We start from the raw sequence: 57,671 nt of genomic DNA, 5'->3' as shown, positions 1-57,671 counted from the left end.
ATAAATCAATCTCAATGACTCTAACTTAAGCCATTGAGATTGTTTTTGTAGTAACTAGTTGTTTTGTTCCTGTGCAGTTTTGCAACGTGTTCGTAAACTGACTTTGGCACGGACAGGTCTTCTTTCCCATTGTTTTCTTACTTTCTGAATATCATCACTCAAACCATGACTAAGTATGAGATTTAGTACAAGGTATCCCAACAAACAATAAAGCATTGATTCTTTGATTTCATTCAGTCCAGCGATGGCTTCCACGAACTCGCTATAGATGACCAACATAACACCAGTCCAGAAAATTGCTACCAGTACTGTGCTAATTGCATTATTAACAAACGTCAGTGCTGCTGATGTACTAATTTCTAGTTCTAGTGCAGTTGCGAACCTGTCTTCCCGTTTATTTTGATATTTTGCACAGTATGAAGAGCTTGTATTCACAACCAAACCGACAATAAAAACACCGAGCAAGAAACTCAATTTACTTAAATTCATGAAACCTATGAGTAGATTAGCTGCGTGTCGATACATCGGTGACAAGTCACTGTGGTAGTCCCAACCCATTATGTTTGTCGCAACTAGAAAGCTCCCAATACCAACCGTCAGGATTACCCCCCCTAGAACAAAAAAACCAACAAGGTGTTGCTTCCAACCCTTTTTGAGAAACATGTAAACCAAAGTATTGAAGAACATCCCCCTAAAAAAAAGCAGCAAGATCATGCCTAAGCTTTTCTTATCGTTATTTTCAGTCATTAACTTACCTCTTAGATTTGTTTTGTCTTATTTGTTGCATCGAACGTGCTACTGACAATCATTGAAAATTTGTATCAATATTAATTTTTTAGCTAGTCATCATCAATCCCACAATCCCCCCTAAATACTCAAATTTATCAGACAGTTAAAAAAGGGCTCACCGCAGTGAACCCTTATGTCGTAGTTAGATCAGCATTTATTTGTTGTGCATCGATGATAACTGTGGGATTGAGAACATAAACTTGGCTGTCCCTTTCTCGCCCTTGGCCGGATAGACATCAATATTTAACGCACCACCAGTAGTGCCAAGGTCAATAGAAACCACTTTGGTCTCTCCAGGATTAATTGTAACTACACCATCCGTAGTGAGAAAGTTTAACGCGCCACCAGCGTTCGGATCGACAGTAATTTCCGCCAATTGTACTCCAGTCGCCATCTGAGCACCCTCTAAGACTAGAGAGCTTTCAGTGTAAATCCTCGCAATGGGTTCATCATCAGCGTCCAATAAGTTCTGCGCGACGGGTAAGTATGATTGAACATCTAACTGCACTAAGTTTTCTGGAATAAACACAACGTCAATAGTTGACATTGTCGTGTTACCGTACTCATCCGATGCTGTTAAAGAGATTTTATAGTGCTCATTTGCTTCCATTGTTGGGAATAACTTTGGAAGTTCAAGTGAATAGACATCGACTCCATTAACCACTCCCGCCGTTTCTGTCGAGCTTAGTTTTGAGTAACCTAGAAGATAATTAACATCGAACGTTGAACCTGTAATACGAAGTTCATCTACCTTCTTGACACTAAGGTCTGAGATAGCAAATTTCAGATCACGCAAGTCGTTAATAGTACCTGGCACTGTGTAACTATCTTTGTAACCCCATTTAATAATTGGGGCGGTCCTGTCACTAACATAGGTTAGAGTTTCGGTTCCTGTAGTTGTCAAACCATGACGCTCTTGGGCTTTTACAACATATGAGTATGAACCTTCATTCAAGCCACTTAAATCAAAGGTACAGGAATACTCAGTTGTCTGTCTGGTACACTTATCGCCATAAGTGGTTAGCAATGTTCCTTTGGATGAATCTTCAAGCCATACATTTCCAAGCCTTAAATGGTCAAACCACGAACCAGCCGATGGCTGAGTAATCGACGCGGTAAGGATTTTCGTTTCTGAATTATATGAAGTTGAATTTATAACAGGAGCATGAGCAGCATTGTAGGTGACATTAGCCCACATTGGTGAACCATATAGAGCCCCATCTGCACTTGTAATCGAACTACCTTCGTGGAAGTAATAATGACCTCCATCTACAAGATTCCACTTACTAGTATCAGGAAATGCTATTTCACAGACCGTAGCTCCAGCAGGAATCGTACAGCTATAACCTGAATGTGAGAAAACTTGTGGATAGGTTCTCGGACTTACAAACTGTCGGACGCCTTTAATTCGAACTGGCAGTTCACTGATATTCATATCCCAACGGTTAGCTGAAGACCACCCTTTATCAGAGTAGTTGTACTCAAACATACCGTTCCGTGAAGGAGCTTTAGGTGCTGAATCAGACAAAATCAAATTATACGATATACCACCAGCGGACCACGTAGCACGCTGGTTGAAACGTACATAGTTACCATTGGTGTATCCGTACGGCCTTTTGTACACTGCGTAAGTGTAACCATCGTTTGCCGTTGTAATCACTTTATCGGCACCGACAAATCCAATGCCACCCAAAACATTTGATATGTAATTATTGTTACTAACTCTGTACATGAATTGGATAGGGTTAGTTTTGACAGTCATACCCGAGTTGTAAGGTACGAAACCCCTTTGACCCGCGATCGTTGACGAACTTTGAGGGTCATATATACCCACCAGCTTCAAATCGCCAGTTTTATAGGTATCGTAAATCACTTTCTGCACATCTGTAAGTGCTTGGTTTCCGGCTTTATCAGTAACACGAAATGCTACACCTCGAATGGTTTCACCATTGTCATTTGCTGGTAAGAAACCATAGTCCTCACTGAAAGTAAATCGTGCTGACTGGGTGCTTTCGGAATAGCCCAAAACTCTTGATTTGTAAATTGTCTTTGGTGACATGGTATATGTCAGCATCTCTACCTTATCAATACCACTTGAATCCGAGATTCCATTAGCTTGAATAAAATTCGAAAAATAGTTAGTAAAGAACCAGGTACCTGAAGGTTGGAAGGTGTGGCCTGTATAACCTCCGTAACCTGATGCGCTCAATGTTCCAGCATTAGGTAAGGTAGTATCACGTGTATAGAACAAGCTTTCTGAGGTTACCACTTCACCTGATAGGTTTAACGTTTCAATGAGTAGCGTGTAGTTACCATCTCCAGAGACTGGCGAATTCAACATCACACCATAAAATGAATTTCCTTTGTATTCGATCTTATCCTGAATGTTGATAATGTCAGTTGTTTCAGTTTTTAGGGCTGTACCATTTACAGATGTGGTCAAACGTATACGGCGGTCTAAACCTGCACTGATATAAAGGGTCAGATCACCCTGATTGTTTAGAAAGTTACTATCATTGACTGCCAGCTCTGCATCATGCGGAATACCTAAAGGGTCAATATAATTGACACCTTCTACAGCGGCAAAAAGGCTGCATGAGTACAAGGAAGCCAGTGCCAACGCAACAATACTCTTTGTATTACGCATGGTTGGGCCTTTGGAAAAGTCATTTGGGTATAGGGAGGTTCCTCGTGATCATAAATAAAACATTAAGTACGGGCAAGCATTGACGTCAATTATTTATTTGGGCGACCTCGATTGTTCAGTAACCATAGAGGCTGAAAGCCTCTATGATAAGTTAACTGCTTCTACGCATTGGTAAATTTATTAAAGGCTGTCGAAATCATTGAATTGCTCTGGCGCATCTATCGTCACCTCGTTATGGAAAGGGAATGTTCCGCAAAGCAAATGTAACTTTCCATTTTCCTTTTTGAGTGGTGCTAGGTATCCATCCTGCTTTACGTCATGCCGGCAGCAGAACACTTCTGATTCGCCACTGTCATTATCCTGAAGACTCATGGTCGTAAACCCATCGGTAACCGGTGTTACAGCTTTACAGCTATATGAACCATCTTCTTCTAAAGTGGCTCTTAGCAGCACAGCAGGCGAACCTGCACTACCTAAACTCATTTTAGGAAAAGCAAATATTGCATCGAGCCTTGCCACACGTTCAGGCCCATAGAATTTTCGCTGATCGTATGTATTTCCAATCCCCATAATCAGAACTGCAGCCATAAAAAAAGTAATCGTTACTGAGAACGCAACGCGCCATCGTTTTACAAAACAAAGGCGAAGTAACATCATCACAGCAAGAAATGACCAACCATCTAAAATTCCCAAATATCAACCCTCCAAAATTTCTTTATATTCCATATGTCTCATGACTTGCACTGTACCAAGAGTAAACAATCCAAGATCATAAACTAAGGTGAAATGGATACTTTCAAGTTTTCAAGATTGAAGTCGCTAAGTTCTAACTTTTCCAAAATATCTACTATGGAGATATCATCACCTGCATCGTACCAACGCTTATAGTCAAGATAAAAAATTTCCTTGGGTGGACACTTTGCTAAAAGACGTCTTGACTCGCTGGGGCTCAAACTTTTTGATGCGGAATATGCATCCACAGCCTCCATGTATGCTTTCATAAAGCAGCGCTCAGGGGTTATTCGAATGAATTGACCACGACGCGACCCAGGAGCTCCCGTCACGAAAAAACCAGGGGTGTAGTTGTAATATTTTTCACCTGTTAATCTTGTACGAGGTTCTTTTCTAATCGAAGCCGTTAAGCCTTCTGCAACTTTCTTAGAACGAAATTTAGGTCGCGGGCTTTCTTTCCCATACCCCATTTCCTTTGAAGTAAACTTGTGTTGATAGTCGGGTATCCAGATAGGTGAAAGCTCTTCTTGTTCGGTAAAATATTCAGGGACATTTAAACCAAACACTTGATGCGCTGCGTTTCTCCACAACTCTTTATCGAAGTTCGTATCAATATGGGGAATTTCTTCTTTAGCTTCTTGCTCTATCCAAACTAAGAATTTTTCTTCGCGCCAAGCATTGTATATCGAAACAATTGCGTTGTAAGACACCATCCACCGCCTTGCGAAATCTGCAGCTAGGTCATGATCATTGAAGCCTTTTGGTTTGTACTCTGACGTTTCTAATACTCGCGAGTGTACCTGCCAACGAAGAGTAGTGTTTCCTGACTTTTCGACGCGTTTTGATGGAGTAAGACAATCAAGTGTAAAAAACTTTTTGTACAAATGATTTGGTCGATAGTTTTCCGATATATAGTACTTATTTCTAAACGATATTGCATCGGAAATAGAGGGCGCGTATGGCTGGTACTCTGCGCCCTTTAGCTTGAACTTTAACTGATAGCCAGAATCCTTTGTCATCTTCACTATGTTTTTGAAAACAGAACGTTCTTGCATTTCATTAACCTTCCACTAAGTCGCGCATTCACTCACAACTTCCTACGAATTATTTATTTGCCGCACAATATGCCATGAATGATAACGCAATAGGCTTCACCAAGTGAAAATCTTATATTGAGATCAAGAAAAAGGTACCTTAACGGTACCTATATGTTCAAGGATCATGCAAATTGCTAATGAATCATCTCTTTATAAGTCAGTTCGTTAGTTCTCAGTCATTTCAAGTTGATTAGAATTGAAATGATGGTCATACTCTGCCTTTTGGGTTACATAATCGGTTCCATCTGGATTAAATCTCACACCGCAGCAGTCAAAAATCGGCGCGAGTCTAATCGCGATATCGCCCAAAGGGTTCTTACCAAAGTATTGTTCTACGTTGATCCTCTTAAACGTGTCTCTAATCTCTTCAAGTACTTCTTTATCCCACGTTGTGTCAGGTTGAAGAGATATTACTTTGTGTTCTGCGAGCAAAGAACCATGAGGATAATCATCTCTGATCATCGTATTTAGCGCCATGCTATAAACACTTACGTTAGTGACAGTTTTAGGGCGGAATTCATCTAATAATGCGAAGATCTTATCTTGGTTATTCACCTCCCCAAATATCGTCATATCGCCGCTGCGAAGTAACACGAAGTAACTTCGACCACATTGAATTACATCTTCTGGAGTGTAGCCTTCAATGTGGAGCTTGATCAGAACCTCTTTTGAATAAAGAAGGTTGGAACCAACTGATTGAGAAAGCTTTTCGTAAAAGCTCATTAGGTTACCCGGGTAACCTTCCAATTCTTTTACTTCGCTAATACGGTTCAATTGGGAACCACGATGATTTCCTAATTGAGAAGAAGGTCTCTCGACGCAAAGTAAAGGTGCAAGCTCAGCCGTAAGTGCAATTCTAGACTTCACCTGATCACGCTCTGAGGGGCCTGATAAAGCTAAGGCATCAAATAGATGAGATTGCAGAGGCTCACGATGAGAACCAAGGTGGAATTGTCCAGGAACAGATTTGGTGTTGGAGTTATAACCAAAGGCATCGACTGCTCCATAAATCTCTTCTAGTTTATTCTTTCTCGCGTCACTTCTGACTGCTAGTACTTCTATTGCTACGGGATTATCGAAGATAGTGGATGCATTGATCATGTCTTCTGAAACTTTGGAGCTCAATCGTTCTGCGCGAACATTCATTCTCTTTGACAAGACATAGATTGCATTGAGGTCGTGCATAGCTAAGGTATTAAGTTGTTCGTCAGGTATTTTTTCCAGTGCCTCTTTAAAAAGAAACTCGAATTCTGTTGGCTCTGACTCTAATCTAGTTAACTCAATAAACCGTGAACTTTCGTTCAGAATTAAAGCATAGTGACCTTGCTTCATAATACTTGCAAGTGTGTCCAGGTATATATCGAATTGTTCAGGAGTTGCTTTATGAACGTTGGTCGCACATCGGGTCAGGATAATTGCTGCGATCAATTCACTTTTCAAAAGGGCTGTGGCGTCACTATTGCACTGGCTAACTGTAGCCAAGCAATGAAGATCGTTTATCAGTGATTCGTAATGACAAGCCTTGTTCAGACAAAAAAATATCGCGAATAATCGTTCGATAGTAAAATCACTACGGCCAAGAGTGTTTAGCAAATAAGTCGCCAAAACAGGTGCTGCAATCACTGAAGTTGAAGTCAAAATGGACTCAAGGTCAGCAAATGATTCGGGCTTATCATTTAAATTAGGTAAGCAGCAGTGTTTATCGAAGAAATGAAGTACTTCCTGGTCCTCCTCTGGCAAACCGTTATCCTTAAAAAGCCAAAGCAACGCATCAATTTGTGTGATTTGCTGCCCCTGAGGTCCAAATAGCCCCTTTTGCCAGGATGAGCTTGATAGCATCTGCAACTCGAGTTCTACGTTCACCTTAGGCTTATCATCGTATAACGCCTTTAGTTCTCCGATCGTAACTAAAGACCTCTGCACTGCAGTTCCTGTAAGTCGTCGGATAGCCTCTTTATTTGCATGTGCAAAGTTACCCCAATGAGGGGGTTCACCGCGGTCGGAAAGTAGTGTATTTACTTCTTTCCAAAGTCCTGTAAGTTTGTCTTCAGGAAACTCTTTTCGTTCTATGCTCAGTATTTGAAATACAGCTAGTCTGGTCTTTAAGCTGGCTCTATCCCACAAGTGAGCAACAATAAACTGAGCATCCTTCAGCCTTAAATTAAATTTCAATGCAGGCTCATGAGCCGTAAACAAATCGATTAAGACATCAAATGCCTCCGCACTTGAAATTTCATTGTCTTGAGCAGTGTATCTTTTTACGACATCAGCACTTAGGTTGCCTAGCTTTACATGAAGCGAAAGTACTTTCTCTACATCCTGCCTTTCACTTAAGAAAATTTCGATGATATGAGGTGTAGTGTGACGTTTTATATCAGCACCGTACGCTGCAACATGCTCTGCAATTCTGACTGGTTCGTTAGATTCTATAAGTACTTTGAAATCTCTCCACGTATCAAAACCATAAAGGCCAGCGAAACGCTGTTTTGTCAATTTTAATGGTTTCTTCCCGTTTGGATTAGGCACAGTTTCGCCAAATGAGTCCAGATAGTCTGAATACAGTTTATCTGCAATTTTTATACTGTTTTTCATTGATTTACCCAGTGCGGTTACGTCATCAACTCGGCACGTCATTCTGATGCGAGAGGAAATACTGTTCGAGGTATTAGGATGTAATTGATCATTTTCTGGTTTAGAAACCATTCAATTTTTTCATCCCAACTCATGCTAGTTTATGTCTTCTGCGTAAGAGATTTGTGGAGATGAAAGAAACTGAAGTTATTTGCTATTCAGAATGATTTTCAATCTGATCTTGAATGGTTTTGAAGAAAGGATAAAAGCTATCGTACTTCTCATTATAAGCATCGAGCTCTGCTTGAGAGCATTCGTCCATTAATCTTTTATATAAGGGTAACCCACGATTGAATAAGGTCACGAATGCTTCTTCATCGAATTCTTCCGGGTTTTTCTTTCCTTGATTTGCAAAGTACTCATTAACATCACTCATGAGCACTTCCAGTTCTGCCTCAATGTTTCGCTGATTAACTAATAACGTCATTCTCTGCTCCATGTAGTTTATCGGCTTCTTCAGAGTCATTAACGATTTTCATCGTTGATATGAACCGTACTTTGCTTTGGTCAAGTACGATGATTTCATGTTCATTTCTACGTAAAAAGAGAGCAAGCACATCTTGTTTACTAACCTCATAACAATGAACCTCACTCACGCCTCGTTTGACTGCCCAAGTCGATGCAATTTCTAGGTCTAGAGTGTAAGCGATACAATCTAACTCACCTTCACGCTTTGCTCTGTACACACTAAATGAGTCTGGAAGTTGATCAAACTTTCTGACCTCTGAGGGCTTCATAATAGATAGCTTCCTGCTCGGGCGATTAGAATTGAACAATCGTTTCCAAAGCCTTAAATCAGACCATCCAGTATAAGAGACCCAGAGTGTGCTTAGGACGAACCAATAACCATAATCAGAGAGCTTGCTTTTGTACTTATCAAACTCAACAATCGCCCTCCCAGTTTTCTCGTACCGCATAATCTTTTTTACGATCTTAGAGTCAGTAAAGTTGGGTTTACTTAATGGCGATATATCGAGGTCAGCTAGTGGTGTCAGACCATGTTGTTTCATGCTAGATGTCCTTAGCCTTTCTTTTGAAATAACGCTTGGGCCACAAATAAAGCTGATGGATGTATTCAATTCCAGCTTGTGGGTTTCTTTCCCTAAAGTCAAGAACATGCCAAGAACCGGCACATAGCCAAGTAGAGAAACCAAGTGACAGAGCATCGATAATTGTAAGTCGTTCGCAACTCCAATCTGCCACACCCACCGCGATAATTACGAAAGCAGTGATAAGGCATATATTCTTCTCAAATACAAACTTCATGACTCATTCCAGTACTTATCATCAGTCAATAACATCTTAATGTTTTGGCAATCTACTTTCGTTAAACCGATTCTGTTATCAACATGGTATAGGTTCTGTCCAGGCAAAAAGAGCTTTTCATTGTCATCATCGATAATAACGTATCTGCCTGAATACCCAGTTTTATTTAACCAAAAGTCAATTTCGTGTCCTCTCTTCTGGTACTGAACTTCATCTAATATCGGAGTGAAACCAATTACTGTTCCTCTTGGGAGCGGATGACCAGCCAACCGAAACAAAGTTTCGAAATAGGCGGGTTGAACTCCCTCTCTATATGTGGAACTTATTACAATTCTACTTCCCGTCACTTCAATTAAATCACGAAGAAGAGCGACCTTCGTATAGTCCAGTAAAACAAGCCCAAGAGCAATTCGGGTGTCTGAATGAGTAGCAAATATTTGCCTGCGTTTTTCTTTACCTGCACATGAACGTCGGTATTCTTGATGTTGCTTTGAGTTAAGAACACCATCAATATCGAGAAAAATCAGGGGGAATGAGCTAGTTACCATTATTTTCTGTCTGATCCAACATGGATAACAATTCATTGAGTACAAGCTTTGCAAACTCTACTGCTTTACCTTTAGCCGCCTCCATGCCTATGAAGCCACCCGTTTGGTAACCAATGTAATGAAGTTCAAAGAGATGTGGTTCTTCATCCGATTTAGCTATCACCATCATGTCATGACCTGCAAATTGACTGATTTGCATCGTATCATCTCCCGTCCAGACTTGTTGGGGGATCGAGTAACGCATTTTCCCAACAGAGTTTAACTCGTAATTCATAGCTTTAAACCTACTTATTTGGACCTGACACATGATTTCCCAACCGCGGCTATACCCTTTGTCATGGCTTCTTCTGTGCTCATTATAGTGATCACCCCTTCGCTTGTTGATCGGGAAAGCTGCATTGGATTTACCGGTGCCAACTTACTTGAGTCAGTTTCATCAATGAATCGTTTCGTTAACTTTTCAGCCGCTTCTACGGTGCTGACTTGACATCCATTTTCAGTATCACGACAACCCTCTTCATAAGCTAACGAAATAGCTTTTTTTAGCATTTCGATCAAAGATGCATTTTCCATCTCTTACTCCTATTCGTTTTGAACCCAAAATCGGATTTTAGCCTATATCATTATAAGGCAACACAACATAGGAATAGATCAGCGTTATTGATAGTAAATGCGGTCAAACATTGTTTACCAGTAACTTATTTGAAAATGGGGGTTGTTAAAAGCTATAGCACTCAGCCTCGCTAGTCGAATTGACCAGGTGATGGAAACTGCACAACTTGAGATTTTATCGGAGTTATACTCTCACATCTCACCCATTCTATTTGCCATGCATCTGCATCTGAAAAGGAGTCGTCAGGCATCTCAGGAAGCAAACCAAAAAGGCGCTCTATGTTATTCTGAGAGATCACGAACTTCTTCTCACCTTCATGCATTACGTATCTGATGCTTCCCATCGGTGCGCTGTCAAACTCAACAATATTCATAATTTGCATCCCATTATCAACGAAGTGAAAGGTACCCTCTTATCATTTACTTGCGCAGATTTTTGCGTAGCAAGGATTTGCAATCCATAACTCTCCCTCAAGAACGATATCATGCGAGATGATTTTGCTTAGGCACAACTATCGTAAAGTTGCCTTGAAAACCTATAACTACCAACTTGTTTAGTGATATAGTAAAACTCACTTATGCGCCTGTTGGTTAAACTGTGTGAATTGGTTCTATCTGCACATTTCACAGCATTATCGCCACCAGTACGTCTTTATTAATAGATTTATAACTATAAATACATTTCATCTTTAAACTGGGCATAGTTTGTCTTTCACTAACTGACTGCCCTGCATTTGAGTGTAACTATGTTGAAGTTAAAAAAACGGCTAATTATAGCTTTAGCCTACCTTTTGGGTCTTGGCTTGCTTGCTATCTATGCTCATTTTACTCTTGAGCGAATGGCTGATGAGGCAGCTCGGATTTCAACCTTGAAAATTGATGAATCCATTGATGGAATTCAAAGATATTATGAGCAAGATATGAAACCCGTTTTAGAACTAAGTAACTGCGATGTGAATCAGAAAGATTGTGAACAGTTTCTTAACTCGGTTAGCAGTTTCCTATTCGTAGACCCTGCAATCAGGAGTGTCAGTATATCTGATAAAAAAGACATTTATTGCAGCTCCATTAGTAGATTTAAAAGAACTCCGATTCCTTACTCTCCTGAGGAGTTCCTTTTTAAACCAAACGAGAGTGAAATCCGGCTATTCTACTTGAAGCAAAATGGGCTTTTCCGTGAATTGAAAGACTACAAAAGCAAAGGAACTTTACAGCTTCGATTTTACCCTCATGATGATCGAATTGTTCACATTGCTCTTCATCCTAACAGTTTTTTCGCCCTACTACCTTATAGCCCTTACTATAAGTTGAAGTTGGATTTTGTGAATGCATCATTCTACTCAGATGGTAGCATCATTGAAACACCAACCGCCCTCACTTCTGGAAAGAGCTATGAGGTTTCGCATGAAGTAAATCCTGATTGCCTTTATAGCTACATCCTAAGCCACTATAGCTTTATAATCGTATTTTGGACGTTAATTGTTGTATCATCTTCTAACGTAATGTATAGCAAGCTTAGCGGGCTTAACCTTGATTACTGGCGCATTAAACGCGGCTTAAGCAAACATCAGTTCGAACCTTTCCTTCAACCGATCTTTAATGCTGATGGCACGCTTAGAGGTGCTGAGATCCTTGCGCGTTGGGTTCATCCAAAAAAAGGATTAATTCCACCATATAAGTTTATCGGACAAGCTGAAAGCAATGGTCAAATTAAAGAGATAACAACTCAACTAATGGATAAGTGTATAGTTGGTCTAAAACACGCCGATTTCAATGTTAATTCGCGCTTCCACTTAGCACTAAACGTCTGCCCCATTCAGTTCGAAGACCGGCAGTTATTTCGAGATTTGGATAAGTTCAAACTTGCTTTTCATAGTAAGCCTATTGAACTCATTGTTGAACTTACTGAACGTCAAGAGTTTGCTAACAATGAGTTGTATGTATCTTCAATCAACAATTTAAAAAGTCGCAATACTCCTATCGCTCTTGATGACTTTGGTACCGGGTTCTGCTCGATGAAGTATTTACTTGAGACTGAGGTTAACATTATCAAGATAGATCGTTCATATGTGTCAACGATCGATAGTGGACCGAACACAAGCATACTTGATAGCATCATTTCTCTAGCACGAAGTATCAATGTGCCTCTGCTTGCTGAAGGCGTTGAAACAGAAGAACAGTTTACCTATCTTAAAGGGAAAGATATTGAAGAGTTTCAAGGTTATCTTTTCGGAAGGCCGATACCCTTAATCGAGTTCGTTGATAAATATTTAAGCAATAAAGAATAACTTGCAAAAGGCTTCCTCGGGAAGCCTTTTCTGAATCCGGGGGGCAGACTTAGTTAGCTTCTGTTACGTCGATCTTATTAAATCGACGATGACCCAAGTCAATATCTAGCGCTTGTGCAACATCCATTATTGCTGCTTGAGCGTGGTCATAGTTATCCATTCCCATAACTTCATAAGCAGTAAGCGGTTTGCCACCCGCCTCACGAATAGCCTTAATCGCATATCTTAAAGATTCCGCAGTTGCTTCGATCGTTGATTTCTCAATCACAAACTTTTTTGTTGGCTGATGGTATTGCATCGCATTTCCCTTACTGAGTGTTGTAGTTACCGTGTGACGCAATCGCGTCATATATGCTTTAGGATAAGAGTCTAAGCCGTTCTATCAAGTCTCCGCACCATGACCTAAATTGTGACTAGTTGCTTCGCTGTCGGCAAAGACTTCCATTCACCATTGCTCCTACACTTTTTGGTGACTTGCCCTCGATGACTTAAAGCGTATTGATGTTTACCATGATTTCAAATGCACCGTACTTTTCGAAAAGCGTGGAATCAGATTCGTTGTGGTAACTTGATCCTTCCGTTGAAAACGGATAACCCTAATCTCTTGGTCTATTCTTCTTCGAAATAAGGGTATATATCATGAAAACTGACTTTTAAATGCTCTGCAGCAACTTCACATGCAGTTTTCTCCGCGATGTTCAAATCATCATAAAATTTTGGTTCTATAAAATCTTTTGATAATGGCTGAAATACTCGCTCATCCAGAAGGTCACCTATTGAATCTTCAATGAACCACTTCCCATTTTCGCACTCCACCAGCAGCACGTCGATCATGTTGCCGCCCACACCACTGACAGTTAAGTGAAGATGGTGAGTTGTTCGATAGAACGAATGAGTATCCCATCGCTCTCTCTTGCGTTCAGGCTTATTTATTTCCATAGTTAAATCCATTGATTGTTAGTTAAAACCACTTTGCTGCGAATCTTCAGGATCTCTTCTTTACTCAAATCATCGACCATTTTTAATTCCTTCGCCATTTCAAGCAGCAAGTCGAAGTTCGCTTCAAAAAAAATGTGTAGTGCTCTATCAATCTCTCGAGCGAGTTCATTCAAAGTTTTGCTATTAACCAAAGCCTCACTTTCAGATTGTGGGAAAGAAAAATAGGGTACTTCTTGATGAAGGCAGTAATTCCGAGCCAAGAGCTCCCATTGATGGTAATCATTACCACTCATCATATACTCCTTGCCGATCAGCATCTTTTCAGCGACATTTCCCGCACGAAAACAAACCAAGAGCCATCTTCTGAACTCCACGTCTCCAGGCTCTTCTCCTGATTTATATTCGTAATGCAAACGACCTCGTGAGCCCGATCTACGTTCTGTAACCTTATGCACCCTCACATCCAAAACGTCTGGTATTAATTGTTCTGGCAGAATAGCCAAAGTCAATGCGTGGCCTGATTCATGAACAGCCCCTTGCCAAATCGCCTCTTCTGTTCGCGGCTTGAGATTAGGTTTTGCTGTAGCCACCATCGAATTTTCCGTGGTGAAAGTGTCGGATTTATTTTGATGAAAGAACCTGTAGTAAAACGATACCAACAGATACCAAACAAATGCGCAACTTGCACCGTTGATGATGTTTTCTGAGGTAAATAGGTCCGCTAACGTGCACGAAAGCAGTGATCTACTATCTAAACGCATGGATGAAGAAATTATGATTGCGCCAAGAAATACAAGTAGTAACTCTGGAGTTGAGTTAGTTAAGTGAACCCCTCTGTAATGATTTGACTTACTCATTGTTTGTGCAGCGCTTTTTACCATCCATAGTGGCCTCACTTGGCTCATAAAGCATTGTTTGAGTATAAACTCGATCGATTAGATTTGATTCTGTGCCCTGCTCTCCATATAACTTCCAGCCTCGTTGCAGCATGGTAGATATACTGTTTTGCAAAGTTTCTTTGGAGCGATAACTTAAAAGTATTGTTCTCTTCCCAAGTGGTTTTCCAAGCAATTCGACACATTCAGCTTTACTGAGTTCGCTAAACCCTCCGCGATTGTAAACGAATTGGGTTAGTGCGATCCGTAGGAACTTATGCTCAGGGCATTTAATTAATACAAGCTGGTTTGACTCAATAAGGGATTCGATTCGACTATGAATATCATCTGGCAGGCCTTTTACGTATAAACTCATCTTAGGGCCACCTAAGTCGAAGTTGAGTTTCTGATATCCGCCGTGTCGCTTTATCAACATCAAATGAACTAATCCAATACAAATTGTAGCGGTAGCATAGATCAACATGTACGGGCCTACATAGTAGAACGCAGCGACTGACATCAACGTAGCAATAGCTATTGTGTCGGCCGGTAACCCCATGATGGTTAGTACGACTTTAGTATTATCTTTCATAGGTCATAATCCATAAACTTGTTATCAATATTAGTTCACGTACCTCTTCAAATAGATACGCAGTTTAGTTAATTCACCGCTTTGTCATACAAGGTTCAATATCACTGAGCTGGCCGGTCGTCATGACTGTAATTGATCAGTGAACCGCGTGATGTTTGCCTACGGAAGTATTTATACGTACCAGTCCACCTGTCCATAAAGACCAAATAAATTGCAACATCATATTTTTTTACGATTTATTCTATATGCTCGGTTGGTTTCGAACGGCTTTCAATTTCGCGCATGAAACTCTCAACTCTGTCCCCATCGTCTTGTTCATCTTGACTTGCCAACTTATTAAGGATGTTACCTTCATCTGTTAGAAATGATTTTCCTGTTCCGGACGGGCAAGCAATCAAAACCATGTCATGGCAAGTTACGATTTTGTTTTTGCCTGCTCTTGAGCTTTTTTGGGGTTCTAATTTTAGTGTATTGAAGGGTGACCACTCACTGCAGTTAATTACAGTTCTGACCCTGCGGATTAGTCGCGTCCCGAACTTCTTTGCGTTAATTTTTCTTCGATGGGCTAGTTTTAGAGACATATTTCTTTCTCTTCGTTCGAAATCGTTCTTCTGTGAATTCTATCTAATTTCATTGAGTTTCGGCCTGACCAAGTATTATGATCAGGCTCTAATTCGAATCTACATAATTATCCCAACACTCTCAAAAGCGTTTGAAGCCCACAACTCTCGCTCTTCCTCTATTAGAACACTATCTTTTTTAATGTCGATGAGCTGTATTCCTGCCTGCACACGGTCAAGCTGGCAAATCTCTTCATTTGTCATATGCTCTCCGTGAGTTAGACAGTACATGGCGTTGAAGCTGTATTCATCGTACCCCATAGGAACAAACTTGGACTGACGATGCTTTTGAGCTTCATTTCCATAAAGCCAATCTAGCGGGTATTCCGGATTGATATAACAGGTATAAGTCATTTTATGGGTTACTGGCTTAAACGCTCCAGATTTACTCTTCCACTTGTAAGTGATCTCAAAACTCTCAACACCTTCAGGAATTTTTACGTACCAGCCTCGATGCTTCGGTGTCTTTTTCAAACATACAGCGACATAGCATTTGTTCGGCCAATACCGTTTTGCTTTGAAGTCGCCATCAGGAATAGCCCAATCTGGTCCCTCAACAGTAAATTCAATATCGGACACCTTCAACCTAGTCAGATCAGGAGTTAGATATATGCGTGGTGTAAATTGCATGTACCTTTCCATCGGATAAAGCTCGAGATTCACTCCTAGTTGATTATATATTGCTGACTGAATTTCGTTTTGTGCTTCCGTGTAACAACTTGACCAATTGAAACGTTCTGCGGCTTGCTTAGGCGTGTATTCCTCAGAATACATTTTGATGTAGCTAGTCCAATCTTGTCGAATGTAACGGTATGGAATCATGGCTAAGTGCTCTTGGAATTCCTCCCACCACTTTTGCCAATCTTCATCGTATTCACCAGTCATCATTCCATTGATGTAATTTGTGCCTCGAAGGGTTAATTTAATAGTTTGGTCATTATCTGCATATTCGCAGTAGCCTCCCTCCACCAACTGACTGATGATTGTGTCGATCTGCATTCCAGTTTTAGGGTAAATGTCCAATGACTTTTCTTTTATCTCAGCCTTAGTCAAGCCTTTACGCTTGTTTTTTACGTACCGATAGTATGTTTCATGTAGGCTATCGATACCGAAGCTACCATAAGGCCACAACCACTCTAGTAGTTTAGTAGCATAATAGGTTTCTGGACCGAGTTCTAAAATGAACGAGGTAGGTGCTCCTGGCAAATCGGGAAGATCTGAGATTTCTTCTCCCGCCGCCTCTAATTCTGCCTGTGACATAGAATGGAAAAGAATCGCCACTAAATTAGCATAATCTAGGTCGGCCTTACCTAAAGCCGCTTTGATAGCTGTCGCAATTGGTAAGAATGTCGTATCACAAAGAACTATATTGTTTTGTGAGCTTTTGTAATTTTTGGCGACGGTCTTAAGATGCCCCCAGTCTCTGTAGTTTAGTGACCTTGCAAAAATAGTAAGCCAAGCAGCTTTACCCACCTCTTTTTCATAGATGATCTGCGACGCAATCAATTTATCTCTGATCGAGTAAGCTTGTTTCTGAAGGTCTGGCAGGTGTGACTCTGCGAACACAATTGGTTTGATCATTTCGATTCCTTATACGCGTAGCTACTTTGAGCGCCGGTATGCTTTGCTGCTTAACACGTAGGCAGAGCTACGGTTCGGGATTGAAACAATAAAAATTCTAGTTATGGTTTGTAGTTTAAATTGTCTTTGGCTTGGGTATTGCAGCACCACTAGACGACGACGATCGCCTCATAGATGTATGATTCACATCTATAATAACGCATAAAGTAGCTACATTGTACCAGTAATCTTATGAAAGACCTTTAGCGATATGGTCAACCTGTTGCTACTTTTCTAGTGAATTAGCGGAATGCCATTTAGGTTCATGAACGGACATCAATAAGGCTTTTAGCGCTACCTTCTGACTTTTGTAGCATCAGTAATCTTCAATTGTTTTCAGATCTTGAAATATAAATCTCCAGCCCTTGTGCAGATACACTTGCGGACTCGCAGAAGGCTGCGAGTCTGTTCTATTGAATTCTCATTAGTATTACTCGACTGTTAGTTTCTTTAGTCCTGTTATGGTACGATCATTAATCACTTATCGGTTTCATAATCCATCAACTCGACTTGGTTCTGAACATGAAGCGTATGCTTAGAAATATTATCGCACCTCTACTGTGCCTGATATCAATGCACAGCAATGCCGTGCACCTCAATGATTTTAAAGATGACTATGGAGTCTTTTTCTTTGAGCAATCAACCTGTAATTACTGCATCAAAATGATCCCTAAACTGAACAATATTGATGCGGCGTATGATATCGATATTCTGCCAGTATCTCTGGATGGAATCCCAGTACCAAACTCTGGCAAGTGGGCTTCAAAAACCATACCTGACAAGGGGCGACTAACCGCGGTAATGCCAGTAGATGTCACTCCCACCTTCTATGTCATTAACAAGAAGACTCGACAAGCGGCAAAAATGGGGTACGGTGACATATCTGAAGCCCAGTTCATGGAAAACCTTGTCTTGGCCCTCCGTGCTATCCAGGTAGTTCCACAAAATGAACCACTTTCATTAGAGCCTATGCGTGGAAAAACTATTACAGACAGTCTTAGTTCTGACCAATCTAGTGTACCAAATTTCAGCCCAGCTCCGGCTCAATCATCGGCCACATCTCAATCAATGGCTGATGAGTTCCGTGCTTCGCTTAAGAAAAAGTATCTGTCTGGTCAATAAGGATGTGTCATGCAGTACGCTGTAGATTGTTCTGTAACAGAATAGTTCGTGCTTTTAGAATAATTGAAACGCCATTATCAGAAGTATCAAGGATGTCCTATGAGTTTTGAACGAATCGCAATCACTAAGCTCAATCAGTTGTTAGATCATGCTAACTTCTCTAAGGTCACTTCAGTTGCAGAGGATAAAATTGTATTACTGTTTAACGCAAACCGCATTTGCGAGATTGATAAGTGGGGCCGAGTAACCTGGCTCCAGTCAGATGATTTTGATACCCCCCCACCCAGCGAAATCTAATCCTGACATTGACTAACCAGTGATGAACGAAGGTATCTCTCTTGAGGTGAAATCACTCGAATTTACTTGTTCATAATATTCGAAATAGAACCCCAAATGACCTACTTTAAAGCCGTTCACTCCGTAGCGTTTACGAACTTCAGCAATGTACGCTTTAAAATATTGTGCTTTATCTTGAGGCATTTCAGCCACTATGTGATTGAGTGTTACATTATCAAATTTCTGGTATTGATTTTTAATAGCCGGCTTGACTTCATTTTGTTTGTTGGAGTCTAGCTTCTTGATGATAAAAACACCAAAGAACAAAAGCATTACTAAACTCATAATTAGTCCAGCTTGGTTACTGATAGATTCGAAAAGAGTGCTCAAGACTTACTCCTTAGTTATTTCGTAGATGCATAGAAATTGTTTTAATCAAGTTTAGCTTGTCTGTTTTTGCGGTTAAACATTGTTTAGAGTAGGTTTGCACAACTCAGAAGCAATGTAATTGGGTAGTTCCGTGCATTTCACGGAACTATAACCTTATATACTAAGCTACCACTGGACATCATAAAGCACTGTAACAGGCGATCTGATCAGAACCTCTTTAGGTGAGCAATGTGATGTACCTTGCTTATCTTAATACCAGTTTGGCTTTGCAGCTTTAATTGGTTCATTTTTTCCCATAGCTATCGACCGCAGGCAATCATTTGTTTTCTGGTTAATCTAGCACCGGTATATCATTTTTTTTCATGAAGTCTTCAATTTCATTGAAAATATCAACGGATTCAGCTGATTGTTGTGCGGCGGTTCGAATCTTGTTGGCAACTCGAATGCACTGAAGGTGGTCATCGACCGTTTTGGAAGCTAAGGTCGTAACTCTATCAGCGAATCCGCCACAACTTGAGTCAAGCGCTCCTTGTATGAACCCGCTCATCATTGACTTCAAAACCTGTATCTGAATTTCAGTTTGTGCACCTTTTAGTATTGGTTCTTCGTAGCCTGAATCTCCAGTATTAACGGAAAGTGGTTTATGTTGATTTAGCATCTTGTAGTCTGCGCTGAAGGTTACTGGTTCAGTCATGTGAACAAATAATTCGTCTTCGGATTGACAAACCTTTTGGCTCAGCATTACCTCTTCTTTCCAAAGATCCACTTCACCTATATATTGGCACTTCGTACTTAGATCTTTGAAGATAACCATCTGGATAAAATCTTTGCCAGATTCAGGCTTTTTAATGGTGTTCATCAAGGCAAGGCCACTCGCTTGTGCAGTTCCAGTAATCAGGAGCAGCGATAAAATCCACTTCTTCATTTATTTTTCCTCTTCAATGTGTTTAGTCCCCCGCCCTTACTGGCGAAAGATAGTCTTAAATTAAGCTTGAACCTTAACATCAATCTATGATGGTAAATCGACCACGCTCATTAATACACTTAGCGAAATCGTCAAGGCAATAGCAATCATCGGGTTCAAACTGACTTACTATTGCTTTGTGTCGTCTTGTATTATCCCTTATCGCATCTCAGGCTTTCTGAGAACTCAAAGTTGTTTCTGGCGAATTCCAGAATCTCACCCTCTGTTGGAGGTAATAAGAGTTCTTTTGGATAGAATAAAATCAGTTCATCCATACTACGGTTTGATTTATTGAAGTAAGCTTTGTAGATCTCCACCCCTTCTTGCCATCCGTATGCCACGAATACCGCATATCCAAAATAGGCTAGCATCCTAAGAGTTGACCTTTGGTGCTCCTTCACCGCCCTACGAGCTTCTGATGATGACTTAAAGTACTCTATCGGTTTTTTGAACTCAATATACAAGCCACTATAACCATTCGATGGTATAGAGCATTGTGTATCAGGCCATCCTGGACGCTGTCCCTCAGCCAAAAGCCTCCATCGGACGCCCTTATCCCTAAGTCCACCATTTGGCGTAGCACAGGTCATTAGGTATTCCATCGGAAACAACTCGAAAATGACCGAGAAGAATATCGTCTGATCGTAGTGTTCGCGGTCTTTGTCAATCAGTTCAGGCTTAGCCTCTAGCCTCTCAATTTCCTGCTTATGAGGATTCTCGCTTATTTTACTTTGAGGATCACCAACCATCTGATTTAAACGCTTGGTATCAATGCGGCCATCGGCAGTTTTGATATTATCTACTTGGACGCTAGATAATGAGCGAAACCCGGTTTTGCGTCGTTTCTCGTGACCCGAGTATTTTTCTGCACTTGACGTTTGTTGTGCTGACGTGGATTTAACTCGACTTCGACCATAGCTCGATTGTGCAAGCAATGCCAAACGGTCTTCTTTAGGGAGTACTGCCATAAAACTCATTTGTATTAAGAAAATGTCAAATGCATTGTAATATCTACCTGAAGACCTCTTGTGTTCAATGTGATTAGATCAGCGTTATCATGGTGGTTGAAGAGCAGTGCTTTCAATGGTTCGATTGTTATAGGTAATGAAGGAAATAGATAATTGATCAAACTAACTAAGAAATTTGATTTGGATGGTCTCTAACTTTGGTAATAGTCGCGTTAAATAGCGAAAAGCGCTTTAAAGCGCTTTTTTGAAATAAATCTCTTGAAAAATATTTTGCTTATAACTCATCATACTCACTCAAAAGCGATTCATTTAAAGCTTTTTCAGCCGCATCGAGTGAATCAAATCGATGATCTCTTAAAAATTCTTCTGTTCTATTCGATGAAGACGGTTCGAAAGACCATTCCCCATTCACAGATAGACAGTTCCCGTGCAGCCTTACAGCGTATAAACAGTCTGGTCCAGCGTTTTTAACCAGTTCAATTCTGGCATCAGATTCAGAATGTTTCCATGCAATCGCTTTAAGTGCCAATTTTCTCTATCTCCGTTGATTTGTTTTCTTCAAGTTGATTTTCACATTTCCCCATTGGTAAAGAACATTCATTTGAGGAAGGTCGGATCTTTCCGCAGATAGCGGAAATACGCCGTCCTTTGTAAATTGCATTATCAACTAGACCATTTACTTTACATTTGACGGTGTGAGAATTTTCACTCATCTGTTGTTTTCCTTTGGCTTTGAGCATCAGTATCTGTTTTTATGGTCAGTACGTACTTTTCCTGTTTTATCAAAGGCATTATCGAACAAGCCTCGATTAAAATCATGGTTTAATTGACCTGCATTCTTAAAATCATACTGACTGTAGTTAGCAAGCATTTTAACTGGTGTTACGCTTAGACTCTCGCAGCACTCTTCACTGAAACCATCGTAATTTCCATTTGGAAAAATGAGGCTTACACCGTGATGTTGTCCACCTAGGAGGTAATTTTCGTATACTAACGCAAATGAGTTCGCCTCATTCCCAACACATGGGCGCTCAACTACACAGAGCATTCCTACAGGGTACGTTTCATGCATCGATTTTGGTGAATTTTTCATAAATAACTCCAGGATAATTACCTAGTATTTCTACGCTCAATAACCCATCGTAGTTCCTTAACCATCCCGGGACCGTCATCTACATCAATATCGTGCCAGTTAACTGAACCAAACAAATCTAAAAAATCCTCATCAGATTCAATGCCGTCTTCTAAACACATTTTAGTCAATTCAGTCAGTAGATTGGGAACTGTTTTACCTGCGGTCAAAAGAGCATTCTGTACTTCCAATTGGCTCTCTAACTGTTCTACTTTGCTGTCAAGATCTTCAATTAAATCTGCCGCTTCCACGTATCTCTCGTGCCTTTGCATTTGATCAACAGGCCCATTGTCCCAGCAGTCGATTGGTAGTCTCAATACCCCGAGTAACATTGTTCGTGACATTACTTGATACCTTCTCTAATTTGCTCGAAAGGGTAAGGTGTCCTTCTGTCTTTTAGTTCCATATCAGCCCCGCACTGCTTGCAGATCTTATTGTCTTTGGCACATTCCTTACAAATGACATCAGTTGCTGTAGAACCGAATCGCATAATGTCTTCACAAATTCCACAAGGGCGTTCAGTCATAGATGCACCGCCAATACGTATATTGCTCAGGTAGTGGCATGATTTGCAAACGCACTCTTTTTCTCGGAGTTCTTTGTCGGGATCATCTGTAAGTCGTTGAGCTCGATTCAGGGTTTCATTGATACGATCTCTAGAACGTTGGTTTTTATGAAGAATCGTTGATTTATTGATACTTTCCTTTCTTTGTTTCATTGCTCTCTCCGTATCCTGTTGGTACTTTTTCAATGTACCACCAGCTTTAAACAAACTATTGTTTAAAGTCGTTAGATCAAATGTCTAGGGTTTGACGACAATCTCGATAAGATGCCAGCATTTGCCATCAAAATGCTCTACGACGGTTTGTGCTGTCGCTCCCGTTTTTTTCATACTTAGAATTTCAATATTCAGTAGAAATAATCTATTGTGGCAAAAGCTTAGGGTGTTGATTTATCGATTAGCTAGTTCCTTGTATAAATCAATTTTGATTTGCTCAGCTGTTCGAGGCTTATAGCTATCTGGTAATTTGGCTGGGTTGCCCAACATTTTTCGAGTTTCTTCAACAAACAGTTCGAACGCCACTTTTTCTTCGCCATTCAGTACCAAAGTCTTGATATCTTCTTTAAGGCAAGCAAGGCTGTCGTATAAGTTTCTTTGTTCTGTCATAACTCTTCCATATTTGTTAATTCAATTAGGTATTCTAAACGAATAGCGGAGCAAACTTCTTGAGGTTGTTGATGTACTGACCCAAGAAACTAAACAAGTTGAACCATGCCTTAGGTGATATCCCGTTCCCCAACATGCGGTGAACAACTGATCCGTTCCCACGTTTGCTTACTAAGGGGTGCTCACCTTTAGTAACCGAAGATAACACTTTTGCTAGTTTGCCAGGAATTTGCCTAATTCGAGCGTGCTCGACTGTAGTGAACAGGCGTTGCTTACCGTTACCTGCATTCTCAATCATAGGAGAACCTATACGTGGTGAAGCGTAACCAGCTGTGATCGCTGCTACTTTCGTTTCTGTTCCGTAGTACACATTGTGTTTGAAGTTTAAGCGTTCATCTTCAACCTTTTTCTTAACATGAAACATGTCTTTCCATGCCTTCGAATCTTCAGGTACATCTTCCATGATAGATGAGATTGGGCTGCGCTGTACAACGTCAGGAGCTTGGAATTCACTTAAACAGAGGTCGGGAAGGCCTTCAGAAATTGCAATGATACAAGCTCGTTTACGCTCTTCGAAGTCACCATGGTCATAACCTACAAGTTCAGTTTCTTCAAATTTGTAGCCCTTCAGCTCACGCTTCATTAGATCAAGCGTTTCACTCTTAAGGAATGGCACGCTATTCTCAAAAATAACAATAGCTGGATTAATAGTCTTGATGGCGTTAACTAACGGTATGAATAAGGTGCCGACATCTGGGTGTTTTAGGTCTCTACGATCTTTCGGGCAGAGTGTGGATTGACCCACGCACGGATACCCAACTTCTAGGATATGCGTCCAACGCAAATCTTCTGGTTCTAAGTTCCTTATATCTTCGGCCACTGCCAACGCATCAATTGCTGGCTTTTCCCAGATTGGATTACCCTCCAATTGCAAAGACAAGGCGAGATTGTTTATGTCGTTTGAAAAGGCTATCTCGCTATCAATTCCTTGCTGACTTAAACCTTCTTTTAATTGATATGCCAACATCCCCAACCCAGAGCAAATGCTACCCGTGCGGAATGGAGTGCCATTTGAAGCTGCTTTTAAAAAGCTTTGTTCACGCTCCAGTCGCTTTAATTCACCAGTTAGAATGGAGATTACGATTCGTCCTTGTTCAAACGTTACACGGACAGTGGAGAGCCCTTTTAGAGATTTTGACAGAGCCTTGTTCTTCAACTCTACAAGTTCACCTCTATCTGTGGACATTACTCCGTTATCCCCCAGATTTGCCAGCTTGAGGGTGACGCGGTAACGGGAGTAGTCTGTAGAGTATCTAGCGCCGGCACCAAAACCTATCCGGCGAAGTTGTGACGCATTATTGATGTAGATCCTTGCCGCGCCACTTAATAGTTTTTTAACCGAGTACGTACCGATAACTTTAACCATAATCTGAGTTCATTCTTTTGTTGATGATGGCTCAAGGTACCCCTAACCAAAGAATTTACTGTTCAAATTGTAAGGTGATCACGTAAGGTAAATTCATAATTTCTATCGATTCACCTTTGGTTAGGTTTATCCTACATTTTCAGACAATTATACCGTTCTTGTTCAGGTGCACTTTGAGTAAGCGGCTTTCTGCTCGCTAGTCAATTCAGATTCATGTAAATAGCTACCCTGAATAGGAGGAGGGGTAACTAGCTTTGGTGTTTCTCCAGGTTTGTTCGGTAAGCCACTAGGGTGGATGAGGCCAAACACATCACCATCCTCACATAGTGCCCACACAGCCACTCGGTACACGGTATATTTCTGTGGTTCATCATTTTGATTTTCATGAACGAAATACCAGCCTTCAGCGGGTAAGATTTGTTTATAATTCATAACGGCTCCTACTTTGGATTTTCTCGTACTTTAACCGATTTCTAGTTACTTGCAGACCACTAACACTTACCGTCGAAGTCGCTTCCTTTGCCTGCTAATATATTACTTTATCCTATCAATGAATCGTTTGAGGCTTTAAAAGCGACTTAACCAATTTATCTATTTTGCGTTTTTGAGTATACGGCAGTCGATTGTATGGGGCTAAATCAAAGAGATCGCTTAGATCACCACCAGCATCACCCACTTTAGTTGGGTTTACTGGCCTCTTTGAGCCATCATCTGATTTTTCAACCATCCACAGGGTCACATCTATCGAGTTATTAGTGTTTACGCTGAACATTACTCCTTCTTGGCTACAAAGCTGCTCTGTTGGTTTGATTCCGTTTGCAGCACCCATTTGGACGGTTGCTATGAATGTGTAGTTGACAGCCTCAAGTTTTTGAATCAGCTTTCTAAGGGCAATGATACAATTACGCTTTTCTGCTTCGTTCGAAAATGGGACCGCAAATGCCCTTACTTCACCACCTTTAGCTGTTATTACGCAGGTTGGCATTATATCTGCTCCCTGACGGAACCGAAATTCGATATATTCTTTCTGATGTTCTTGATTACTAAAGTCCATGAATCTTTCTCTTGATAATTGTTTCTGTCAAAGTCTCTTCTAGATGAAATCCACTAACCATCGAGTTTGTCATGTAGCGCCCTCCTCCTGCGACACCAAGAGCGAGTGCGCCATTCATTTCAATTGGCTGATTTGTTAATTCACTTTCAAAAAGCCCTTGTGATCAGTTTCCAAAATACGTGTTTTGCTTGGCAAGGCTGTAACAATCGACTGCGTTACTTTTCTGTACATGACTATAACTGACTTATTGTTTACAGTTACCTTATGTACGGATTTATGTGCATTAACTTTGTACAACCATGTATGTGTGTCGCTGTTATTGATTTGAGAAAGCATTTCGAAGTACATTGGTAAGTCCAATTCTAATCTGTACCTCTCCTTTAACCGAACTTTAACATGATTGTAATGCATATGCCTGGCGGTCTGCTCCAATGCAGGATAGCAATCAGAGCAATACAATTTCTGAGTCAAAAAATCATAACCATCAGCTATATTTGAGCATTGCCAACATTTACCACTTTGAAGATTTTGGACTTTAAATATATTGCTCATTTATTTTACCAAGCGCGGTTGCGGTAACTATCTTCTTCTTTAGTTCTTAAATGAAGCTCATGCGCTTCTACAAAGAACTCCGCCCACAGTAAGTTCATACTGATGTTTCGGGCATAACCTTTTCCAGCTCTATCTTTAACAACATCTTTTGGTAAAACTCGAGTCAGAACGTTGTACTCGACGTTATCTTTTAGATAGTCGCGTACCGCATAAACATAGCTACCGAGCTCCCTACGTCTGAAGTGAGCATGTAAATTCCACATGTACTGCTGTGGAAGAGAAAAGCTGTATATGTTTTGGCGTTGCCAGTTAATTACCGCTTGATGTAATTCAGCTTCATGATCACAAACCATGGTAACAGGAGTGTCGCATCCATTCGGGCATTCGATAACGCACTTCCAATTATCACCTGTTCTCGTGATCATCCTATTTGGCACTGATTCGCAGTGCTCGCACTTAGCTAAAAAGACGTCACCGGGTCTTGGCGTTTTGATTTCATTTCTTTCAACCATCGGATAGTGTTGTCTATGTTCCCGGTACAGCTGCGCCTGTAGTTGCTTGAACCTTTCAATTTGCTTCGGATCAACGTTACTGTACTTTTGTTGGAGAGCTTCTGTGCTTCTCTGTCCTTTATTCGCCCTTTGCAGTGTTCGATTGATATAACCTTCTTCAAGTGCTGATTCGACTTTTGAAGCCATAATTGCGAGGCACAAGTGCACTAAATTCTTATCTTCATTAGTTGGGACGACAAAGTTCCAATTGCCCATCTGAACCGCATAGTAGTCAGGTAAGATAATAAAACGACATACCTTTTGCTTTCGCCATTCAATTAGGCGTTCAATACATTTAGCAGGCGAGTTGAAACTCTTTCGCCCTAGTTGGAGCAAAATTGTATCCAAAAGCGTGTTTATGCTCGCGAATTCAAAGTTTTTTGAATCCTCCGGCATTTTCCAATCGAACTGAACGTCGTTATTTCTTTGTACGATTTTCTGTTTTTGTAAGTACCCTCGGTAAATGTAATTCGCAGTCGCTAGATAGGTAATTGCATGTCTCAGTTCATCGTAGTTAGCAAGGTTAAATGAGATATTCATTGGATTGAGGGGGAGACCATTAATGTCGCTCGGAATGCTTAACTGAAGATAGCTAGATTTCTTTTCAGTTTCGACGATGAAAGGTGCAAAAACCTTACCTCGGGTATTCTTATTTGCTCTAGGGAACCCTTTAAGACTTTCGACCATGTTATCTTCGCTTAAGATAACTTTTGGTTTACGAGACAGAGTCTTAGGTTGAAGTAAACTAACAATTTCATTGCAGATTTCAATAGCACCTTTTTCGGCATCAGTACCTTTAGGTTCTAGTTTAGTTGCAGGTTGAAACGATCCGTACTCGAAAGTAAATAGATGGCTTAAATCAACAATATTTTCCCCTTGCGTCTCCATGAGGAATTCTTTTTTAGGAAGGATTGCTTGACTGGCTTGGTTAGCCTCAATAGTTGTGATTACAGGCCTAACGTTGTCGATCTCATCAACGCACTTATCCCACAGGTCTATATTCAGTTTAATTTTATCAGCAAGCACTGGCGTAAGGCTCGATAGTTCTTTTTGAGCAAGCGCTAGAAAGTCTTGGGTTTGTTTCTTGTTATACAAGCTGGCAATCCTGTTATGGTCTAATCGCCACTTTTCATATCTCTTTCTTAGATCACTTAGCCGTTCTTCTCTAGATGTGTATTGGCTGTGATAGGCAGTAATTTGACGAACTTTTCTTCCCTTTCGGCTTCTGATAGAACATCGACTGTGTTCGGTCTTTTTTTGCTCAGAGACGGAAAAGTTGTCTTTTGTAAATTCCTTTACGACAAGTCCATTAGGTAATACGCCTTTGGTATAACGTTCATTTCGCCATGCTAGAGCGGCGGAAAGTACGCAATCGTACTTAGATGCTGCAAAAGATTGGGTTACTTTACCTATGCGAACTTGGAGTCCAGTAGGGATTTCGAATATATTTAAAAACTTTTGTGTCATAACGCCTTACTAATCCTGTTCTTGAAAACGTAAATGTAAACGTCAAATCTTGTTACCAACGATTTCCAGGTTAAAAATCTACAGTTTGTATTCCATTAAATGAATAGCATAATATACGAAGACAATTGCTATGTCTGCCTTTCCGGAAGTGCCATAGTGCTTTCAGAAAGCAGCCTATTAAGCTCATTTACCATTTCATCTGGTAACTGAACATGGCACGTTTTCTTTTTGAAGAAACGTAGATGTATCCCATGAAGGTAAATATCTTCAATCAATGAAAGATCATCACCGGCTTCTTTGAACGCCTCTTCAAGCTCTTTCCAGAGAAAACTACTATGTACCCCTAAATCAGAACCGGTTACTTTTGTTTTGAATATTATACGGGCCAAATAATCTAGGATAAGCTTTAATGGACCATCATCAGGCTTTAGCTTGTCACCATACCAGATATAAGAATTTTCAATAACAGTCCGTTTTTGGAACTTAAACTTATCGTTGCTGCGGTAGCTGATGGAAAGATCAAGAACTGTGTCGGCAAGAGCATTTACACCGATGGCAGATGAATTATTCAATAAAGTCACTAGTGTTGCTTCCGCGTTGGAACAATTGAATTTTAGCGGATTAGTAGCGGCATCATTACGGAATTCTTTACGTTGCCGTTTTGACATCAACCCGTAAACTCCAGTTCGGTTCATCAAAACATCCCATAATTCACTATCGACAGTCTGAATGACCAATTTCTTCAAGTCAGATTCAGACTTCTTCGCGAGGGTGCACGCCGAAGGCAAAGCTCGACTTTTTGTGTTTTCACCAATCTTGTCAGCTAGGGCAATAAACACCCGATCAAAAGAATCAATGAAACTTCGGTTGTAGGTGGGAATCAGACTTTCAATCTTATTGGCCGCTTCCATAGCAACGCGGACTTGGCGAATTGATTCCAAATAGCTCGAGATCAATACCTCTCTTTCTTGCACTAACTCTTCAATTAACTTGCTTTGGACGGGTAACATAGCAGCAACCTATTACTAAAGACCATAAGATTTCCTACGGGCAATCTTATGGTCTTCTGTTGTAATTGTTTGTTAGCTAGTAATTTGATCAAGGTGGAAGTGATATCAATATCTTAGCCGAAAGATTTGACTACGTTGCATCCTGATTTTTTTGCAAAATACAAAGCTTTGTCGGCATCAAGCATCAACTCTTTAAATGTTGACTGATGCTTCAGTGTAGCAACACCTACGCTTACCGTAAGGTCAATCATTTGTCCATTTATGACAAGGGGCGACCCATTCAATGAAGCCCTAATCCGCTCAGCAAGTTCCTCGCCCTTTACAGGCCCCGCGCCAGGAAGAATGAGAGCAAATTCTTCACCTCCAAGACGTCCAAATAAATCTGTGCCTCGGACAGCGTTCTGACATATACGTGTAAAGTGCTTCAAAGCTTCATCACCAGCTGAGTGCCCATAGTCATCATTTACGGCTTTGAAATGATCCAGGTCGAAGATTAACACAGACAAATGATTCTGCTGCTGCGATTGTAATAGAAACTCTTTTTCGCCAGTTTCCATAAAAAAACTTCGGTTCGCGGCACGAGTAAGTGGGTCTGTCATTGCTGCTTTTAGAAGCTTTTCTTGGTATTTAGTTGTATCTCTGTAGTTCTTATTTAAGATCAAACGCGCCAGAGAAACTATAACAATTAACAGTGATGCAAGTATCACCACTAAATAGGGGGTAACGGTATTCGTTACACGAGGTGGTTCCCAATAGACAAAACCCACCCCCCCTACAGTCCCATAACCATCGAGGCTCAGCGAATCGTGTTCTATTTTATCGGTTGAATATCGCAACTCGGGCAGTTGGTATTTTTTACTAATTTCGTTGAGATATTTTTGCGTTAAAGCTTTACCCAGAACTAAGTGTGAACCATCAATCGTATTTTCTGATTTTTCATCACGAAATGGTTCCGCAGAAACCAAATAGACTCTATCATCTTGTTTTGTAAAGAAGGGTATTTTCTGTAATGTACGCGAGCCTCGATGGGTCGCCATAAGCCTTTCAAGTAAAGACGAGTCAAGAATGCTTCTCTCAGCACTTGGACCATGTAGTTTGCTGCCTGCCAGCATATGCACTGTCAGATCTTTTTCTATTGCTGCCACGTAACTCAGGTTATAAGCGGGCAGAAGGTAGTTTTTGTATGTTTTATCAATCCATTTTTGGTCCCTGTTGACGACCGTTGATTGATACGACTCATCCCAAAACGAATACTCAACATTTAATGTAAGCAAACTTTCCTTTTCAACATTGAAAGCAACTTCAACACGCTTGTGAACGTCCTCAGCGGCATTCTCATCTAGCACAGAAATAAAATGAACTATCAGGCTTGCAATCAGGATTATCGTAGTGATGATTAACCAGGTTAGTGAGGATATAAGAGCACTGGCGGAAAAATTATTTTGTTCACGCATGATATTTACCGTTCCCTCCTTGCTGAAAATATCAGCAAAATCAATACTCAATCAACGCTCTAGAGCCTAACACAAAACAAAAGTTGAGTGAGCTCGTTATGGTAATGTTAGGCATCAGACCATCAGAAATGTGACATTCGCGTTCAAGTATGCATTAGCTACTTAATTTGAAATCAATCATTGTCTGTGGGTTTGAAAGTCAGTTGTAATGCCTTTCCGAACACCTAAACTGATAAGATTGTGAGCCCTTATTATCTGTCATTTCTTATCATGAACTGAGCCACAGCTTGGCGACAACGTCTAACCTCCATATTGCTGCTCATAACATCTTGCTGCTTCAATCCATTCGCTGTCCCATGTTTAATTACAGCCTTGCCATTTTCTATTGATAGGTTTGGAAGTGAAAAGTCTGACTTTAACTGTTCTACTATTTCAGGGGTAAGGCCTTCAACCGTCACATCTAAGGTTGATTCTTGATAGGTACCTTTATTTATAACCCTACCGCATACCTGATCAGCGGTTTCGTTGACACGATTCAATAACTGGCTATTGAACGCATAAACTGATTGCGTCGTAATTAGGGTCCCAACTAAGATTAGTAAACTTTTTTTAAGTATGGTCATTTGCCTGCCTTTGTAGTTAAGTCGGATGCAAAGCATCCGCACATTTTAACTCAATCAACTAGCTAGTTTGCATTAACTCAGTTGAGTTGATCGGTGAGATAGTACCGACAACTACCCCTCCCAATAAGCTTTTAAAATTTGGTTTGGAAGGTATTTCTGTATGCTTGCTTTTGAAACTAAACGTGTCACCGCTACTTTCTACAATGGTGGCTCTGCCTTTTTTAAGGAAAACAGGGGCATTTATAAAAACTATCGTTCCTTCGGCTCCCACACCTTCGACACGCTTGGTTAGTCTTATTGCGTAGTGTGGCGGTTCGCTGAACAAGCGAATATCAACCTTGATTTCCATTTCAGCTTGAAAACTGTTCTCAACTAAAAAAACTGGCACTTTATAAACACTCTTAGGTACCATATTTCTGGACTTGGTCTTCCTTCCATTGCCTTTATGGACAGTAAGGTAGTTAGTGCACTCCAATGCATCGATGTCACGCCATAGGAGCTCTACACTACTAAGGTTTAATTTTTCACAAATCTCGCTGCGTGTGGGGCTAAGTTGATTTTCCTTGTGCAAAGTTCTAATTGTATTCAGTAAAGTCAGTCTGCGCTCTGAAGCCTTTAGGAAATAATGTAACTTTATTCGTTCTCTAAACTCACACACATTCATAAGGCAATAATTTAACGAATCAGTTAGTGTTGCTGCAGTTGTCATTCAAACCTCTTCAAAGTTAGAGTTTCTATTTAAAGGGATGCAATTATAGTTTTTCGCGTTCTTTCACCATTTGGAGTGTATTTAGATCATCAAAACTCAAGCAGACCGCTGTGACGCCCTAACCTTTCCCATTTGTAGTTGAAGTCATTGCGGAACGATTGCCTAATCACTAGATGTTTTTTTGAACATAGCGAGCTGCTAATCCGATATTGCCATTGTAGGAACACCAGATTCATCTGTTCCTTCACTCAAAAGGACAAAAGTACTTAGGCATTAGATCCTTTGCAGTGAGTTTTTGCTTGCTCTCCGACTTTAGAACCATCAATTAGAATAAATAAAGTGATCCACCAGCAAAGAATCCGGAAACAGTGCTTTCAGCAGGTACATTTAGATCACCGAAGTTTTCAAAATCAATTTCTAACGAACGATATCCTGCCTGGAGCTCTAACCCCAAAGGACCCAATTTAAAGGGATATTTCCACCCGATCTTATAATCCAGCTGACCTGACCCAAAAAAACCTTGACCAAACAGACGACCAAATGTTGCTTTCGAACCAATTTCGAATGCACCATAGAAATGACCAACCATGTCGTCTAAATTTTTATGTTCACCAGCCCACTTGGACGTTCCCTGCACTTGCGAAACCCCGCCACCAACACTCAATTGTCCGTAGCGCGTTCTGAGCGGATTGTAGTAAAGGCTGAAGTCATTCTTTGAGTACTCTAAAGCATTACCATTTACTTCTGTGGTCGCAGCACGCATATTTGGAAGAATTCGTGTTCGTGGTGAAATTGAAATGCTACCTACGTAGCCAGAGGAGTCTTTCCCATCACTTACTCCGTTAACTTCATAATCTTGATTCCAGAAGCTGTACTCAAACCCACCACGAATGTTCAACAAAGATGCACCGACGCCGACTGACCCAGCTGCCAAACTTGTAGACGAAGCGAATAATGATGCGCCCACTGCGCACACGGTTAACAAAGTCTTTTTCATAAAGATCACTTTAAGGTTGTTAAGCCTGCAATGGACGTAGCAGTCCAAACCCAATAATGCATAGGCTAAACGTATTTAAAAAGGGTCAGCCAATTGGTGGCTGGGAGAGTTCGTATTGTAAACTAAAGACTTGTGATAGTTTAATTTTTTGTAATTGGATCAGTGATTAGATATTTGGGGGGTATGAAAAAGCTCCCATCCTCGGGAGCTTCAGTTGTACGTTCTGTACCTTGATCATTAATCATGTTTTGTTATTAGTAGAACCATCACCTGGAGCAATCGTCAGCTTGACGTACCTAATAACTTCATTGTAGTCATCTGCCTTCAGTAAACCGACTTTGTGAGCCAAGAACACTGGAATCAAACCAAAGCAAACCGTAGCAGGCAGCATGGCAAAGATAGCCAGTAAACTGATTAGGAAATGTTGAGGTAACATTTCAAGCAAATGCGCATAACTAATTAACCCAGCAATCGCACTCACACCACACACGCTCGCCAGCGCAAGGTGTATCCGCTCTGTCTTTGTCATTTTGGTAAATACTAAACCTACCCCAAGTCCACTGGTAATGATAAAGCAGGTAAAAGACACATCTTCGACATAATCAAGGTAAATTGCCTCCACTCTCCATTGGAGTATTTCCTTGGGGATGAGCACATCAACAACTAGTATTTTGAAGAAATAGAACGGGTTTGAAATCATCCCCGTAGTTAAGCTGGCGACATCATTTTCTACTGTAGGTTTAATTGATGTTAGAAACCAAGCAAATCCTGCTATAACCCAAAATGCCAATAGGCATTTTTCGAATAAGGTAATCTCTGGTACGTCATTATTGTTCATGCATTCCCCCACAAGATAAGTCACCCACGAAACACATTGGCTACAAACGTCCCAATATCAGATTGATTCAAATTGTACCTTTCTAGAACATTAGCTGCTGCATTCTGATTTACTGTATTACAGCAACTTGAAGGTGCATGAAAACGAATACCTTCTGGCCTGCCCATTAACATTACTCGAACTAGGTTATCCTTCCAGTTACAACGACCTAATCTAGCAGTAACAGCCTCTCGACCATCGATAACCATCCCAAGAGATTCTAGTTCTGACAAGCAATTCTGTACATCACTAGCCATCTTCTCTTTACCACCATTGATATAGTAATCTTCGATCGCTTGTGCCAATCGCGGCTTAACTAATTGATTCCAGCGATCAACATTTCGTTGGTGCCAATAAAGGTCTATGCTTTCATCCCGGGCAAATTCAGGAATGAATACCGCCAAGTATTTACCAAGACGTGCCGGGTCGTTTGGTAGGTCACTTTCACCCGCTAGGTGGATAAGCTCACCAACTGCAGAACGCAACTCAGTTTCATCATACCCATCTCCGGGAAAAAGAATGTCACCTAAGGTCGAAGTATAGGTTTTGTATGTCTTGGCACTACCTTCACCTGGTTTATTACTCATAGCCCTTACCTTCTTATATCGAATATTGATTTTGGCTTAATACCATATCACGTTAGTTATCCAAGCAACCTGCAACCGTTCTTGGATCAGTGGTATGATTAATCGACAGTAAACTTAAACCCAACACCGTACTCTGACTTAATACAGTTTAAATTACCATCTATTGCCTTGATCCTCTTCCGCAGGTTTTTTACGTGGGAGTCTATCGTTTTGTCGGAAACTATTCTATTTGGAGGGTATACGTTTGTTTTCAACTCATCGCGACTTAATGCAACTCCTCTCTTTGAGTAAAAAAACTTCAGTAACCGAAACTCTAAGGATGATAATTTAATTGTTTGACCATTTAGAGTTGCTAGTTCTGTTTCTTCATCTATGACAAAACCACGTTTTATTGGCGACTCTCGGCTCTCTATTTTATAAATTCGATTAAGTGTATTCGTTACTCTAAGTGTTAGTTCTTTATTGTAATATGGCTTACATATGTAGTCTTCAGGACCTAAGCTCCAACCTTTCAAGCGGTCGTCTTGATGAGTTCTTGCAGTAGAGATAATTATAGGAACCTGGCTAAACTCCCGTATTTCCTTGAAGATATCCAAGCCATCTTTTCCAGGGAGATTCAAGTCCAGCAAAATCAGGTGTACATTATTCTCTCTTAGCCAAGAAACCACCTCCTCACCATCACTGATGATATGAGTTTCGATCCCTTCATGGCTCAGGTATTTTTTGACTATTTCTGCGTGAGTAGCTTCATCTTCAACCAGCAGAATTTTGTAATTATTATATGTCATGCGTTTGTTTCCATTTGCTTATCTAAAGGTATAGTGATTGTTAGATTCAACCCGCCCAAGGAAGAATGGCAAGAAGTCATTGTTCCATTATGGAATGCGATTATATTTTTGCAAATTGGCAACCCTAACCCTGCACCACCATTAGCGCGACTTCTTGATTGCTCAACTCGATACAGACGATCGAATATTTTGTTAAGACTTTCGTCAGGCACTCCGGGAGAGCTATCGTCGAACTTTATTACTGCATTTGATTCAGTGCAATCTAATGTCACTCTAAAGTCTCCGCCTTTGTCGGTATAACGGATTGTATTTTCCATAATATTTGAGAAAACTCTCATGAGAGACTTGGGGTCTGCCTTTACCATGCACGGGTAGTTGTTCTTATAAACTCTTACAACATTAATATTCTTCTGAGAGAACTGCTGGTACTTAGTTGTTATAGTGGAAGTTATTAGGTCAGTTAAGTCTACGCTTACGTCGCAAACAATGTTGGCTTTTTCGTCAGTCAAAGAAAGTGTGTACAGATCTTCAACTAGACCTCTCAGCACTTCAATTTGAACAGCCAATGATGACATATTTTGATCATCTGGTTCGCAAATTCCATCCTGGATAGCTTCTACTTGACTAGACAGAACTTGAATAGGGGTTCTTAATTCGTGGGCTATATCGGTAATCCACTGGTCACGCTTGGCCTTCTCTTGCTTTAGAAATAGTGTTAATGCGTTATAGGTATCCGAAAGGTTTCCAATCTCATCTTTGGAATTAATCCGTATTTCGTAATCAAAGTTCCCCTTCATAAGTTCTTTGCCAGCAGCCTCAACCTGCTTTAAAGGAAGAAGATAGACTTTTAGAAGGTAGGCACAGCATAGGAAGTTAACAAAGAACATTAAAGTTACAACAAAGTACATTTTTGATCTTTGCAGATTGAAAAACTCTTCAGCTAGGGGCGCGGTGATAAGATCACTTTGGGCTGCAGTAACGTAACCAACAATATTACCGTTATACAGAATGTCTATCTTTGACAGTTTGATATTTCTGTTTAAATTGGCAATTTTAATGTTTTCTGGCCTACCCTTAATGATCTGCCCTTCAAGGTCAAGAACGTTAAGGCGCATTCCAAGTGGAATAAACGCGGTTGTTATGAGGTTTTCGTGTTCTATGTCAGGAAGTTGGTCTTGTTCTGGTTCTAGCCCATTTAGAGCCTCGACAGGTGGGGTTGTATGTTCGCCAATTTTTTCTAACAGTTGAAACCACGTATTGCGGTCCTTTCTCAAGATATCCCATCCGATTTCTTCTGAGTAAACAGAGCTCAACTTCTCTGCAAGTATACGTACCTCTTTTAGCTCACTCTCATTGAAGTAGTTCTGCAGGCCTATCCTAAACGTATTATTTAAGGAAATTGCTAGCAAGAAATAGATGGTCAAACTCACTACTAACGTTGAAATGAATAGCTTTGTTATCAGGGATAGTGACGAGAACTTTAAGAGCACACATATTACCTACACGTAAAAAACGGGCGCATTATACATAAATTAGAATGACGAAAAAACACCCAACGTCTCACAGTCGTTAGGTGCTTTGAATTCAAAGGATTTATCGGTTGTTCAATAGTTCTATGTGTAAATCTTTAACACTTAAACTTGTGCTCCTGCTTCAATATCAACGCTAGATTCTGTACTTTCTTGTATAAATCATTCATTAACGCGCAGTCGTAAGACTTGCCTGAAGCATTTTTGATTTTGGTTCCAAACGTACCAAAGGTAAGGGAACAAGCATCATAAAGCGTAATAAGCCGAGCTTTTTGCAGCCATTTAACTTCCTGTTCCGAAAATAGTTCTGTTTTGGTTGTAAGAACTTCCTTTTTAGCTGCATTAATCAACCTGATGTGACGAGGATGGGTTTCCTTCAGTTTTTCCATTAGGAACTTATGAAGGTAATCGTTCAACGCGACCGGGTAAAGTTTATCGATCTCAGCGCAATACGGCATTAATGGGGTAAAGAAATCAGAGACACCCATGTGCAGACAAATACCGTTTCCAGCTTCGACTTTGATGTGCCAGTCGAGATCATCAACTGTTCCAAGAGATGGATCGAACTCGAGTCTTAACTCATTGCTACCTTGGTACTCTCGCACATGGAACCGAGTCTTTTTATCAGTCCCCATAATCGATTGATGTTGCTTCTGACCAGCTATGGCTACTAACTTATTATTTAATGCGGACACTTCATGCTGGAGGTCTAAAATTTGAGTATTTAGTTTACTCTTCGTAGCATTGTGATTTGTTTTTTCTTTGGTGAATTTGTTAGTGGCCTGATCGCGTTCCACTTTCAATTGGTGAGGGTTAAGTGCTTTTAAATCAGACAACTCTTTCTCAATATTGGATAGTTTGTTGATCTGCCCTTGTAACTGTGCCGCTTTGCCCTGCTCTCGGTTTCGTTCTAGAGTTACCTCCGCAAGATCTTGCTTCACTTCCGAAAGTTCATCTGTAAGTAGCGTGCGACTCTTGTTAGCTAAAGATAGTTGTTCTTTTAGTTCAGTAACCTCTGCTTCAAGTTGATTGTTTCGCTTCTCTAATTTTCGAAAGTCCACACTTAAAGTTTCGATTTTACTCTCAGCATCCAACGCACGTTGCTGAGACTCAGCTACTGTAATCAGTAGTTCTTCTATAAAGGCCCATGCTTTTTCAACCTTGGTCTTCGCAAGGTCAACATACACAAAAGATGTTGTTTGTTCTGATTCTTTGAGTTGATTCAGCGCTACATCGATTTGAGCGTTTGTGCCGAGTTTCAACTCGGAAAAGGCAGTTTCAAGATTAGTCATTTCTTTTTTACTCTGATTGAAGCACCATGTCATCGAAGATGAACGGGACCTCTAGTTACTCACATTACACGGTCGCCTTTGGCAATCCATGCTCGTTGTTCTTGTATATGATAATAACAGCAAAGCTGGTATCCAAATATGCTGTTGAGAATGGTTGAGCTCATAATTGTCTTTCAAAATCAGTAGATTTAGCTTATGTAGTTGCACCTGACTGATTTTGAGCTAGGAATTTCGTTGATATGTTTCTGTACGGTCCTGTCATCTTTACCAATTAACTGGTACCTGAGTTTTAGACTCGACATCCATTACATCATGTAAATTGGTCATTCGACTTAGCTACCTGGTAATGTTGAGAGGTATCCAAAGCCTCTCCGCAGGACGTACAGTATTCACAAAATTGGAATTGTAGTGGCGGCTCTACGACGTATCTCGTTGTCAGATTATTAAATCGTTCTACTTCTTTCGACCATGCAGCGTACTTTTGTGGCAATTCTGGTAAGTGAATAGATTCATTACCAAGGACTGCCACAACATGCTCACACGTCAATGTCATCACTCCTACCTCCATTACAGCTCTCTATTGATGAATGTTCGCCGCAAAGGATAGCATCATCAGATGCAATAACATTTTTTTCTGATATATGATCATAAGGCTGATTGCGCAGAGGAGTATGAGCGTTACTATTTCAGCTAATACCCGTGTCATGATCAGAACCAGTGCCGGTTTCTGAAGTTAGTGGGTCTCTTCTTGCAAGGCCTTGAGGTTGAGATTTATCTTTGCCACTTACGTTCGAGCTTTCAAGTGCTACTCTGATCGCATCGCTGTCTTCAACTGGTATTCCCTTAGACTTCTTTCCTTTGTTCACCCAATAAAAACCGGCAACAAGCGCCACTCCAATTCCCGTCACTAGTAAATTCATTATTTTTGCCCTTTATCATTGCTTTTACTAAATTTGCTTTTTTTTCTTACCCAAATACGCATTTCAGGAGCAAGCTGAATTCCGACAAAAAAAATGTACGGAAGAGTTACAGCCATCCGAACCCATTCGGGCAAGCCAATATCAACCAAGCCCAAAGCTTGAATGAAGATAAATAGAGCGGCAAGTATGAGATATGCACGCCTAGTACCCTTTGAAAACTCGTAGCCAGTAATGGTTGACGAGTCTTCGGTATCGATGTTCATTCTATCAAAGTAGGGTTGCACTTTGGAGATGAGAGCTAAACCAATGCTTTCCAGTTCAACTACTGGCAAATTATCTCCAAGAACATATGCTGGTTTAATAATGGTCAATGGCACAGCACCTTCAACTTCACTCTTAACATAAAGTACGGTCTCCCCAACATTGTAAGAACAATTGAAGCCATCCACATCTTGTAGCGCTTGCTTCCTAGTAAGTTGATTCATCATTGTAAACCGTGAAAGTAAAGTTTATTAGACACACTACCAGAACTTACGATCATTGAGTTTGACTCAACCCCTTCGAATTTCACTCTAATTGTTGAATTACCTTCTATAAGCGCTTGAATTTTTTGTGCTGCATGGCTTGTATCTTTATAAACAGAAAGGCATGAAATTGCAGCCATGCGGCATCGCCTTAAGAACATCTCGGTCAATTGCGTTGAGCCATTACCTTCTGCTACCGGCAAACAGACGTAACGATGTGTTAATCGAGCAGTTTCTGCTTTTTTGCTAAACGTGCAAATAGAAGAGTTCATAAGAAGGCTGAATATTCTTACGTAACTCTGAATATGAGAATCTTCATCGCCGCCTTGTAACAATCTGCTACTATCAACAAAAAAGTTCATTTTACTCGGTGTTAATTCTTGCGGTTTGCATGTATCCAATAAGCGACTTATCGGTAATAAAGCGACCTCAATTTCTTTAGCGAACTCATTTAACTCTGGAACGGTACTCAAACGGCACAACGATATCAGCTTTTTGGTGGTAACCAATACCTCACTAGACATAGCGTCTACAAAAAGTGAATTCAAATGATACGCGGCAATTCGAGAAGTTTTGAAGGTTAGTTTTTCTTCAACCAACTCGAGGAGGTATCCTATAACCAATTCCAGAAAACATTCTTCTATGTAGTTATCTTTTGAGCGATCAAAATTACCTATAAAACTTGATACCAGTTCAATAATATCGAAGTTATGTGATACTGAATTAGTGACCTCTATTAACTGTGCGTTATTTAAACCAATTACTAGTGGATAGTTTTGCGGATGACCGTAGATGGTATAGGCATAGTCACATTCAGTACAGGATGAAGAATACTTTGAGACCATGGCATCGACGAATCGAAAAGACTCAAGCTCGCTACCCACAAAGCAAACATTCGAGTTACCTTGAGTACCGAATGGATCGAAGGTTACTTTTTCGTTGAATTCATCCTTTAGATAAAATCCTACACTATCTCCCATTCTACCCGAGTGTTCATTTCTTCCATTCGCGACTAGGTAGGGAACACTCTGTTTCACGATTTCAAGAAAATTCATGTCGTCATGAATTGTGAAATTGTTCTGATTGGCTCGGCCGAGCAACCTACCTAGTAAGTTGGGTCTATCAGAGTTTGTTAATTCTACACCTGCTCCCTTAGCTCGTACTGTTAATGCTTTGGCTTCTGGAGATAAAAGTTCTGAGTTTGGATCTGTGACTTGTACTTCAACCTGTAACTTAAAATCGCTACCACAGGAATACTTAATAAAGCCGTTTTCATCTGATAACGTTGATTTTGAATGATGTCTTTTTCTATCAGTCGGTGTAATAACCAACGTATATGACTGTAGTTGGCAACGACAGTCTTTAAGGAGGTCAAAGCATATCGAGTTAAATGAACCTGGACTTATTGATTTAACAGAGGCTGTATAGAATTTGCTGTTTTCAGCTTCAAGGCAGGGTTCTCCGCATTCTTTCGCTGAAAATTGACCTTGTAATACTGGATGTACCTTTCCGTAATAGTAATACTTGCTATCAAACAATCCATTTTGGTTACGTTCACGTATCATCTTAAACTTGATAGGTCTTTTAGATAGAGCAAGAGACGCTTCAGCAATTATATCGCTTAGTGACTGTTCGTAAATCTGCTCCAAAGCTCTTGCAGGAATGGAAAACCACTTACAGTTAGAAGTCATGATTCACAGAATCCTTTTTAATTGAATTTTTAATTTACTACCAGAAGCGTTCAATAGAAGCCAAGTACCCGTCATCAATTAGATCACGATTGTTACTATAGAATTCAGTGTATTTCTTACTATGTTTTTTGCAGAACTCTTCTAATCGCTTAGCTGATAGTCGAGGCGAAAAGATTCTTGGATCTCCTTTAGGGAAAGCTGTAATCATTAATGTACCATCACCAAAGTCCACGATGCCACTGCCGCAACATTTCATTGCTTGTTTTGTCGCCTCTTGCTCAGTCTCAAAGCAGTATTTCGCAATAGAACTGTAATCTTTCGCAGGTACTCGGAGTTCCCCATTACGCAAAATGGGATTGGCTGTAACAATCCTGGCTCCATGGGCATGTAGGAATATGTCATTTGGCTTAAGGCTTCTGACTTCAATAGATTCCCAACGATCTCCATGTAGTCTTTTTACTAGATGTGAACGATCCATAATAATTTGGACCCCCGCTTTAGATATCACTCATGGCGCGCATAAGCGCATCTTCATGAGCTTTTTTGAGTTCTGCGCTACTCATTTGCGTTCTTTTGATTGATATTTCGTTTAACTTCGCGTCTACTTCGCTTGGTGTCAAGCGAACATCTTGGTGTTCAGCTTTCCAGTTAGCATACTCAATAGAAATCTCTATTATCTGCTGTTGATATCGAACAACATCTTTGAATGCTTCCGTCCGCATCATTTGATCTGCTGTGAAGGTTGCCATTCCACTGTCAGAAGACGTATTTTTCTCTGCAGTTTGTGCTTCCTTTTCTTGTGTACTGCTACACCCTGCCAATACAAACATGAACAGACCTGCGATTAACAATTTCTTCATAATTTTACTCCGGAATTTCAAAAGCTATCACCCAGAAGGTGCACTTCCGTCAGGTTGATAAACGCAATACTCTGACAGACTTACGAACATTTAATGGTAGGAATAATTACACGTACAACCTATCACCAATGGGAGGGGTGAATAGAGCCTAAAGAATTACAATTAGATCAAGTGATCTTTGATAGTATTGGTTATTATACCTACAGACAAATAAAGCTCCACAGTAATTTTCGTTTCGTAAACAAACGAGTTAAACGAATTAGGATACTGTTCTTCAATTTCAGGAATGATTAATGACTATTCAAGTAAGTTCTGATGCACCTCACTGCATTACCATGATCGGATTCATTTGCTCTGGAAAAACAGAGGTTTGCATCAAGCACCCTGTCCTATCGAAAATTGAGCGTGCTGATGTTGATACGTTCATTTTTGATGCAGTTAAGGAGCAGGAGTTTCCCTCTTACAAACTTGCAACTCTACACCAACAGGATAACGTATCTTTTAAAAGGGCGTTCTGGGACCTATTAGGCTACGTAAAAGATGATAATGATAGCGTTATAATTGATCGGCTTAACATTCATAGAAATTCACGAAAAAAACTTCTATCTTTCTTCCCTGACCACAATCACATCGCTATTAATATCCACGCACAATTAAGCGTCTGTAAGCAGCGATACTTTAGTCTCGAGCGTGAGCTCGAAGCTAATGGCGAACATCATCTACGACGAGACCTTTCAAGCAAGGCATTCAATCAAATTGGCAAGTCATTGCATAAAGTTTCTTTAGCTGAAGGGTTCACTTCTATCATCCATTTAAACCAATTCGGAAAGCTAATGTTTGTCGAAGGTGAACAGTCGGATTTTGTTCGCTCTATTGTTAAAGGTCTAAATTAATATGACCCACTCTGAATTAAATTCTGTGACGCGGAATACGCATAGTTTTACAAAACAATTCACTTTAAAGAGCCTATTAACTTTGGATGCTGAGCCCTTTAACGTTGATTGTCAGTGTAAGCACACTATTTACCAATCAGGTCTTCATGAGGCCTTTATCTGCAAGGTGAAAGTTTGCTACCACGGCGTACCGTTCATGTCCTCAAGAAACCTTATCTCAAACCAGGCAATTGAGCTCAGGTTTGATATCGGTGGAAGAGAAGAGTTTTACATCAATGATTTCATTCTTCCTGAAGATTTACGGAATATTGGAGTCGGTTCTTTTATCTTGAAAACAGCATATGATTTAACTCCCGAACCAATCAAATCTGGACGTCTAGTTATCGCAGGAAATCTCCCTGATGGAAAAGACAATACTCCAGCCAGAAACAAGCTTTGGGAGAGAGCTGTAGGTTTCGATAACGTCCATTTTGACACCAACAATTCCGGAAGTTTTAAAGGACGTTTTCTAGATCCGGGTGACAACTGGAAAAATAAGCTTATAGTTACAGAATGTAAAACCAATAACATCTTAGATTAGGACTTTAATGGGTAACGTTTTTTCTCTAGTTAAGAGCACTGAATCATGCGACATTTGCGGTACAAGAAAGGTCAAATCACTGATCCAGAATCACACTATTGTGGCCGACCTTGGCAACGACCTATCAGTGCCTTGCAACATTTATTGTTGTACCGACAATAAGTCATGCCTTCAGAGAGCTCAAGAAGCTCCTTTAGAAGTTCTTAAAGCAAAGTCGCAAAGAGGCTGACCATCCATCATTTAGTTGTTATACTATAGGTCTACATTTTCAAGTTAATACAGCAAGACTAAGTATTACATTGATATTATGAATAAACTCGGAATTATTGACCTTTGCTCAGTGTTTGGGAAGGTCGAAACTTTTGCGTTCGGGCATAATGAACTTGTGTTTTCTGTTAACGGCTCAATGCTATTGGTCCAAAACAGAAATGAACTATTTGTCCGTGACTATGAATCATCTTCAAGCAGTAAGCATTTTTGTGGACGTTCGTTTAAGAAGCTAATAAACACATCAACCTCCTGTGTTTTGTATTCAATACGAAAAGCTCTGCAAGTGCGTAAGCAGAAAGAAATTTAAAGGCATATTAGTACTATGACTGTATCCAAATCACTAAAGAAACGTTCTCACTGGTTGTATGCCCTATCTGGTCTCATTGTCGGGTTAACAGCTAACTACCTCCCTCAGTTCATTAATAACGCAGAGGCGACACCCGCAAGCTCTAACATAGCTGAACCTGTCATTCGCGACATTGACCAACTTGCGGCACTAATGTCGAGCTCTGCAGTAGAAAATGATTTGCGCTACAAGCTGAAAAAACAGGAGTTTGATTTTCAAGAATTAGAGAAAGCGCATATTGAAGTCACCGATAAGATGAACACCTTACAGTATGGTTTATTCAAATCCTTTGAAAACATTAATAAGCTACGTGATAAATACTCAGACCTTGCCTTTGTTTTGGAAATGCCTGAAGCTGAAATGATCACTTTCTCAAACTCAGTACTTCCAACGCAGGTAAAGGCTAACACCTTTAATTTGTTAATGTCTTCAATACCTTTATCGCCAGTGTTGGATGAGAAGTTCCAGATCACTTCGGGTTACGGCTCAAGAAACCTAAAATATGAACCTCGAGCATCCAAATTCCATCAGGCTGTTGATTTTGGTGCGCCTGTAGGGACCCCAATCTACGCCCCGGCAGATGGATATGTTGAAGTAATTCGCCCATCAAACTCAAATGTTGGCAATGGCAATTTTATTCGAATCGATCACTCGTATGGATTTGCCACCAGCTATAGCCACCTTGATTCATTCAACGTAAAGAATAACCAATTTGTACGAAAAGGGGATGTAATTGGTTTTACTGGTGAAACTGGCTTGTCAACTGGTCCTCACCTTCACTACGAAGTGATATTGGGACGCAAAAAACTAAACCCTGAACCTTTCCTTGAATTTCACAAAGACCCTTCCTGGGAAAACTTAGCAAAAATTAAAGGGGTACCTTGGGATGACTTTGAGATTGCAATGAAGGAAACGTCCATGAAAAGCGCTTTGGTTTTTAGATAATTTGCGGTCAAACATTGTTTAGAATGGGTAAGGTGCAATTTTCACCTTACCTTTTTTTTACTGAATATCAGAAGAATCATTGTTTTTGGTAGGGTTAGTAATACTCTCGAGTTGATTGCTAATCATAGTCGGTTCGTTTCCATCCTGATTACCTTCAGCAAAGGCACTACTTAGTATTTTATTTTGATGTTCGGTTGAGGTTGGCTGCTCTTTGTATGTGCCAACAAACCAGAGGATCATTAACACCCCTAACAGGGCCAATAAAGTTTTCCCTGTCCATTTAATTAAATCACCATACTTTTTTACAAATCGTTCAATTCGTAGTTTCAAGGCCAACTTTGGCCTTGTATTTCCAGGCTGACAACTGTCGGAGACATGTATCTCATTATTGTTTGAGTATGTGTCTGGCTTAGCTAGTGGCTTAAGGCCTGTTCTTCGGATAACCAGAAACTTTTCTTCAGCTTCGATACCATTTACGAACAATTCAAACTGTACGCGACCAGTAAAATACTTCTCTTTATAGGGATGAATGAAACTGGATATAAATGCTGCTTTCCGGTGATGAAGGCTCAGTGTCACATCCTGATAGTCTTTGGCATAATCCGCGGTTGACACTTCTGATGGCCTAGCTTCTGTTACGCGTGACAGCCCTAAACGGTCACGTTCATCATTCACTTCGCGAAACGAACCAACAACGATCGAGCAACCATATCTTTCAGCTAGCTCCATATCAATGATATGCGAATTGTGTTGGAACAGCATCTGTGACAGATCTACAGGCTGCACGGGAAGAGTGATTTTCAGCATCGTTCTTCTTTAGTCCCTTAGGTTTTTAAAACAAAATGAATTTACACCAACCTCAGCCATCTTTGGCTTATAATTTTTATCAAACATTTGCTCATTCAAACCAAGCTTAAACCCAATGCGTTGTTCAAGTTGGTTAATAGATACTAGGAATGTGTCTAAATTATTTTTAGTTGCTGTTCGGTCGTTTGGTATTACCCACGCGGCAAACCGTTTGTTACTAATTAACAGTTTCCACATATACTCTGGAGTGCGAACACCGTGTGAATTCAGAAAGTAGTCATTACTTGGGTCAGAATATAGTGGTCCTGCGAACATCATAATCGTACCAGGTGTTCCTACATCTTTATCGCCGCGCCAACACTCCTGAATAACTTCTGTCTGTTTCCATGCGCCAATGTTTGACACAGAGTTTTGAGGAACAATATTAGTCATATAAAACGTTTCATCCATCAGCTGTCGGCTCCCATCAAATAAATTGGCATTGACTAAATGGCCTCGATGATACGAGCCACCTTCGAATTTGCCAGAGTATGGTTTACGACTAGTTTGCTGACACCGACTATCTAGCGCTGGGTCATAGTCGAAAGCATCACGCCTCTCGATGTTTCCCTGATCGACTCCAGCACTCGTGCTAACCATCACCGGGGATCGAGAATCACAGTCGATCCAAACAGAATAAGCACTGTATTCTCTTTTAATAATCTCAGCATGGCTTGCCGCGGATACAACAAGACTCAGCATTAACACCAGATTCTTTTTCATCTCACCACTTAATGTAATTGTTGTTTACTTTGTTTCACTGTAATCGGACGTGAACAAGCCAAAACCCTGTCTCGAAGGTTCCTAAGAAACTCGACGGTTGTTCCTTGTGACAATAAAGAATATAACTCATTTGGCAAAAACAACCCAGTGCCATATAAATCATCAAGCGTATGGAATAGCGGCATATAACAGTCAAGGCCATTCTTGACTCCAATATCTTCGAAATCTTCGCGTGCGCAGATTGCTTTGATTACTTGGTGTAGTGATTTACCATATTGGTCTTTTACTGTATTTTCTAGATTCATTACTTCGTTCTTTCTATCGTTATAGCCAGTCCAAAAAACTCTGGCGCAAAATCGTTTTGATCGCATATTTCTCAGGCCATTTGTTCTTTACAATACCTGAATGAGCACATGCGGCTACCTTATCCATGGTTTCCCGTCGAACATAACTCACAATGAGTTTGTCTCCGCGATGAGCTGCGACATATCCGCCTATCACTTCACCTCTTTGTTCAATTGGAGCCATTCGAAATTCTGGCATTTTGTAACGACCTTTATATACAAAGGTGTCATTAGCTCGTACAACTTGATAGTCAATTTTATCCACCGGCGGCAACAAGCCCTTAAATGTTTTATTGAATGCGATCTCGCGGTACCCTTTGTACATAACTCCGACTTCGGCAGTAGGTACTCCATTTTTGCTTGCATAAAAGAAGACATGATCCTTCCCTTTCATTGCAGATAATGAGTATTTCTCTAATGCGAGCACCATAGATATCAAACTGTAACTTGATGCTTTTGCCAGCTCAACGTCATCATAGATAGCCATGAGGATAGACTCCGCTTCCCGAACAGCAGTAGCTTCATCCTGGAAAAATGTAATGGCGTAAGCAATTGCGTTAATAACCTTTCTCTTTTCAACACCCAGTTGATAGACACTCAAAAATGGTGTCATGTACTTACCGACCTCAGTAAGTTTTGTCCTCCGATCCTTCTTACTTAATTCATCATGTTTATTTGGCACGAAGTAATGCCATGTAGACTCAGTCTGGTTAATTACACTTTTTAGAAGCATCTTCTCATGCCAGTTTGCGACAATGTCTTTGTCCCTGGACATATCAAGTAAAGTTGAAAGCTCCGAAGCCATAACAAGATGCGACATGCACTCCTGGTTATCCAGAATGCTAACTGTATAGCCTGCAATTAAACTCCCCCGCGATTTCAGAGGAGCAAATGGATCGTAGTAATGTCGAGGAATCGCATCTTTTCCCTTCCACTCAAACTTATCGTTTGAGTAAACCAGTCTTACCATTACATCTTTGATGATACCGTTCTGCTTTGCGGCCAGGACTTTCCCTTTATAGTTGGTACCGACTGTCAATTTGTAACGCCCGGTCTCTTTTTCAAATCGTACCTCGTGATACGCCGTAGTTAGTAATGGATCGAACGTTGCTTTACTTGCTGCTAAAACCTGAAGACCTTGCCTTACCGAGTTAAGATCTGCATTGCATGGAGCGTAAGGATTATTCGTTCCATTATCGACCTGATAACTCTTCGACGTAACTGAGCAGAGGAAGAAGAATAGTTCTCGCTCCCCTTCTATTGGGCAATCCCAATAATCCAAGGCACTTGCCACGACATCGATAAATTGATCATTGATCTGAAAGATAGCTTTCCAGTACTTTAAGACGTCATCGCTTAACTTCTTATATGATGCCTCAACAGCATCTGAAATGTTTTCTTTAGAAGCTTCTGGATTCTGAATGCTAGCTTCATTATCTGGTACATCTGGTACAGGCAAAAAAATCGCTGTAGATTCAGGGATTGAGTGAACTACTTTATCTACAGAATGGGAATCAACGATATCGGTTTCATCTACTACAGGGAGAAACATCATTGTATCTGCACTTGTACACTTTTCGTTGATATCTGCTGATTGGTTTTCCATGTCTCTATCACCCTATGTGAAACTATGTATTCGAACTTAGGAAGAGACTATCAAAGACCATTTACGATGAAGCGTGAAATGTAATGGGATCAAAACTTGCTAAACAGCTGATCAATATAAAAAACCGGCCGCATAGCTGCGACCGGTATATCTAGAAATTGATATTACGTTATTTATGCAAGTAAAAAACTTCACCAACAAACTTGGCTATGTCAACATTCGAATCTTTTGAGATTTCGACTACCCGGTCGCCACGGAAAGCGACTTTCATTTTGGGTATCAAACGTTTCTTTCTTTCCGCGTATTCCGTGTCACCGAAGCCCATAACTTCAACAATATCACGCCGTACTACTTCTTTACCCACCTTACACTGCACGATAAAGTCAGGGAGGAGCATTTCACCTTTTAAACTTTCAATTGGTTTTAGCGGCTTCATCAGTGTGCATTTGGCTACCCTACCATCATCTGTCTCTACCTTCGGGTTACGGTTAATTGCCTCGATGAGCGATATCGCAAAGGTTCGTTCGTAGTTACTATCAATTGGCATTAAGACATTATGAGCCACTATTGGTTTAACACATGCGGTGTGGCGAAACACATCATTATCCACATCATCTTTGACTAGACTACTTAATATGATGTAAGGGCCTGATGTAGATTCCCTGCCAGGCCAAATGACACGTTCATAGTATTTAGATTCACCATCCAGTGCTAACTCATTACCATTACGATCAATTTTCTCAGCAATTTCTATAAGGAAGCAATGTGGCCTACCAGGTCCTTTCCAGCTTTTCAAACCTCTTAGCCTACGTTCAGCGAACATGTGGCCTTTTGCTCCATAATACAACCAGTCTTTGAGCTTATATTCACCAAAAGCAATGGTCTCTGCAGCATCATGTAGTTTAGCTTGCAAAGCAATGGATTTTGGTCTCTTCTCTACTGGACCATAGTAAACATAGTTAAAAGAGTCATGACAAAGTTGATAAAGCAAACGTAGTAATTTATGCCTTCTAGGGTTACCATTTTTGTCATTTGGTTCATCCTGTTCACAAATTTCATGCTCACTCGGATTTTCATTGAGTGAATTATGCAGGCAAAAAGTCATGATCTCCCTGTACTCTACTTCCCCACCGAATTCATGTGGGGATATTTCCCCACTAATATCAGTATAAAATGGGCATTTTGTACTATGTCTACCAAGCACAGGGTGATTAACGATGTGGTATTTTTCGTTTGTGTATCGAGCGAACATTCGAGCATCATTGCAAGAGCACAGAATATGCTGTTCTGCCTCGTAAATTTTTTGCAATTCTTTCTGTGCTCGAGGCTCGTTGCGTTTGTCTGATTTCAACCACCATGGGTCTTTTAATAGTCGTTCAACTTTACTACCATCACCGTGTTTGTTTATGATTTTCCAATCTAATGCCATCACATCACCCTTTATAGATTATAAAGCCAGTTCCACAACGCAACTATCCTGGCCGCAGCGATCTCACCCTGTTGTTTAGCTAGCTGATTTGCTAAATCGATGTACTGGGGATGTAACCCATAATTCGGAGGTACACTATAAACATATGGGGCAAGGTTTGCAGTTTCTTCAATAACAGCTTTTACTGGTACTAAAGCAACATTGTCACCATCAACTTCTAACTCAACTCTTTCTATCAACTTTGACCAAAATGAATTCACGCTGAGGCGACAATTTAGTGAACTTGGTATGCTTGGGTTATTTTTTGACAGGCAATATTCATTTCCGTGGGAGTCCCCTCTGGAAAAGGTTCTGTGGTCGTAGTAGCTGACTGTACTGGATGGATAATGTGATTCCGCGTAATAATAAGTCGCGAACATTGTCAGCATTAGCTTTATGTCTTGGTCTGTTTCAGCCTTTGCGAAAGCCATAAAATACTCTACGGTCTTATCTAGGCCGCCAGCTCGCTGCTTACCGAAGCCATTTTTGTAATATGGAATGGTAATTATATTGAAATGTCGTTCTTTGAATATTCTAACTAATTCATCTGGCATTGGGCGCATTTTACGTGTGTACGCCTTTCTCAAGGTAGATAGGTCATACCGTATATCTGCGCCCATTTTGATATCCGCACTGGAACTACGTAACTTAGTCTCGAACTGAGGTTGATACTTTAAAGCTGTATTTAGAATGTTACTGTAACTTCCATGCGTCCAGGCCGCAGTAGCTAACCCAGACAATAGGATAGACGATAGAGCTAGTGCCTTAGTTAGAACCTTGCTGCATCGCATATAATTGACCGTCTTCAGATTTCACAATCTCGTAAGCAACTCCATTAACTAGAAAGCTGTCGAATCCATTCACAGGGACCTTAACGCTGTGTTCAGAATTAAGGAAGTCGATTACAGCACTCCACTCACCAGACTTAGGGTCGCGGTGAAGCTCATTGATTGCGACTTGCTTTGAGTTTTGTTTCTGACTTTCTGTAAGAGCGGAATATGGTCGAATAATTGTGCTCAGTACATCTTTCATATGTTCATCAGCTTGTGCATAAAGTTCATCAACATAGTTCTGGGTCTTTTCGTCAGCAACATGTTTGACTTTAGGTGCCTGCGTTGTTTCGTTCTGTTCAACTTGCTCAACAGTCGTTGCAGGTGAATCACTAGCTGTACTTGTTTTATCTGGACCATTGTCGCAGGCGGACAGCACTAAAGCTACCGCTGTAATAGCTATTAATTTTTTCATCGATTTTTCTCTGTGACAGTAACAAGTGTCAGACAGCCGGGGGTATTGACTGCCGTTACGAAGTTATACTTATCATACTCAAGCTCATGACAATCAGCAAATAACTTGTTCAAAGAACTGAGAAAGATTTGTTGAACCCATTCTACTACTCCCAACCCTGAGCAAGATTTCAAGAATAGCTCGTACATTCTGAGAGTTACGCGATTAAGAATATGTTGTGTTATATCAATCCTTTTGTCTACTTTAAAAGATTGAGTTTGTTTTGAGTATTCTTTCTCATGGCTGACCCACATCAATTGAATGCTATTGTTGTCATTGTTGGTTTTGAAAAACCAATAGACACCAAGATATCGAGATCTGTAAATTTGCGGCAAAATTAGTTCTTTTTCGGCCCATGCGTCTTCGCAAGATTCACGCATCCATCTTACAAGACCAACATTGTTTCCAGATGAACGGTCGCCAATATAGTGATGAGTTAGGATTAAACTTGCTTGGTTCACAGAATTTAAGGATGGATAAAAACGGTAACCATAATCTCCTTCCTTAAGGTGGTCGCGTCTATCTAGTTCACGGGCCACTTCTTCATCAGAAAAACCACTTGCGACAAGCTGATTGTAAGGTACATGCCGCAAGTCATTACTCAGTACTCGCTCAACTTTAGATATCTTCTTTGATTTACGTCTGTTGGTCATTGTTAGACAGTCCCCATAATCACTTTAATTTGCGTAAACTACCTGGACATTACCTTTTTCTAAATGAGACTTTATGGCAAATGTAATCTGATCAGTATTGTTTAACTAACTTTCACCTATGATACACTTGAATCTAACCCCCTATGAGTACCCAAACATGTACTGAAGTACATCTGCGTAAATTTCGCAATTTATTGGAGTAACTATCGTGAATGTAACTGGTCATTTTGCAATGGCAGCAAGCGCTTATTTGGTCTCAGCCAAATTGATGCCAGATTTTGTGCTTTTTCAACAACCTCATTTGTTTTATCTCGGCATGTTCGTATGTTTATTCGGGGCATTGTTACCTGACGTCGATACACCAGATAGTTCGTTTGGGTCAAAAGTTCCATTCATCAGTTACCCTTTGTCCGGCATTTTCGGACATCGTGGGATAACGCATTCTTTGCTTGCTATTATCGCTATTGCCTGGGCTCTGAAAACCTACATCTTTACAGTTAACGGCTCGACTGATTTGTATGTTTTATTCATGTGGCCTCTAGCTATCGGCTACCTTAGCCACCTTTTTGCAGATCTCTTCAGTTACGCGGGGGTGCCTCTTTTTTATCCACTTCGATATAAGTTCAGAATCCCAGCATTAAGTAGTGGTGTAGCCCATGTTATAATTTATGTTTCATCACTTGCAATGTCTTGCCATTGGTATTTTAATTAACGCGCACGTCACCATGCAGCTTCCAATATCCTACATTTCAATTACTTATAATCCATTCTTTGAAATATAATAAGATCAGAAGCTTTTCAATAGATTTTGCTATAGTGACTCCAACAGCTTCAACGCAAGCTGAAAAACACTAATCATTTAAGTTATTAAAAACTTTCTAAAGGACAGTTTATGAATTTAAAACAGCTTACAATTTCAGCGATGCTTGTTAGCGCAATTACTGCATGTTCTAGTAACCCTGAGCAAACTGAAACCCTTTCTGCCGAGCAGATTACAATCAAAAACCAAGCAGCTTCAACGCAAGCGCTGTTGGATGGAACTCCTGAGTGGTACCTAAACCCACCTCGCGGTGCACGCGGAGCTTTATACTCTGTTGCCACTGCAACAAACGAAGATATTCAATTTGCGATCAACCAGGCTGTGCTTCTTGCTGAGCAAAACCTTATCAAGCACATTGCTACGGAGATTACCTCTTTGGAGTCATCGAGTATCACTAACTCTGGCGGTTCTAACTCAGTAATCCGAGAAGAAAACATTGAAGCTCGTGTTAATCAGGCAGGCTTGTTCGGCCATGAAATCACTGAACGCGTTGTAATTCCTGATCCGAAAACTGGTGAGTTCCGTGTCTTCATTCAAGCTTATCTACCAGCTAAAGCTCAGGCAGACATGTTGACCGCAGCACGCGAAAAAGATGCGAACCTTCAAAAGATCAAAGAGCTTGAAACTTATATTTCTGGTTTGGAAAAGCAAGCCCAGCAGAAACAGTAAGCCCCTATCAAGACATAGAGTAAAGCTACCCCCCAATTCACCTTAGCAATGCTCTATGTCTTACCTATGTTTGAGTGAAAATAATGACCCCAAGAGATATCGAGCTAACACAGTTTATCAATGCTAATTCGCTTAATGCATCTATTCTCCGCTCGTATACTGAATTCTCCCGACAAACATGCTTAAAAGAAGGTGCATCTCAAGAAGCTTATTCTAACGTCGCATTTGCAGACTATTTCATGTTGGCTTTAAACAAAAATAGCAATAAGCTGCCGAAAGAGCCTAGTATTGAGATAACTCCAAATGAGCTGATTGAATGGGACTTCTTCCCAGTAATGACTGCGAAGGGATTAACCTGTTGTCATCGGTCAGATCCTAAACTTCATGTGGTTAACTTTTCGTTTTTTGGCGATGATTCAAAGGTGATGTTAACTAATGGTAAGGTTCAATATTCCGACAAGCAGGAAACTCAACCTACAGGTGCTTTGTTTTCGGGTTCGTATTCCGGCCAGAACGTATACGGATACGTATCTTTGAGCGAAGCAAAAAAGCTAGTACCGGCATCAGCAAGGCTCGATCATAAAGTATTAGAGCTTATCATGCTTGAGACAGCACTTTACCGAGCAATTTATCGTCTTAATAAAAGTGGTTTGAGCCAAGAGTTGAGAGATTTGATGACTCTTCATGAGTTACGAAACTTTCACACTTTCAATTCAACTGAAGCCATTAATAAGGCATACCAAGTCGCGTTCAATACCATCAATGCCAGAAAGAGTTACCTCGAGAACTTCAGCAAACTGTGGCGTGACAATTTCCATCAGGAAGCAATGTTCCTATCCTTTAGCCTAGCCCGAATCGCGGCTGAATATCATTTCGGTGAAGAGCGGATTGCCATGGAATCTTATAACCTCGCTAGCGTAGCAGCAGAAAAGAACTTATCTCTGACGCCCATCTCAGGCGAGTTGTACGTGTCGGCAAGACCTTGTCATGAGAAAGATGGAGTCATAGTGCTAAATATCTATGAAACTGTGCGTGGTAAGCTTCACAGAGCGTATTCTTATGCGGGACTAAAGTCAGTCACCGCTGATGTAGTGTTTAGCAACGATAACTTTGAACTTCAGAACAATGATTTTGTTACCCATATATCTCCTGACTTCACTAAGGATTCAGCCCGCGGCGAATTAATTGGTGCATATGCAGCTTTGGAGTTTGTTGATGGCACTCAAAGCAACATCTTTATACAGAAAAAAGATTTAGTGGAGATTGCATTAATGGCTGGCAACGACGCTTGGAATGATGTTTTCTTCAAACGAATGTGGATGAAACACGCCATTAGCGAAGCTCTTGATCTGTGCGATTGGTCTCCAAAGAAATATGTCCACCATTCTCGATACCTCGATTGACCACAATTTTTTGGAAAAAAAAACCCCGAACCATAAGGTTCGGGGTTAATTAAGTTTTAGGTCATTTGGATGTTGGCTTCAGCTTTTAAAGCTTCTTCCCTTTCCAACTGTGCCTGTTCCAAATCAGGGTCACGCAATTCCTCATGGAATGCCATAACACCTAATTTGTTCCAGACATCTAACCAATCCACGCCTTTAGCTCCTTCCGGAATATCCATTGGCGGGACATGTTTGCGGCAACGATAACCTAATTTTGTAAGCCTTTGGGCTAACGCATTACAAGCTCTCGTTCCAGCACCTGAAACATCTTTATCTTCATAAATTTCAATAAAATAATTTTCAGGTTTCACGCCTTCAATTACTGGCGGTTGGTAATTTTTCAAGAAATAATCAGAAAACATTGGCTGCACTGGCAAATTGGTACCCGCACGAACGCCTTCCATTGTTTCCATACCCTCACCAACTTGGATAAGAGCACTTTTCTCTCCATTTTCACCTTCGAACACTTCCGGCTCATCATATTCAAGGAAAGAACCAGGCTCTAGTGACCATGGCGCTTCCATCATGAGTTTTCTGTTGTCTTCAGGGATTTTCTTACCAGTTTTCTTTTGAAAGTAATGACGATGAAAATTGCATCGCTTACCAGTCGCATCACACATTGGAACCATCACACCTGCATACCATGCAGCTTTTTCTGATTCTCTGTAGTAGCCAGGATATAGCAAGTTAAAGTGAACTCGCAGGTGCTGTGGCATTTTTGCCGCATGACCTGGTGGTAGCCCACGTTCTTGCATGTATTTATCGAGCAGATCAAGTGCATTGGGATTGGTGAGTGGAACACCCGCTGACCAAATCTTTGCAATTGATTCTACTGCTCGCTTACCCTTGGCAAACTCTGTCTGTTTGCGTTCTGCTATAAGCTCCGGAGTTAAAGTTGGTACTGGTGTTGCACCTTCATTCATGCGGGGACGATTCGAATCTCTTCTCAGATCTTCATATTGTATCCCTGCAGCATCCAGCACTTCCATTGCAGCATCAATTTCGCCAAGATTGTACATCCACATTGTGAATTCAATAATGCCCATATACTGACCATTATTTACATCGTTGTGAATGCATCTTCCGTTTGTAGCAAAGTCCTTGTGTAATCTAAATTTTGTTGATTTAGATGACCCCGAGTTATCGGTTTTAGGACAAGGCCAATGGCGCTTTAACTTTCCCGAGTTGATTATGTGACCACAGCCAAGCCGAGCATACACTTGAGTATAATCAGCGATTGACTTCACAAGTTTGAATACATCCTTGCTATCATCGATCTTGTCACTCATATCGTGTCGCTCCTATTTCTTAGCTTTAGCCAAATTAACTTGCTTAAGGTATTCGTCGAAAGGCATACGGACCTCAGAAAAACTTCCATCACGCTCAATTGGAATTGAGCCGATGTAGTGTTTTAGTTCTCTAGGTATTGGTTGAACTTTTCCTTCTGCGTCAACCACAGAACGAAAATGAACTCCAAGTTTACCATCTCTTCGATCTACCAAAAACAACTCATTTTTGGACTGTGTTGTTTCAGTATTCATAAGTAGCTCCTAAATAAAATAGGGCTACATATACCCCGCAAGGGGGAAATAGTAGCCCCTTGTGGGTTGGTTAAATTAGATAGATTTGATAGTAATGTCTTTGAATGCGCGACCTAAGTCACGAGCATTAAATACTCGACAAAACTTATCCTGAGCAAAGTCATACTTCCAATCCAAACCAATCAGTACTGTATAAATCTCAATACCTAATGATTCAGCTAGTTCATAACCTGCCTGCAGTTGTGTTGCACTCTGAGCACAGCCGTCAGTAATTATATAAATTACCTTTCGTGGTTCTCGACGTTGATTGATATCAACAAGTGCTTTCCAAAGAGCCTCACCTGTTGGAGTCCCGCCTGATGGTGTGATACCAATGCGTTTTTCCATAGTTTTGGCTTTTTCTTTAAAAGTTTTATAAGGGCGGATAATTGAACCTGTGTTTTCATCCGTTTGGAAGAAATACGCAGAATTCACAACCTTTAATTGGTCAAGCGCAGAACTCAATGCGAGCATTACTTGTTCAGCAACATCGCAACGACGCGGACCTGAATTTCGACCTCCATCCATACTGTCCTTCATAGACGAGGACATATCCAAAAGTGTCGTTACCGCAGTATTTTCACTTTTAGAAACGGTTTCAGTCTCCATGCATTTTCCATCAATCAACGCTCGATACAACCTGTCTTGAGCAAGTCGCTCGCCGCGTCTTCCGAATGAGTTTTTAACCCAGTCTTTTGATTTCAATGCTGCCCTTAAAGGACGAAGAATCATCCCCTTAGCCATCTTAACATTCGAACGCTCCTCTGCTGTGAGACCAACGTTAGTGTTAATCGGCTTACCTTCAGCTGACGGAGTTGGAATAGTGCTGGCATCCGTTGCTGTTTCTAACAATCGTTCAAAAGCTTTCTCAGATTCATTTACTCGATCAGACGAATCATACCCCTGCAAACTTTGCTGAAGCATATTTGACTTGTCTTTATCATGAAAAGATACGGGCTCATTACCATTATTCTCTCCACCTTTGAGTGAATCTCCACCTTGAGAGCTATTGCCT

The 57,671-nt window shown here is 40.6% G+C and carries 66 protein-coding genes; 9 read left to right on the top strand and 57 right to left on the bottom strand.

Annotated features, from left to right (window positions below):
• Window positions 1-54: 54 nt before the first annotated feature.
• From H735_RS08745 to H735_RS08695, 11 genes are all read right to left on the bottom strand, one after another.
• Window positions 55-747: a hypothetical protein gene (locus H735_RS08745; protein WP_020194236.1), complete on the bottom strand. Its 693-nt coding sequence runs from the start codon at window positions 745-747 to the stop codon at window positions 55-57.
• 196 nt (window positions 748-943) lie between these two features.
• Complete coding sequence (locus H735_RS08740) at window positions 944-3,436, bottom strand: Ig-like domain-containing protein (protein WP_020194235.1); 2,493 nt, start codon at window positions 3,434-3,436, stop codon at window positions 944-946.
• 180 nt (window positions 3,437-3,616) lie between these two features.
• Window positions 3,617-4,129, bottom strand: a complete 513-nt coding sequence (locus tag H735_RS08735) for a hypothetical protein (protein WP_020194234.1) — start codon at window positions 4,127-4,129, stop codon at window positions 3,617-3,619.
• An 83-nt stretch (window positions 4,130-4,212) separates the two neighbouring features.
• The gene (locus H735_RS08730) at window positions 4,213-5,223 is read right to left on the bottom strand and encodes a hypothetical protein (RefSeq protein ID WP_020194233.1); all 1,011 of its coding nucleotides are present in this window, start codon (window positions 5,221-5,223) and stop codon (window positions 4,213-4,215) included.
• A gap of 207 nt (window positions 5,224-5,430) precedes the next feature.
• Window positions 5,431-7,968, bottom strand: coding sequence for a hypothetical protein (locus H735_RS08725; RefSeq protein WP_027726553.1), 2,538 nt, complete (start codon window positions 7,966-7,968; stop codon window positions 5,431-5,433).
• An 82-nt stretch (window positions 7,969-8,050) separates the two neighbouring features.
• Entirely contained in the window at window positions 8,051-8,323 is a 273-nt protein-coding gene (locus H735_RS08720; protein ID WP_020194231.1) for a hypothetical protein, read from the bottom strand.
• Complete coding sequence (locus H735_RS08715; protein ID WP_020194230.1) at window positions 8,307-8,906, bottom strand: hypothetical protein; 600 nt, start codon at window positions 8,904-8,906, stop codon at window positions 8,307-8,309. The genes H735_RS08720 and H735_RS08715 overlap by 17 nt, the downstream gene beginning before the upstream one ends.
• A gap of 1 nt (window position 8,907) precedes the next feature.
• Window positions 8,908-9,162 carry a hypothetical protein gene (locus H735_RS08710; protein ID WP_020194229.1) on the bottom strand — a complete coding sequence of 85 codons (255 nt, stop codon included), beginning with the start codon at window positions 9,160-9,162 and terminating at the stop codon, window positions 8,908-8,910.
• Entirely contained in the window at window positions 9,159-9,710 is a 552-nt protein-coding gene (locus tag H735_RS08705; RefSeq protein ID WP_020194228.1) for an HAD domain-containing protein, read from the bottom strand. Before H735_RS08705 ends, H735_RS08710 begins: the two co-directional genes overlap by 4 nt.
• Complete coding sequence (locus tag H735_RS08700; protein WP_020194227.1) at window positions 9,700-9,984, bottom strand: hypothetical protein; 285 nt, start codon at window positions 9,982-9,984, stop codon at window positions 9,700-9,702. The genes H735_RS08705 and H735_RS08700 overlap by 11 nt, the downstream gene beginning before the upstream one ends.
• Before the next feature lie 14 nt (window positions 9,985-9,998).
• Window positions 9,999-10,283, bottom strand: coding sequence for a hypothetical protein (locus tag H735_RS08695; RefSeq protein ID WP_020194226.1), 285 nt, complete (start codon window positions 10,281-10,283; stop codon window positions 9,999-10,001).
• A gap of 785 nt (window positions 10,284-11,068) precedes the next feature.
• On the opposite strand from H735_RS08695, the gene H735_RS08685 reads away from it, so the two are divergent.
• Window positions 11,069-12,610 (top strand): EAL domain-containing protein, encoded by a 1,542-nt coding sequence (locus tag H735_RS08685; protein WP_020194224.1) that lies wholly within the window; start codon window positions 11,069-11,071, stop codon window positions 12,608-12,610.
• 49 nt (window positions 12,611-12,659) lie between these two features.
• On the opposite strand, the gene H735_RS08680 is transcribed toward H735_RS08685, so the two are convergent.
• The 6 genes from H735_RS08680 to H735_RS08655 form a co-directional block, all read right to left on the bottom strand.
• Window positions 12,660-12,908 (bottom strand): hypothetical protein, encoded by a 249-nt coding sequence (locus H735_RS08680; protein WP_020194223.1) that lies wholly within the window; start codon window positions 12,906-12,908, stop codon window positions 12,660-12,662.
• A 311-nt stretch (window positions 12,909-13,219) separates the two neighbouring features.
• The gene (locus H735_RS08675; protein WP_020194222.1) at window positions 13,220-13,549 is read right to left on the bottom strand and encodes a hypothetical protein; all 330 of its coding nucleotides are present in this window, start codon (window positions 13,547-13,549) and stop codon (window positions 13,220-13,222) included.
• Between the two features lie 2 nt (window positions 13,550-13,551).
• Window positions 13,552-14,142, bottom strand: a complete 591-nt coding sequence (locus H735_RS08670; RefSeq protein WP_020194221.1) for an ATP-dependent metallopeptidase FtsH/Yme1/Tma family protein — start codon at window positions 14,140-14,142, stop codon at window positions 13,552-13,554.
• Between the two features lie 256 nt (window positions 14,143-14,398).
• Window positions 14,399-15,016 (bottom strand): hypothetical protein, encoded by a 618-nt coding sequence (locus H735_RS08665; RefSeq protein ID WP_020194220.1) that lies wholly within the window; start codon window positions 15,014-15,016, stop codon window positions 14,399-14,401.
• Window positions 15,017-15,252: 236 nt separating this feature from the next.
• Entirely contained in the window at window positions 15,253-15,597 is a 345-nt protein-coding gene (locus tag H735_RS08660; protein ID WP_020194219.1) for a hypothetical protein, read from the bottom strand.
• A 99-nt stretch (window positions 15,598-15,696) separates the two neighbouring features.
• Entirely contained in the window at window positions 15,697-17,217 is a 1,521-nt protein-coding gene (locus tag H735_RS08655) for a hypothetical protein (protein ID WP_020194218.1), read from the bottom strand.
• Window positions 17,218-17,778: 561 nt separating this feature from the next.
• On the opposite strand from H735_RS08655, the gene traF reads away from it, so the two are divergent.
• Entirely contained in the window at window positions 17,779-18,378 is a 600-nt protein-coding gene (gene traF / locus H735_RS08650) for a conjugal transfer protein TraF (protein ID WP_020194217.1), read from the top strand.
• A gap of 99 nt (window positions 18,379-18,477) precedes the next feature.
• On the top strand, window positions 18,478-18,675 hold the full coding sequence (locus H735_RS08645; RefSeq protein WP_020194216.1) for a hypothetical protein: 198 nt from the start codon (window positions 18,478-18,480) through the stop codon (window positions 18,673-18,675).
• A 12-nt stretch (window positions 18,676-18,687) separates the two neighbouring features.
• Here H735_RS08645 and H735_RS08640 read toward each other — a convergent pair whose 3' ends face one another.
• The 29 genes from H735_RS08640 to H735_RS08495 form a co-directional block, all read right to left on the bottom strand.
• On the bottom strand, window positions 18,688-19,044 hold the full coding sequence (locus H735_RS08640; protein WP_020194215.1) for a hypothetical protein: 357 nt from the start codon (window positions 19,042-19,044) through the stop codon (window positions 18,688-18,690).
• Window positions 19,045-19,375: 331 nt separating this feature from the next.
• Entirely contained in the window at window positions 19,376-19,969 is a 594-nt protein-coding gene (locus H735_RS08635) for a hypothetical protein (RefSeq protein WP_020194214.1), read from the bottom strand.
• A 191-nt stretch (window positions 19,970-20,160) separates the two neighbouring features.
• A complete protein-coding gene (locus H735_RS08630) occupies window positions 20,161-20,976 on the bottom strand; it encodes a hypothetical protein (protein WP_020194213.1) in 816 nt (271 codons plus the stop codon).
• Window positions 20,977-21,250: 274 nt separating this feature from the next.
• Entirely contained in the window at window positions 21,251-21,505 is a 255-nt protein-coding gene (locus tag H735_RS08625; RefSeq protein WP_020194212.1) for a hypothetical protein, read from the bottom strand.
• Window positions 21,495-21,689, bottom strand: a complete 195-nt coding sequence (locus tag H735_RS08620; protein WP_146043665.1) for a hypothetical protein — start codon at window positions 21,687-21,689, stop codon at window positions 21,495-21,497. Before H735_RS08620 ends, H735_RS08625 begins: the two co-directional genes overlap by 11 nt.
• A gap of 26 nt (window positions 21,690-21,715) precedes the next feature.
• Entirely contained in the window at window positions 21,716-22,069 is a 354-nt protein-coding gene (locus tag H735_RS08615) for a hypothetical protein (protein ID WP_020194210.1), read from the bottom strand.
• 17 nt (window positions 22,070-22,086) lie between these two features.
• The gene (locus H735_RS08610; protein WP_146043664.1) at window positions 22,087-22,359 is read right to left on the bottom strand and encodes a hypothetical protein; all 273 of its coding nucleotides are present in this window, start codon (window positions 22,357-22,359) and stop codon (window positions 22,087-22,089) included.
• Window positions 22,360-22,451: 92 nt separating this feature from the next.
• A complete protein-coding gene (locus tag H735_RS08605; RefSeq protein ID WP_020194208.1) occupies window positions 22,452-22,826 on the bottom strand; it encodes a hypothetical protein in 375 nt (124 codons plus the stop codon).
• A 234-nt stretch (window positions 22,827-23,060) separates the two neighbouring features.
• The gene (locus H735_RS08600; RefSeq protein ID WP_020194207.1) at window positions 23,061-23,276 is read right to left on the bottom strand and encodes a hypothetical protein; all 216 of its coding nucleotides are present in this window, start codon (window positions 23,274-23,276) and stop codon (window positions 23,061-23,063) included.
• Window positions 23,277-23,310: 34 nt separating this feature from the next.
• Complete coding sequence (locus tag H735_RS08595; protein ID WP_020194206.1) at window positions 23,311-24,702, bottom strand: DNA cytosine methyltransferase; 1,392 nt, start codon at window positions 24,700-24,702, stop codon at window positions 23,311-23,313.
• A 162-nt stretch (window positions 24,703-24,864) separates the two neighbouring features.
• Window positions 24,865-25,134 (bottom strand): hypothetical protein, encoded by a 270-nt coding sequence (locus H735_RS08590; RefSeq protein ID WP_020194205.1) that lies wholly within the window; start codon window positions 25,132-25,134, stop codon window positions 24,865-24,867.
• 115 nt (window positions 25,135-25,249) lie between these two features.
• Window positions 25,250-25,756: a hypothetical protein gene (locus tag H735_RS08585; RefSeq protein WP_020194204.1), complete on the bottom strand. Its 507-nt coding sequence runs from the start codon at window positions 25,754-25,756 to the stop codon at window positions 25,250-25,252.
• 557 nt (window positions 25,757-26,313) lie between these two features.
• Window positions 26,314-28,326 (bottom strand): hypothetical protein, encoded by a 2,013-nt coding sequence (locus tag H735_RS08575; RefSeq protein WP_020194202.1) that lies wholly within the window; start codon window positions 28,324-28,326, stop codon window positions 26,314-26,316.
• 128 nt (window positions 28,327-28,454) lie between these two features.
• Window positions 28,455-29,336, bottom strand: coding sequence for a DUF4942 domain-containing protein (locus H735_RS08570; RefSeq protein WP_020194201.1), 882 nt, complete (start codon window positions 29,334-29,336; stop codon window positions 28,455-28,457).
• Window positions 29,337-29,449: 113 nt separating this feature from the next.
• Window positions 29,450-30,841, bottom strand: a complete 1,392-nt coding sequence (locus H735_RS29605) for a sensor domain-containing diguanylate cyclase (protein ID WP_152447564.1) — start codon at window positions 30,839-30,841, stop codon at window positions 29,450-29,452.
• Between the two features lie 200 nt (window positions 30,842-31,041).
• Window positions 31,042-31,413 (bottom strand): hypothetical protein, encoded by a 372-nt coding sequence (locus H735_RS08560; RefSeq protein ID WP_020194199.1) that lies wholly within the window; start codon window positions 31,411-31,413, stop codon window positions 31,042-31,044.
• A 58-nt stretch (window positions 31,414-31,471) separates the two neighbouring features.
• Complete coding sequence (locus tag H735_RS08555; protein WP_020194198.1) at window positions 31,472-32,122, bottom strand: LexA family transcriptional regulator; 651 nt, start codon at window positions 32,120-32,122, stop codon at window positions 31,472-31,474.
• Window positions 32,123-32,447: 325 nt separating this feature from the next.
• Window positions 32,448-33,119: a porin family protein gene (locus H735_RS08550; protein ID WP_020194197.1), complete on the bottom strand. Its 672-nt coding sequence runs from the start codon at window positions 33,117-33,119 to the stop codon at window positions 32,448-32,450.
• A 241-nt stretch (window positions 33,120-33,360) separates the two neighbouring features.
• Window positions 33,361-33,957, bottom strand: a complete 597-nt coding sequence (locus H735_RS08545; protein ID WP_152447563.1) for a hypothetical protein — start codon at window positions 33,955-33,957, stop codon at window positions 33,361-33,363.
• Between the two features lie 20 nt (window positions 33,958-33,977).
• Window positions 33,978-34,583 carry a hypothetical protein gene (locus H735_RS08540; RefSeq protein WP_020194195.1) on the bottom strand — a complete coding sequence of 202 codons (606 nt, stop codon included), beginning with the start codon at window positions 34,581-34,583 and terminating at the stop codon, window positions 33,978-33,980.
• Between the two features lie 98 nt (window positions 34,584-34,681).
• Entirely contained in the window at window positions 34,682-35,371 is a 690-nt protein-coding gene (locus tag H735_RS08535) for a response regulator (protein ID WP_020194194.1), read from the bottom strand.
• On the bottom strand, window positions 35,368-36,795 hold the full coding sequence (locus tag H735_RS08530; RefSeq protein ID WP_152447562.1) for an ATP-binding protein: 1,428 nt from the start codon (window positions 36,793-36,795) through the stop codon (window positions 35,368-35,370). Before H735_RS08530 ends, H735_RS08535 begins: the two co-directional genes overlap by 4 nt.
• A 203-nt stretch (window positions 36,796-36,998) precedes the next feature.
• Window positions 36,999-38,192 (bottom strand): hypothetical protein, encoded by a 1,194-nt coding sequence (locus H735_RS08525; protein ID WP_144382851.1) that lies wholly within the window; start codon window positions 38,190-38,192, stop codon window positions 36,999-37,001.
• Window positions 38,193-38,502: 310 nt separating this feature from the next.
• Window positions 38,503-38,748 (bottom strand): hypothetical protein, encoded by a 246-nt coding sequence (locus tag H735_RS08520; RefSeq protein WP_144382849.1) that lies wholly within the window; start codon window positions 38,746-38,748, stop codon window positions 38,503-38,505.
• A gap of 130 nt (window positions 38,749-38,878) precedes the next feature.
• A complete protein-coding gene (locus H735_RS08515; RefSeq protein ID WP_020194190.1) occupies window positions 38,879-39,112 on the bottom strand; it encodes a hypothetical protein in 234 nt (77 codons plus the stop codon).
• The gene (locus H735_RS08510) at window positions 39,112-39,600 is read right to left on the bottom strand and encodes a hypothetical protein (RefSeq protein ID WP_152447561.1); all 489 of its coding nucleotides are present in this window, start codon (window positions 39,598-39,600) and stop codon (window positions 39,112-39,114) included. The genes H735_RS08515 and H735_RS08510 overlap by 1 nt, the downstream gene beginning before the upstream one ends.
• The gene (locus tag H735_RS08505) at window positions 39,597-41,327 is read right to left on the bottom strand and encodes a hypothetical protein (RefSeq protein ID WP_020194188.1); all 1,731 of its coding nucleotides are present in this window, start codon (window positions 41,325-41,327) and stop codon (window positions 39,597-39,599) included. Before H735_RS08505 ends, H735_RS08510 begins: the two co-directional genes overlap by 4 nt.
• 37 nt (window positions 41,328-41,364) lie before the next feature.
• Window positions 41,365-41,805, bottom strand: coding sequence for a hypothetical protein (locus H735_RS08500; protein WP_152447560.1), 441 nt, complete (start codon window positions 41,803-41,805; stop codon window positions 41,365-41,367).
• 19 nt (window positions 41,806-41,824) lie between these two features.
• The gene (locus H735_RS08495) at window positions 41,825-42,187 is read right to left on the bottom strand and encodes a hypothetical protein (RefSeq protein ID WP_020194186.1); all 363 of its coding nucleotides are present in this window, start codon (window positions 42,185-42,187) and stop codon (window positions 41,825-41,827) included.
• 293 nt (window positions 42,188-42,480) lie between these two features.
• Here H735_RS08495 and H735_RS08490 point away from each other — a divergent pair, with 293 nt between their 5' ends.
• The 3 genes from H735_RS08490 to H735_RS08480 all read left to right on the top strand — a co-directional run bounded on the left by H735_RS08490 (window position 42,481) and on the right by H735_RS08480 (window position 45,221).
• Window positions 42,481-43,080 (top strand): AAA family ATPase, encoded by a 600-nt coding sequence (locus H735_RS08490; protein WP_020194185.1) that lies wholly within the window; start codon window positions 42,481-42,483, stop codon window positions 43,078-43,080.
• 1 nt (window position 43,081) lies between these two features.
• Window positions 43,082-43,660, top strand: a complete 579-nt coding sequence (locus H735_RS08485; protein WP_020194184.1) for a hypothetical protein — start codon at window positions 43,082-43,084, stop codon at window positions 43,658-43,660.
• A gap of 769 nt (window positions 43,661-44,429) precedes the next feature.
• Window positions 44,430-45,221 (top strand): M23 family metallopeptidase, encoded by a 792-nt coding sequence (locus H735_RS08480; protein WP_152447559.1) that lies wholly within the window; start codon window positions 44,430-44,432, stop codon window positions 45,219-45,221.
• A gap of 57 nt (window positions 45,222-45,278) precedes the next feature.
• Here H735_RS08480 and H735_RS08475 read toward each other — a convergent pair whose 3' ends face one another.
• The 8 genes from H735_RS08475 to H735_RS08440 form a co-directional block, all read right to left on the bottom strand.
• Entirely contained in the window at window positions 45,279-46,028 is a 750-nt protein-coding gene (locus H735_RS08475) for a hypothetical protein (RefSeq protein WP_020194182.1), read from the bottom strand.
• 9 nt (window positions 46,029-46,037) lie between these two features.
• On the bottom strand, window positions 46,038-46,790 hold the full coding sequence (locus tag H735_RS08470; protein ID WP_020194181.1) for a DNA/RNA non-specific endonuclease: 753 nt from the start codon (window positions 46,788-46,790) through the stop codon (window positions 46,038-46,040).
• A gap of 8 nt (window positions 46,791-46,798) precedes the next feature.
• The gene (locus H735_RS08465; RefSeq protein WP_020194180.1) at window positions 46,799-47,095 is read right to left on the bottom strand and encodes a hypothetical protein; all 297 of its coding nucleotides are present in this window, start codon (window positions 47,093-47,095) and stop codon (window positions 46,799-46,801) included.
• A gap of 19 nt (window positions 47,096-47,114) precedes the next feature.
• Window positions 47,115-48,740: a recombinase RecT gene (locus H735_RS08460; protein WP_020194179.1), complete on the bottom strand. Its 1,626-nt coding sequence runs from the start codon at window positions 48,738-48,740 to the stop codon at window positions 47,115-47,117.
• A gap of 169 nt (window positions 48,741-48,909) precedes the next feature.
• Window positions 48,910-50,169, bottom strand: a complete 1,260-nt coding sequence (locus H735_RS08455; protein WP_020194178.1) for a DUF1173 family protein — start codon at window positions 50,167-50,169, stop codon at window positions 48,910-48,912.
• A gap of 11 nt (window positions 50,170-50,180) precedes the next feature.
• A complete protein-coding gene (locus H735_RS08450; RefSeq protein WP_144382843.1) occupies window positions 50,181-50,762 on the bottom strand; it encodes a hypothetical protein in 582 nt (193 codons plus the stop codon).
• A gap of 211 nt (window positions 50,763-50,973) precedes the next feature.
• Window positions 50,974-51,453: a hypothetical protein gene (locus H735_RS08445; RefSeq protein ID WP_020194176.1), complete on the bottom strand. Its 480-nt coding sequence runs from the start codon at window positions 51,451-51,453 to the stop codon at window positions 50,974-50,976.
• Window positions 51,450-52,145, bottom strand: coding sequence for a hypothetical protein (locus H735_RS08440; protein ID WP_020194175.1), 696 nt, complete (start codon window positions 52,143-52,145; stop codon window positions 51,450-51,452). Before H735_RS08440 ends, H735_RS08445 begins: the two co-directional genes overlap by 4 nt.
• A 208-nt stretch (window positions 52,146-52,353) precedes the next feature.
• Here H735_RS08440 and H735_RS08435 point away from each other — a divergent pair, with 208 nt between their 5' ends.
• From H735_RS08435 to H735_RS08425, 3 genes are all read left to right on the top strand, one after another.
• Complete coding sequence (locus H735_RS08435) at window positions 52,354-52,857, top strand: metal-dependent hydrolase (RefSeq protein WP_020194174.1); 504 nt, start codon at window positions 52,354-52,356, stop codon at window positions 52,855-52,857.
• Window positions 52,858-53,037: 180 nt separating this feature from the next.
• Window positions 53,038-53,634 (top strand): hypothetical protein, encoded by a 597-nt coding sequence (locus H735_RS08430; RefSeq protein WP_020194173.1) that lies wholly within the window; start codon window positions 53,038-53,040, stop codon window positions 53,632-53,634.
• A gap of 83 nt (window positions 53,635-53,717) precedes the next feature.
• The gene (locus tag H735_RS08425; protein WP_020194172.1) at window positions 53,718-55,037 is read left to right on the top strand and encodes a recombinase RecT; all 1,320 of its coding nucleotides are present in this window, start codon (window positions 53,718-53,720) and stop codon (window positions 55,035-55,037) included.
• Window positions 55,038-55,093: 56 nt separating this feature from the next.
• On the opposite strand, the gene H735_RS32185 is transcribed toward H735_RS08425, so the two are convergent.
• From H735_RS32185 to H735_RS08410, 3 genes are all read right to left on the bottom strand, one after another.
• Window positions 55,094-56,365 carry a DUF7146 domain-containing protein gene (locus tag H735_RS32185; RefSeq protein WP_020194171.1) on the bottom strand — a complete coding sequence of 424 codons (1,272 nt, stop codon included), beginning with the start codon at window positions 56,363-56,365 and terminating at the stop codon, window positions 55,094-55,096.
• 12 nt (window positions 56,366-56,377) lie between these two features.
• Entirely contained in the window at window positions 56,378-56,617 is a 240-nt protein-coding gene (locus tag H735_RS08415; RefSeq protein ID WP_020194170.1) for a hypothetical protein, read from the bottom strand.
• A gap of 75 nt (window positions 56,618-56,692) precedes the next feature.
• The coding region (locus H735_RS08410; protein ID WP_042979779.1) for a VWA domain-containing protein at window positions 56,693-57,671 on the bottom strand (979 nt) is incomplete at its 5' end.

It is taken from the genome of Vibrio owensii CAIM 1854 = LMG 25443, assembly GCF_000817815.1.
In the GTDB taxonomy this organism is placed as follows: domain Bacteria; phylum Pseudomonadota; class Gammaproteobacteria; order Enterobacterales; family Vibrionaceae; genus Vibrio; species Vibrio owensii.
Note: the sequence above shows the minus strand (reverse complement) of the source record. Positions and strands in the feature narration are given on the sequence as shown.

Excerpts from the sequence above, each read along its gene's own strand:
- H735_RS08710 (WP_020194229.1), bottom strand. The coding sequence starts at position 9,162 with ATGAAGTTTGTATTTGAGAAGAATATATGCCTTATCACTGCTTTCGTA.
- H735_RS08490 (WP_020194185.1), top strand. The coding sequence starts at position 42,481 with ATGACTATTCAAGTAAGTTCTGATGCACCTCACTGCATTACCATGATC.
- H735_RS08730 (WP_020194233.1), bottom strand. The coding sequence starts at position 5,223 with ATGCAAGAACGTTCTGTTTTCAAAAACATAGTGAAGATGACAAAGGAT.
- H735_RS08740 (WP_020194235.1), bottom strand. The coding sequence starts at position 3,436 with ATGCGTAATACAAAGAGTATTGTTGCGTTGGCACTGGCTTCCTTGTAC.
- H735_RS08630 (WP_020194213.1), bottom strand. The coding sequence starts at position 20,976 with ATGGCAGTACTCCCTAAAGAAGACCGTTTGGCATTGCTTGCACAATCG.
- H735_RS08425 (WP_020194172.1), top strand. The coding sequence starts at position 53,718 with ATGACCCCAAGAGATATCGAGCTAACACAGTTTATCAATGCTAATTCG.
- H735_RS08575 (WP_020194202.1), bottom strand. The coding sequence starts at position 28,326 with ATGACACAAAAGTTTTTAAATATATTCGAAATCCCTACTGGACTCCAA.
- H735_RS08485 (WP_020194184.1), top strand. The coding sequence starts at position 43,082 with ATGACCCACTCTGAATTAAATTCTGTGACGCGGAATACGCATAGTTTT.
- H735_RS08585 (WP_020194204.1), bottom strand. The coding sequence starts at position 25,756 with ATGGACTTTAGTAATCAAGAACATCAGAAAGAATATATCGAATTTCGG.
- H735_RS08660 (WP_020194219.1), bottom strand. The coding sequence starts at position 15,597 with ATGTCTCTAAAACTAGCCCATCGAAGAAAAATTAACGCAAAGAAGTTC.
- H735_RS08715 (WP_020194230.1), bottom strand. The coding sequence starts at position 8,906 with ATGAAACAACATGGTCTGACACCACTAGCTGACCTCGATATATCGCCA.
- H735_RS08480 (WP_152447559.1), top strand. The coding sequence starts at position 44,430 with ATGTCGAGCTCTGCAGTAGAAAATGATTTGCGCTACAAGCTGAAAAAA.
- H735_RS08505 (WP_020194188.1), bottom strand. The coding sequence starts at position 41,327 with ATGACTTCTAACTGTAAGTGGTTTTCCATTCCTGCAAGAGCTTTGGAG.
- H735_RS08450 (WP_144382843.1), bottom strand. The coding sequence starts at position 50,762 with ATGCCAGATGAATTAGTTAGAATATTCAAAGAACGACATTTCAATATA.
- H735_RS08540 (WP_020194195.1), bottom strand. The coding sequence starts at position 34,583 with ATGAGTAATAAACCAGGTGAAGGTAGTGCCAAGACATACAAAACCTAT.
- H735_RS08445 (WP_020194176.1), bottom strand. The coding sequence starts at position 51,453 with ATGAAAAAATTAATAGCTATTACAGCGGTAGCTTTAGTGCTGTCCGCC.
- H735_RS08515 (WP_020194190.1), bottom strand. The coding sequence starts at position 39,112 with ATGAATTTACTAGTGACGGGAATTGGAGTGGCGCTTGTTGCCGGTTTT.
- H735_RS08685 (WP_020194224.1), top strand. The coding sequence starts at position 11,069 with ATGTTGAAGTTAAAAAAACGGCTAATTATAGCTTTAGCCTACCTTTTG.
- H735_RS08665 (WP_020194220.1), bottom strand. The coding sequence starts at position 15,016 with ATGAAAGATAATACTAAAGTCGTACTAACCATCATGGGGTTACCGGCC.
- H735_RS08455 (WP_020194178.1), bottom strand. The coding sequence starts at position 50,169 with ATGGCATTAGATTGGAAAATCATAAACAAACACGGTGATGGTAGTAAA.
- H735_RS08430 (WP_020194173.1), top strand. The coding sequence starts at position 53,038 with ATGAATTTAAAACAGCTTACAATTTCAGCGATGCTTGTTAGCGCAATT.
- H735_RS08595 (WP_020194206.1), bottom strand. The coding sequence starts at position 24,702 with ATGGTTAAAGTTATCGGTACGTACTCGGTTAAAAAACTATTAAGTGGC.
- H735_RS08500 (WP_152447560.1), bottom strand. The coding sequence starts at position 41,805 with ATGGATCGTTCACATCTAGTAAAAAGACTACATGGAGATCGTTGGGAA.
- H735_RS08525 (WP_144382851.1), bottom strand. The coding sequence starts at position 38,192 with ATGACTAATCTTGAAACTGCCTTTTCCGAGTTGAAACTCGGCACAAAC.
- H735_RS08745 (WP_020194236.1), bottom strand. The coding sequence starts at position 747 with ATGACTGAAAATAACGATAAGAAAAGCTTAGGCATGATCTTGCTGCTT.
- H735_RS08680 (WP_020194223.1), bottom strand. The coding sequence starts at position 12,908 with ATGCAATACCATCAGCCAACAAAAAAGTTTGTGATTGAGAAATCAACG.
- H735_RS08590 (WP_020194205.1), bottom strand. The coding sequence starts at position 25,134 with ATGAATTATAAACAAATCTTACCCGCTGAAGGCTGGTATTTCGTTCAT.
- H735_RS08670 (WP_020194221.1), bottom strand. The coding sequence starts at position 14,142 with ATGGTGGCTACAGCAAAACCTAATCTCAAGCCGCGAACAGAAGAGGCG.
- H735_RS08695 (WP_020194226.1), bottom strand. The coding sequence starts at position 10,283 with ATGGAAAATGCATCTTTGATCGAAATGCTAAAAAAAGCTATTTCGTTA.
- H735_RS08460 (WP_020194179.1), bottom strand. The coding sequence starts at position 48,740 with ATGGAAAACCAATCAGCAGATATCAACGAAAAGTGTACAAGTGCAGAT.
- H735_RS08705 (WP_020194228.1), bottom strand. The coding sequence starts at position 9,710 with ATGGTAACTAGCTCATTCCCCCTGATTTTTCTCGATATTGATGGTGTT.
- H735_RS08645 (WP_020194216.1), top strand. The coding sequence starts at position 18,478 with ATGAGTTTTGAACGAATCGCAATCACTAAGCTCAATCAGTTGTTAGAT.
- traF (WP_020194217.1), top strand. The coding sequence starts at position 17,779 with ATGAAGCGTATGCTTAGAAATATTATCGCACCTCTACTGTGCCTGATA.
- H735_RS08475 (WP_020194182.1), bottom strand. The coding sequence starts at position 46,028 with ATGCTGAAAATCACTCTTCCCGTGCAGCCTGTAGATCTGTCACAGATG.
- H735_RS32185 (WP_020194171.1), bottom strand. The coding sequence starts at position 56,365 with ATGAGTGACAAGATCGATGATAGCAAGGATGTATTCAAACTTGTGAAG.
- H735_RS08415 (WP_020194170.1), bottom strand. The coding sequence starts at position 56,617 with ATGAATACTGAAACAACACAGTCCAAAAATGAGTTGTTTTTGGTAGAT.
- H735_RS08655 (WP_020194218.1), bottom strand. The coding sequence starts at position 17,217 with ATGATCAAACCAATTGTGTTCGCAGAGTCACACCTGCCAGACCTTCAG.
- H735_RS08620 (WP_146043665.1), bottom strand. The coding sequence starts at position 21,689 with ATGAGTGAAAATTCTCACACCGTCAAATGTAAAGTAAATGGTCTAGTT.
- H735_RS08440 (WP_020194175.1), bottom strand. The coding sequence starts at position 52,145 with ATGACCAACAGACGTAAATCAAAGAAGATATCTAAAGTTGAGCGAGTA.
- H735_RS08550 (WP_020194197.1), bottom strand. The coding sequence starts at position 33,119 with ATGAAAAAGACTTTGTTAACCGTGTGCGCAGTGGGCGCATCATTATTC.
- H735_RS08600 (WP_020194207.1), bottom strand. The coding sequence starts at position 23,276 with ATGACAGAACAAAGAAACTTATACGACAGCCTTGCTTGCCTTAAAGAA.
- H735_RS08720 (WP_020194231.1), bottom strand. The coding sequence starts at position 8,323 with ATGACGTTATTAGTTAATCAGCGAAACATTGAGGCAGAACTGGAAGTG.
- H735_RS08675 (WP_020194222.1), bottom strand. The coding sequence starts at position 13,549 with ATGGAAATAAATAAGCCTGAACGCAAGAGAGAGCGATGGGATACTCAT.
- H735_RS08560 (WP_020194199.1), bottom strand. The coding sequence starts at position 31,413 with ATGACCATACTTAAAAAAAGTTTACTAATCTTAGTTGGGACCCTAATT.
- H735_RS08555 (WP_020194198.1), bottom strand. The coding sequence starts at position 32,122 with ATGACAACTGCAGCAACACTAACTGATTCGTTAAATTATTGCCTTATG.
- H735_RS08535 (WP_020194194.1), bottom strand. The coding sequence starts at position 35,371 with ATGACATATAATAATTACAAAATTCTGCTGGTTGAAGATGAAGCTACT.
- H735_RS08615 (WP_020194210.1), bottom strand. The coding sequence starts at position 22,069 with ATGAAAAATTCACCAAAATCGATGCATGAAACGTACCCTGTAGGAATG.
- H735_RS08570 (WP_020194201.1), bottom strand. The coding sequence starts at position 29,336 with ATGTTACCCGTCCAAAGCAAGTTAATTGAAGAGTTAGTGCAAGAAAGA.
- H735_RS08465 (WP_020194180.1), bottom strand. The coding sequence starts at position 47,095 with ATGAATCTAGAAAATACAGTAAAAGACCAATATGGTAAATCACTACAC.
- H735_RS08470 (WP_020194181.1), bottom strand. The coding sequence starts at position 46,790 with ATGAAAAAGAATCTGGTGTTAATGCTGAGTCTTGTTGTATCCGCGGCA.
- H735_RS08700 (WP_020194227.1), bottom strand. The coding sequence starts at position 9,984 with ATGAATTACGAGTTAAACTCTGTTGGGAAAATGCGTTACTCGATCCCC.
- H735_RS08635 (WP_020194214.1), bottom strand. The coding sequence starts at position 19,969 with ATGAAGAAGTGGATTTTATCGCTGCTCCTGATTACTGGAACTGCACAA.
- H735_RS08725 (WP_027726553.1), bottom strand. The coding sequence starts at position 7,968 with ATGGTTTCTAAACCAGAAAATGATCAATTACATCCTAATACCTCGAAC.
- H735_RS08495 (WP_020194186.1), bottom strand. The coding sequence starts at position 42,187 with ATGAAGAAATTGTTAATCGCAGGTCTGTTCATGTTTGTATTGGCAGGG.
- H735_RS08545 (WP_152447563.1), bottom strand. The coding sequence starts at position 33,957 with ATGAACAATAATGACGTACCAGAGATTACCTTATTCGAAAAATGCCTA.
- H735_RS08605 (WP_020194208.1), bottom strand. The coding sequence starts at position 22,826 with ATGAAACAAAGAAAGGAAAGTATCAATAAATCAACGATTCTTCATAAA.
- H735_RS08510 (WP_152447561.1), bottom strand. The coding sequence starts at position 39,600 with ATGATGAATCAACTTACTAGGAAGCAAGCGCTACAAGATGTGGATGGC.